The organism is Mycobacterium simiae (assembly GCF_008370645.1).
Classification (GTDB): domain Bacteria; phylum Actinomycetota; class Actinomycetes; order Mycobacteriales; family Mycobacteriaceae; genus Mycobacterium; species Mycobacterium simiae_A.
This window is the reverse complement of record NZ_VTZN01000030.1, coordinates 1-40,717: the sequence shown is the minus strand read 5'-3', so window position 1 is coordinate 40,717 and position 40,717 is coordinate 1. Positions and strand designations below refer to the sequence as shown.

Annotated in this window: 37 protein-coding genes, 1 tRNA gene and 3 pseudogenes; 15 read left to right on the top strand and 26 right to left on the bottom strand. The window is 64.5% G+C overall.

The genetic code is table 11. The annotated features are described in order from the left end of the window. The 6 genes from F0Q45_RS07490 to F0Q45_RS07455 all read left to right on the top strand — a co-directional run. Nucleotides 1-757 (top strand): TatD family hydrolase (locus tag F0Q45_RS07490; RefSeq protein WP_188112831.1); only part of this gene is annotated, 757 nt, incomplete at its 5' end. Nucleotides 758-964: 207 nt separating this feature from the next. Further along, the gene (locus F0Q45_RS07480) at nucleotides 965-2,053 is read left to right on the top strand and encodes a resuscitation-promoting factor (protein WP_149653334.1); all 1,089 of its coding nucleotides are present in this window, start codon (nucleotides 965-967) and stop codon (nucleotides 2,051-2,053) included. Next, on the top strand, nucleotides 2,026-2,970 hold the full coding sequence (rsmA, locus tag F0Q45_RS07475; protein WP_373424935.1) for a 16S rRNA (adenine(1518)-N(6)/adenine(1519)-N(6))-dimethyltransferase RsmA: 945 nt from the start codon (nucleotides 2,026-2,028) through the stop codon (nucleotides 2,968-2,970). Before F0Q45_RS07480 ends, rsmA begins: the two co-directional genes overlap by 28 nt. A 62-nt stretch (nucleotides 2,971-3,032) precedes the next feature. Next, on the top strand, nucleotides 3,033-3,995 hold the full coding sequence (locus F0Q45_RS07470) for a 4-(cytidine 5'-diphospho)-2-C-methyl-D-erythritol kinase (RefSeq protein ID WP_188112830.1): 963 nt from the start codon (nucleotides 3,033-3,035) through the stop codon (nucleotides 3,993-3,995). A 228-nt stretch (nucleotides 3,996-4,223) separates the two neighbouring features. After that, nucleotides 4,224-5,858: a fatty acyl-AMP ligase gene (locus tag F0Q45_RS07460; RefSeq protein ID WP_149653333.1), complete on the top strand. Its 1,635-nt coding sequence runs from the start codon at nucleotides 4,224-4,226 to the stop codon at nucleotides 5,856-5,858. Between the two features lie 427 nt (nucleotides 5,859-6,285). Further along, entirely contained in the window at nucleotides 6,286-7,023 is a 738-nt protein-coding gene (locus F0Q45_RS07455; RefSeq protein WP_262490906.1) for a DUF302 domain-containing protein, read from the top strand. Nucleotides 7,024-7,029: 6 nt separating this feature from the next. On the opposite strand, the gene pth is transcribed toward F0Q45_RS07455, so the two are convergent. From pth to F0Q45_RS07435, 4 genes and pseudogenes are all read right to left on the bottom strand, one after another. Next, the gene (pth, locus tag F0Q45_RS07450; protein ID WP_149653331.1) at nucleotides 7,030-7,605 is read right to left on the bottom strand and encodes an aminoacyl-tRNA hydrolase; all 576 of its coding nucleotides are present in this window, start codon (nucleotides 7,603-7,605) and stop codon (nucleotides 7,030-7,032) included. Nucleotides 7,606-7,617: 12 nt separating this feature from the next. Continuing rightward, nucleotides 7,618-8,274, bottom strand: coding sequence for a 50S ribosomal protein L25/general stress protein Ctc (locus tag F0Q45_RS07445; RefSeq protein ID WP_149653330.1), 657 nt, complete (start codon nucleotides 8,272-8,274; stop codon nucleotides 7,618-7,620). Nucleotides 8,275-8,404: 130 nt separating this feature from the next. Continuing rightward, complete coding sequence (locus F0Q45_RS07440; RefSeq protein ID WP_149653329.1) at nucleotides 8,405-9,274, bottom strand: oxidoreductase; 870 nt, start codon at nucleotides 9,272-9,274, stop codon at nucleotides 8,405-8,407. A 542-nt stretch (nucleotides 9,275-9,816) separates the two neighbouring features. Then, a pseudogene (locus F0Q45_RS07435) lies at nucleotides 9,817-9,915 on the bottom strand (alpha/beta hydrolase); the annotation flags it as partial. 2 nt (nucleotides 9,916-9,917) lie between these two features. Here F0Q45_RS07435 and F0Q45_RS07430 point away from each other — a divergent pair. Next, nucleotides 9,918-10,538, top strand: a pseudogene (locus F0Q45_RS07430) (transposase); the annotation flags it as partial. A 375-nt stretch (nucleotides 10,539-10,913) separates the two neighbouring features. On the opposite strand, the pseudogene F0Q45_RS07425 reads toward F0Q45_RS07430, so the two are convergent. From F0Q45_RS07425 to F0Q45_RS07380, 12 genes and pseudogenes are all read right to left on the bottom strand, one after another. Then, a pseudogene (locus F0Q45_RS07425) lies at nucleotides 10,914-11,369 on the bottom strand (recombinase family protein). After that, a complete protein-coding gene (locus F0Q45_RS29115) occupies nucleotides 11,370-11,507 on the bottom strand; it encodes a hypothetical protein (protein WP_262490905.1) in 138 nt (45 codons plus the stop codon). A gap of 209 nt (nucleotides 11,508-11,716) precedes the next feature. Then, nucleotides 11,717-11,908 (bottom strand): hypothetical protein, encoded by a 192-nt coding sequence (locus F0Q45_RS07420; RefSeq protein ID WP_149653328.1) that lies wholly within the window; start codon nucleotides 11,906-11,908, stop codon nucleotides 11,717-11,719. 2 nt (nucleotides 11,909-11,910) lie between these two features. Continuing rightward, nucleotides 11,911-12,885, bottom strand: coding sequence for a hypothetical protein (locus tag F0Q45_RS07415; RefSeq protein ID WP_149653327.1), 975 nt, complete (start codon nucleotides 12,883-12,885; stop codon nucleotides 11,911-11,913). Further along, nucleotides 12,886-13,185, bottom strand: a complete 300-nt coding sequence (locus tag F0Q45_RS07410) for a hypothetical protein (protein WP_149653326.1) — start codon at nucleotides 13,183-13,185, stop codon at nucleotides 12,886-12,888. A 317-nt stretch (nucleotides 13,186-13,502) separates the two neighbouring features. After that, the gene (locus F0Q45_RS29110) at nucleotides 13,503-13,718 is read right to left on the bottom strand and encodes a hypothetical protein (RefSeq protein ID WP_262490904.1); all 216 of its coding nucleotides are present in this window, start codon (nucleotides 13,716-13,718) and stop codon (nucleotides 13,503-13,505) included. 8 nt (nucleotides 13,719-13,726) lie between these two features. Continuing rightward, nucleotides 13,727-14,026 (bottom strand): hypothetical protein, encoded by a 300-nt coding sequence (locus F0Q45_RS29105; RefSeq protein WP_262490903.1) that lies wholly within the window; start codon nucleotides 14,024-14,026, stop codon nucleotides 13,727-13,729. A 366-nt stretch (nucleotides 14,027-14,392) separates the two neighbouring features. After that, nucleotides 14,393-15,049 carry an LpqN/LpqT family lipoprotein gene (locus tag F0Q45_RS07400; RefSeq protein WP_149653325.1) on the bottom strand — a complete coding sequence of 219 codons (657 nt, stop codon included), beginning with the start codon at nucleotides 15,047-15,049 and terminating at the stop codon, nucleotides 14,393-14,395. Continuing rightward, a complete protein-coding gene (arsC, locus tag F0Q45_RS07395) occupies nucleotides 15,046-15,393 on the bottom strand; it encodes an arsenate reductase (glutaredoxin) (protein WP_149653324.1) in 348 nt (115 codons plus the stop codon). Before arsC ends, F0Q45_RS07400 begins: the two co-directional genes overlap by 4 nt. A gap of 1 nt (nucleotide 15,394) precedes the next feature. Continuing rightward, on the bottom strand, nucleotides 15,395-16,375 hold the full coding sequence (locus F0Q45_RS07390; protein WP_149653337.1) for a ribose-phosphate diphosphokinase: 981 nt from the start codon (nucleotides 16,373-16,375) through the stop codon (nucleotides 15,395-15,397). Between the two features lie 101 nt (nucleotides 16,376-16,476). After that, on the bottom strand, nucleotides 16,477-17,940 hold the full coding sequence (gene glmU / locus F0Q45_RS07385) for a bifunctional UDP-N-acetylglucosamine diphosphorylase/glucosamine-1-phosphate N-acetyltransferase GlmU (protein WP_149653323.1): 1,464 nt from the start codon (nucleotides 17,938-17,940) through the stop codon (nucleotides 16,477-16,479). Between the two features lie 54 nt (nucleotides 17,941-17,994). Continuing rightward, a tRNA-Gln gene (locus tag F0Q45_RS07380) sits at nucleotides 17,995-18,066 on the bottom strand. Between the two features lie 375 nt (nucleotides 18,067-18,441). On the opposite strand from F0Q45_RS07380, the gene F0Q45_RS07375 reads away from it, so the two are divergent. Continuing rightward, a complete protein-coding gene (locus F0Q45_RS07375; RefSeq protein ID WP_149653336.1) occupies nucleotides 18,442-19,035 on the top strand; it encodes a TetR/AcrR family transcriptional regulator in 594 nt (197 codons plus the stop codon). A gap of 7 nt (nucleotides 19,036-19,042) precedes the next feature. Here the strand turns inward: F0Q45_RS07375 and lysA are convergent, their stop codons facing one another. Then, entirely contained in the window at nucleotides 19,043-20,374 is a 1,332-nt protein-coding gene (lysA, locus tag F0Q45_RS07370; protein WP_149653322.1) for a diaminopimelate decarboxylase, read from the bottom strand. A gap of 117 nt (nucleotides 20,375-20,491) precedes the next feature. Between lysA and mfd the strand changes: the two genes are divergently transcribed. The 7 genes from mfd (at nucleotide 20,492) to F0Q45_RS07335 (ending at nucleotide 29,768) form a co-directional block, all read left to right on the top strand. Next, entirely contained in the window at nucleotides 20,492-24,181 is a 3,690-nt protein-coding gene (gene mfd, locus F0Q45_RS07365; protein ID WP_149653321.1) for a transcription-repair coupling factor, read from the top strand. Continuing rightward, entirely contained in the window at nucleotides 24,178-25,254 is a 1,077-nt protein-coding gene (locus tag F0Q45_RS07360) for a nucleoside triphosphate pyrophosphohydrolase (RefSeq protein ID WP_149653320.1), read from the top strand. Before mfd ends, F0Q45_RS07360 begins: the two co-directional genes overlap by 4 nt. A gap of 267 nt (nucleotides 25,255-25,521) precedes the next feature. Then, nucleotides 25,522-26,262 carry a lytic transglycosylase domain-containing protein gene (locus tag F0Q45_RS07355; protein WP_149653319.1) on the top strand — a complete coding sequence of 247 codons (741 nt, stop codon included), beginning with the start codon at nucleotides 25,522-25,524 and terminating at the stop codon, nucleotides 26,260-26,262. Nucleotides 26,263-26,343: 81 nt separating this feature from the next. Then, entirely contained in the window at nucleotides 26,344-27,633 is a 1,290-nt protein-coding gene (eno, locus tag F0Q45_RS07350) for a phosphopyruvate hydratase (protein WP_149653318.1), read from the top strand. Between the two features lie 32 nt (nucleotides 27,634-27,665). Continuing rightward, nucleotides 27,666-28,340, top strand: a complete 675-nt coding sequence (locus F0Q45_RS07345; RefSeq protein ID WP_149653317.1) for an FtsB family cell division protein — start codon at nucleotides 27,666-27,668, stop codon at nucleotides 28,338-28,340. Then, the gene (locus F0Q45_RS07340) at nucleotides 28,333-28,824 is read left to right on the top strand and encodes a DUF501 domain-containing protein (protein WP_149653316.1); all 492 of its coding nucleotides are present in this window, start codon (nucleotides 28,333-28,335) and stop codon (nucleotides 28,822-28,824) included. The genes F0Q45_RS07345 and F0Q45_RS07340 overlap by 8 nt, the downstream gene beginning before the upstream one ends. Continuing rightward, entirely contained in the window at nucleotides 28,815-29,768 is a 954-nt protein-coding gene (locus F0Q45_RS07335; protein ID WP_149653315.1) for a Ppx/GppA phosphatase family protein, read from the top strand. The genes F0Q45_RS07340 and F0Q45_RS07335 overlap by 10 nt, the downstream gene beginning before the upstream one ends. Before the next feature lie 25 nt (nucleotides 29,769-29,793). Here F0Q45_RS07335 and F0Q45_RS07330 read toward each other — a convergent pair whose 3' ends face one another. From F0Q45_RS07330 to F0Q45_RS07290, 9 genes are all read right to left on the bottom strand, one after another. Further along, nucleotides 29,794-30,474, bottom strand: coding sequence for a response regulator (locus F0Q45_RS07330; protein ID WP_149653314.1), 681 nt, complete (start codon nucleotides 30,472-30,474; stop codon nucleotides 29,794-29,796). After that, entirely contained in the window at nucleotides 30,471-33,023 is a 2,553-nt protein-coding gene (locus tag F0Q45_RS07325; protein WP_149653313.1) for a sensor histidine kinase, read from the bottom strand. Before F0Q45_RS07325 ends, F0Q45_RS07330 begins: the two co-directional genes overlap by 4 nt. A 24-nt stretch (nucleotides 33,024-33,047) precedes the next feature. Further along, nucleotides 33,048-33,989 carry a potassium-transporting ATPase subunit C gene (locus F0Q45_RS07320; protein WP_149653312.1) on the bottom strand — a complete coding sequence of 314 codons (942 nt, stop codon included), beginning with the start codon at nucleotides 33,987-33,989 and terminating at the stop codon, nucleotides 33,048-33,050. 1 nt (nucleotide 33,990) lies between these two features. Then, nucleotides 33,991-36,111, bottom strand: a complete 2,121-nt coding sequence (gene kdpB / locus F0Q45_RS07315) for a potassium-transporting ATPase subunit KdpB (protein WP_149653311.1) — start codon at nucleotides 36,109-36,111, stop codon at nucleotides 33,991-33,993. Then, nucleotides 36,108-37,781, bottom strand: coding sequence for a potassium-transporting ATPase subunit KdpA (gene kdpA, locus F0Q45_RS07310; protein ID WP_149653310.1), 1,674 nt, complete (start codon nucleotides 37,779-37,781; stop codon nucleotides 36,108-36,110). Before kdpA ends, kdpB begins: the two co-directional genes overlap by 4 nt. Continuing rightward, complete coding sequence (kdpF, locus tag F0Q45_RS29100) at nucleotides 37,781-37,870, bottom strand: K(+)-transporting ATPase subunit F (protein WP_149653309.1); 90 nt, start codon at nucleotides 37,868-37,870, stop codon at nucleotides 37,781-37,783. The genes kdpA and kdpF overlap by 1 nt, the downstream gene beginning before the upstream one ends. After that, nucleotides 37,867-37,968 carry a potassium-transporting ATPase gene (locus tag F0Q45_RS29095; protein WP_262490902.1) on the bottom strand — a complete coding sequence of 34 codons (102 nt, stop codon included), beginning with the start codon at nucleotides 37,966-37,968 and terminating at the stop codon, nucleotides 37,867-37,869. Before F0Q45_RS29095 ends, kdpF begins: the two co-directional genes overlap by 4 nt. A 289-nt stretch (nucleotides 37,969-38,257) precedes the next feature. Further along, nucleotides 38,258-39,781, bottom strand: a complete 1,524-nt coding sequence (locus F0Q45_RS07295; protein WP_149653308.1) for a sensor histidine kinase — start codon at nucleotides 39,779-39,781, stop codon at nucleotides 38,258-38,260. Nucleotides 39,782-39,788: 7 nt separating this feature from the next. Continuing rightward, nucleotides 39,789-40,562 carry a response regulator transcription factor gene (locus F0Q45_RS07290; RefSeq protein WP_149653307.1) on the bottom strand — a complete coding sequence of 258 codons (774 nt, stop codon included), beginning with the start codon at nucleotides 40,560-40,562 and terminating at the stop codon, nucleotides 39,789-39,791. Between the last annotated feature and the right edge of the window lie 155 nt (nucleotides 40,563-40,717).

Here is a 40,717-nt window from a genome sequence, read left to right as displayed (position 1 = left end):
CCGCGCCGCCGGGGATGTGACCGCCATCGTCGACCGTGCCGCAGCGGTGGGGGTACGCGCGGTGGTCACCATCGCCGACGACCTGGAATCGGCGCGCTGGGTGACCCGAGCAGCCGAGTGGGATCCGCGGGTCTATGCCGCGGTGGCGTTGCACCCTACCCGCGCCGACGCGCTCACCGATGCCGCCCGGGCCGAGATCGAGCAACTGGTGATGCAGCCACGGGTCGTGGCGGTCGGCGAAACCGGGATCGACATGTATTGGCCTGGTCGCCTCGACGGCTGCGCACAGCCGAGCGTGCAGCGGGAAGCGTTCGCATGGCACATTGATCTGGCTAAGCGGACCGGAAAACCACTGATGATTCACAATCGGCAGGCTGACCGGGAGGTGCTTGACGTGCTGCGCGCCGAAGGCGCGCCACGCACGGTGATCTTTCATTGTTTCTCGTCGGACAGTGCGATGGCGCGCGAATGTGTGGCCGCGGGTTGGTTGCTGAGCCTGTCCGGAACGGTGACCTTCCGCAACGCTCGTGACCTACGGCAAGCCGTTGCGCTGATACCGCTGGACCAGCTCTTGGTAGAAACCGATGCACCTTTTCTGGCCCCGCACCCCTACCGCGGCGCAGCGAACGAGCCGTATTGCCTGCCGTATACTGTCCGCGAGCTGGCTGAGCTGGTTCATTGTCCTCCCGAGGAACTGGCCCAGATCACCACGAGCAATGCCCGCCGCGCATATGGCCTAGGCCCGACGACGGCGTGATTTCATAACATGCCCCGCGCCGGAGTTGCTCAGCTTTGATCGGTTCGTTACCGTCTTGTGATCGAACGGTGGGCCTACGGGCCCATTTTTGTCGTTTCAGCTGCATTGAGCTGAAGAGGTTTGGAATTTGTTGCTGACGTAGTTGCTGATGTCGAGGATAGACGCACATTGAATCTGGTTACGAAACTTCATCAAACCGAATCACCGATGTTGCGCCTGGTAGTTGGTGTCTTGCTGCTGGGGCTGGCGTTCGCCGGCGGATATGCGGTTTCCGCAACGAAGACCGTGACATTGACCGTTGATGGAACCGCGATGCGGGTCACGACGATGAGAGCGCGGGTAATCGACGTCGTCGAAGAGAACGGGTTCTCCGTTGATCAACGCGACGACCTGTATCCCGCCGCCGACGTGGTGATCCACGACTCGGAGAACATCATGCTGCGGCGCAGCCGCCCGCTGGAGATCTCACTGGACGGCCACGACGCCAAGAAGGTCTGGACGACAGCTTCCACCGTAGATGAGGCACTGGCCCAATTGGCGCTTTCCGACACAGCCCCCGCGGCAGCCTCGCGCGGCAGCCGGGTCCCGCTGGCGGGCATGGCGCTGCCGGTGGTCAGCGCCAAGACGGTGCAGATCGACGATGGCGGTGTGGTACGTACCGTGCACCTGGCGGCGCCCAACGTCGCAGGGCTGCTGACAGCCGCCGGCGCACCGCTGCAGGACAGCGACCAGGTGCAGCCCAGCGCGACGACGCCGATCGCCGACGGCATGCACATCCAGGTGACCCGTTACCGCATCGATCGGGTCACCGAGCGGTTGCCGCTGCTGCCGAACGCGCGTCGCATCGAAGACCCGGAGATGAACATGAGCCGGACAATCGTCGAAGACTCAGGAACCCCGGGTGAGCAATTTGTCACCTTCGCGGTTGCCGAGGTCAACGGAGTCGTGACCGGCAAACTGCCCATCGCCAATGTCGTGCTGACGCCGGCGCGTGAAGCGGTGCTACGAGTGGGAGGCAAGCCCGGCACCGAAGTGCCCCCAATCTCCGACGGAGACATCTGGGACGCCATCGCCGGCTGTGAGGCCGGCGGGAACTGGGCGATCAATACCGGGAACGGGTATTACGGTGGTGTGCAATTCGACCAGGGCACGTGGGAGGCCAACGGTGGGCTGCGGTACGCCCCCCGTGCGGACTTGGCTACCCGCGAAGAGCAGATCGCTGTCGCCGAGGTGACCCGCCAACGTCAGGGTTGGGGAGCCTGGCCGGTGTGCAGTGGGCGAGCGGGGACCCGCTGACCATCCGACTACTCGGTCGAACCGAGATCAGGAGGCTGGCCAAAGAGCTCGCGTTCCGGCCACGAAAATCGCTGGGGCAGAACTTTGTTCACGATGCCAACACCGTGCGCCGGGTGGTTGCAGCGGCTGGGATCGGCCGGTCCGACCAGGTGCTGGAAGTGGGGCCCGGGCTCGGGTCGTTGACCCTGGCGCTGCTGGACCGCGGCGCGACGGTGACGGCTGTCGAGGTCGATCCGGTGCTGGCCGACCGGCTGCCGCGGACCGTGGCCGAGCATTCCCATAGTGAGATCCAGCGTCTTTGCGTGCTGAACCGTGACATCTTGTCGTTGCGCCGAGCGGACTTAGCCCTCGAGCCGACGGCGGTGGTGGCCAACCTGCCGTATAACGTTGCGGTCCCCGCGCTGTTGCATCTGCTCGCCGAATTTCCGTCCATTCGCGTCGTGACCGTGATGGTGCAGGCCGAGGTCGCCGAACGGCTGGCCGCTGAGCCCGGCGGTAAGGAATACGGCGTGCCCAGCGTCAAAGTGCGGTTCTACGGACGAATTCGGCGCTGCGGCACGGTGTCACCAACGGTTTTTTGGCCCATCCCGCGCGTCTACTCCGGTCTGGTCCGCATCGATCGCTACGCGACGTCGCCGTGGCCAACCGACGAGTCCTTTCGGCACCAGCTATTCGAACTGGTGGACGTTGCCTTCGCGCAGCGGCGCAAGACATCGCGCAACGCGTTTGCCCAGTGGGCGGGCTCGGGCAACGAGTCGGCGAATCGGTTGCTCGCGGCCAGCATCGACCCCGCTCGACGCGGTGAGACACTGTCCATCGACGATTTCGTGCGATTGCTCCGGCGCTCTGGGCAGTGGTCCGGTGCGGTGGGGCAGGCCAGCGGCGCAGCCGGCGAGCAGCAGGTCTCGGCGGGTTAAAAACGCAAGCCGCCCGGGCGCCGTTGCGTGTGCTTCGCCAGTTGCAGCGATAGTCTGCTGCGGTGGCCAGGGCGTCGGACGGCAGCACCGCTGAATTGTGGGTGCCTACTGGGTCGGTCACGGTCCGGGTGCCCGGAAAAATCAATCTCTACCTGGCGGTCGGCGATCGCCGCGACGACGGCTTTCACGAGCTGACGACCGTGTTCCACGCCGTTTCGCTGGTCGACGAGGTGACCGTGCGTAACGCCGACGTGCTCTCCCTCGAGCTGGTGGGCGAGGGAGCCGACCAGCTACCCACCGACGCACGCAACCTCGCGTGGCGGGCCGCCGAACTGATGGCCGACCATGTGGGCCGGGCACCGGATGTGTCGATTTTCATCGACAAGTCCATCCCGGTGGCCGGCGGGATGGCGGGCGGCAGCGCCGACGCCGCTGCCGTGCTGGTGGCGATGAACTCGCTGTGGGAACTCAACGTGCCCCGCCGCGATCTGCGTATGCTGGCCGCGCGGCTGGGCAGCGATGTGCCGTTCGCACTCCATGGCGGCACCGCGCTGGGCACCGGTCGCGGCGAAGAACTGGCTACGGTGTTGTCCCGCAACACTTTCCATTGGGTGCTGGCGTTCGCTCACAGTGGGTTGTCAACGCCCGCGGTCTTCGCCGAGCTGGACCGGCTCAGGGATGCGGGCAGCCCGCCGCGCCTGGACGAACCCAGGCCGGTGTTGGCGGCCCTGGCCGCGGGTGAGCCAGAGCGGTTGGCGCCGCTGCTGGGCAACGAGATGCAAGCGGCTGCGGTCAGCCTGGACCCGGCGCTGAGGCGCGCGCTGCGCGCGGGTGTGGAAGCTGGTGCCTTGGCCGGTCTGGTGTCGGGTTCTGGTCCGACATGTGCGTTTCTCTGTACCTCGGCGGAGTCGGCGATCGATGTGGGCGCGCAGCTGTCGGGCGCGGGCGTCTGCCGTACTGTACGAGTCGCCTCCGGCCCGGTGCCGGGTGCTCGAGTGGTCTCGACTCCGATGACACCGGAATAACCGTGTGTGACTTGACTGTGAATTTTGACTCAAATGGCGTAGGCGTTTGGTACTACCTTAAGAATTGCCTAAGATCACTGTGACTACACGACCCGGTGTCGCGTCGCGAGCTCATCACCGAACCGAGACTTAACCGCTGCCAACTGTGTGCGCGTGCCTGCCACCACGTGGCGTCCAGCAGGCGGAGCATGAAAACCCGGACCTGGGACCGGAACCGAGGAGGTTGCTTTGAGCAGGTTTACCGAGAAGATGGTCCGCAACGCCCGTCAGACGACGAAGGGCATGGTGACCGGTGAGCCGCACACCCCGGTGCGCCACACTTGGGGCGAAGTCCATGAGCGGGCCCGCCGGATAGCCGGTGGGCTGGCAACAGTCGGCGTAGGCCACGGCGACGCGGTCGGTGTGCTCGCCGGTGCGCCGGTCGAGATCGCCCCCACCGCCCAGGGCTTATGGATTCGCGGCGCAAGCCTGACCATGCTGCATCAGCCGACCCCGCGCACCGACTTGGCGCTCTGGGCCGAGGACACCACCACCGTTGTCGACATGATCGAGGCCAAAGCGGTCATCATCTCGGATCCGTTCATGGCGGCCGCCCCGGTGCTTGCCGAGCGCGGCATCAAGGTGCTGACCGTCGAGCAGCTGCTGGCATCCGACCCGATCGATCCCATCGAGACGGGCGAAGACGATCTGGCATTGATGCAACTGACGTCGGGGTCGACGGGATCTCCGAAAGCCGTTCAGATCACTCACCGCAATCTGTTCGCCAATCTCGAGGCGATGTACATCAGCGCCGAGTACAACGAAGACACCGACGTGATGGTCAGCTGGCTGCCGCTGTTCCACGACATGGGCATGATCGGTTTCTTGACGGTGCCGATGTACTTCGGCGGCGAGCTGGTCAAGGTCACCCCGATGGACTTCATGCGGGATACGCTGCTGTGGGCCAAGCTGATCGACAAGTACCAGGGCACGATGACAGCCGCCCCGAATTTTGCTTACTCGCTGTTTGCCAAGCGGCTGCGCAAACAGGCCAAACCCGGCCAGTTCGACCTTTCCACCTTGCGCTTCGCCCTGTCGGGCGCTGAGCCCGTCGAGCCGGCCGACGTCGAGCACCTCTGCGAAGCGGGCGCACCGTTCGGCCTGAAACCGCAGGCCATCCTGCCGGCCTACGGGATGGCTGAAATCACCCTCGCGGTGGCGTTCTCCGAGTGCGGCGCCGGTTTGGTGGTTGACGAGGTAGACGCCGACCTGCTGGCGGCACTACGCCGCGCAGTACCGGCCACCAAGGGCAACACCCGTCGACTGGCATCGCTGGGTCCGCTGTTGCAGGGAATCGAGGCGCGCATCGTCGACGAGGACGGCAATGTGCTGCCCGCCCGCGGAGTGGGGGTGATAGAGCTGCGTGGCGAGTCGGTGACGCCGGGCTACCTCACGATGGGCGGATTCATCCCGGCCCAGGACCAGCAGGGTTGGTACGACACGGGCGACGTGGGCTACCGCATGGAGAACGGTCACGTCGTGGTCTGTGGCCGGGTCAAAGACGTCATCATTATGGCCGGTCGCAATATCTACCCGACCGACATCGAGCGGGCGGCAGGCCGGGTCGAGGGTGTGCGTCCGGGTTGTGCGGTGGCCGTGCGGCTCGATGCCGGGCACTCCCGCGAGACATTCGCCGTCGCGGTCGAATCGAACGCCTTCGAGGATCCCGCCGAAGTCCGTCGCATCGAGCATCAAGTGGCCCACGAGGTAGTCGCTGAGGTGGACATGCGTCCGCGCAACGTTGTGGTCCTGGGGCCGGGCACCATCCCCAAGACGCCGTCGGGCAAGCTGCGGCGGGCGAATTCGGTCACCCTGGTCACGTAACGGTTGCGGCGGGCCCGCGTTGAGCGGGCGCAGGACAGGGGCGCTTGCGAGTAGCCGCGGAGTCGCGGAGGAGTCCGTGTTGGGCGGTGTTTTGCCCAGAACGAGGCCAACTAATGGTGGAATGATCTCGCCAACCCGTGTGACCGCTGCCGGCGTCTGCTCGCCGACCAGTCGGCCCCATCGACTAGCGAAGGGAGCAGTACCCATGTTGTGCGCATCGCGAGCGGTGGGAGCGCGAGTAATCGCGGGCCTTTGTGTCGTCGCCCTGACTGTGGCTGCCTGCGACAGCAGCAAAAATAGGGCTCAGCAGTCAACGAATGCACCGTCAACAACCAGTGCGCCAAGCGCGCCGCGGACCGTTTCGACAAGTTTCATCAGCTACACCTCAAACCAGCCGTTCGAGGCGACGGTCGACGCATTGCAGAAAGTGGCCGCCGACAACGGGATGACGATCGTCGGGGACATCAACCAGGACGCCGCGCTGGCGGCTACCGGGCTGCAATTGCCGGGCGCGCATAGTTTCTTCATCGGCAATCCGAAAACCGGCAAGACGTTTTTTGACGCCACTCAAGCGATCGGCGCGGTTATCCCGGTGCGGGTGCATGTATGGGTGGACCGCGACGGTCCGGCCCACATCAGCTATTTCGACCCGGCGCCAGAGTTCACCGCCGTCGACCCGGCTCTTGGCGACGCCGGGCTGCAGATATCTCAGGCGATCCGCACCATCGCCGAAACCGCCGCGGGAGGCAGTGGCGCAGCCGCGCCAACCAAGGTTGAAACGACGTTCATCACCGTCGACTCTTCGGGTGCGTTCGAGGCCACGATGGGTGCGTTACACACGGCGGCCGACCAAAACGGGATGATCGTACTGGGCGACGTGAACCAGGCCAGTCGGCTGGAGGCAATCGGTCTGCAGTTGCAGCGCTCGCACAGTTTCTTTGTGGGTAATCCGCAGATCGGCAAAACCCTCTTCGGCGCTACTCAGGCGATCGGCGCGGTGGTTCCGGTGCGTGTGCAGGTCTGGGCAGACAGCCGCGGTCCAGCGCACATCAGCTACTTCGACCCAGCGCCGCTATTGGCTGCCGTCGACGCGGCTCATGCCGACGTCGGGCAACAAATATCGCAGGCGATCCGCACCGTCGTTGCGGCCGCGGCCAAGCAGTGACCACTCCTACCAGGCGTGGACACGGTTTTGTGCGGGCTCTAGCCCCAACTCGATGAGCAATTCGGTGGCGTCTGCGGCCAGCTCGCAGATGGTGGGAACCTCGGCGCGCTCAGCGGCAGTGAAGTTTTCCAAGACAAACACCGCCGGGTCTTTGTGTCCGGGCGGGCGTCCGATGCCGATGCGGACTCGCTGAAAGTCCTTGGTGCCCAGAGCAGCCGCCACCGAGCGCAGCCCGTTGTGGCCGCCTTCGCCGCCACCGATCTTGAGCCGGATCCGGCCGAAGTCCAAGTCGAGGTCGTCGTGGATGACAACAATGTCGGCGGGCGCCGCCGAGTAGAACTTAGCCAGCGGCGCCACCTGGCGGCCCGACTCGTTCATGTAGCAGCGCGGCTTGGCTAACACGACGGAGCGTCCGGCTAACCGGCCGGTGACTACCTCGGCTCCGGAACGCTTGTGCGCCTTGAACTTTGAACCCAGCCGTGCGGCAAGCAGGTCGGCGACCAGGAACCCAAGATTGTGCCGGGTCCGAGCGTAGTTGTCTCCCGGGTTGCCCAGGCCGACGACCAGCAGCGGCTCGGCCACGTGGGGAGCCGCCTACTCGGACCCGGCTGTGGCGGCTTCGGCTGCGCCGGCTGCCTCGGCGGCTTCGGGTTGTCCGCCGGCGCCTTCTTCAGCGAGCTCCTCGGCCGTCGGCGCGGTAACCACGTTGACCACCAGCAAGTCGGGGTCAGAGACCAAGTTGACGCCCGCCGGCAGGGTGATCTGTCCGGCGGTGAACTGGGTGCCAGGTGCTGCGCCTGCCACGGACACCGTCAAGTGCTCGGGGATCGACAAGGCCTCGGCTTCGATCTCGATGGCGTTGGTTTCCTGGGTGACCAGCGTGCCGGATTCGGCCTCGCCCTCGACCAGGACGCTGACCTCGACGACCACCTTCTCGCCGCGGCGCACCACTAACAGGTCGGCGTGCTGAATGGTGCGGCGGATCGGGTGGATGTCCAGCGCTTTGGTTAGGGCCAGCTGCTCTTTCCCGGCGATGTTCAGGGTGAGCACGGCGTTGGTGCCCGAGTGTCTAAGCACCGCAGCAAAGTCGTGTCCAGGAAGCTCCAGATGTTGGGGGTCGCTGCCGTGGCCGTACAGCACCGCGGGAATTTTGCCGTCGCGGCGGGCTCGCCGCGACGCGCCCTTGCCGGTCTCGGTACGCACCGTGACCTTTAATTGGTTGGCTGCGGCTTTGGCGCGCGTTGGGTGCATTGTGACGCTCCTGTGTGCTCGAGTTGGGGGCACGGCCAGGATCGCGACGAACCGTCGGTCTCCGTCGATAACGGTGCTGCTTTGGCCGCACCCTCGCCGTGACGCCCGGCCAGGTTAGCGCATGTTCGCTTCACAGCGGAAATTTGGTGCCGGTGAGCTGCTCGGAAAGCAACCAGAGCGCAGTCGCGGTGCCAGCTTGTTGGGCCACCGGGCTACGGCGGACCGCCTGGGTGCGGCCGCGGAAGCCGAACCTTGGGCCGACAAAGGTGTCGCCGGACACATCTTGCGACACGGCGAACAGTGTTTGCCGAGCCCCGAAATCAGCGTCGGTGGACACTAGGTAGGCTCCGGCTCGCATCAGCGCGTCGCGGAACTCATGGCCGGAGTTCGCTCGCAAGTTCGTGCGTGAATAGCCGGGGTGGGCCGCTATTGCTCGCAGCGGCGAATCGACCGCCACCAGGCGCCGCTGCAGCTCGCTAGTGAACAGCAGGTTGGCGAGCTTCGACTGGCCATAAGCCAGCCACGGCGAATACCGCCGGGATTTGCAGTTCAGATCGTCGAGGTTGATGCGACCCATCCAGTGCAGGATCGAGGAAACCGTAACCACTCGGTCGGAAAGCTTGGGCAGCAGCAGATTGGTGAGCGCGAAATGACCAAGGTGGTTGGTGCCTATCTGACTCTCGAAGCCGTCGATGGTCAGTGAGTAGGGGGTGGCCATGATGCCGGCGTTGTTGACGAGGATGTGGGCTTGCTCCACACCGTTGGCAAAATCCCGCACCGACGACAGGTCCTGCAGGTCGAGTTCACGAACCTCGACATCGCCGGTCATCTGCTGAGCGGCTGCCTGTCCTTTACCCAAGTTGCGAACGGCCACGATGACCTTGGCGCCGCGGTGTGCCAACTCGCGGGCCGTCACCGCACCCAGCCCGCTGTTGGCGCCGGTGACGATAACTGTGCGTCCAGTAAACGATGGTAGGTCTGCTGCCGTCCAGCCGGTCATGGCTGGTTAGCTTAGTGAAACGCCCCGATCGGGGCGATCATCGCGCCCCGCCGGGCGAAGGAGGCTTGGGCGGCGGCCGGGTGCCGGTGGCGTTGCTCCAGCCGTGATCTGGATGCCAGGGCCCTGCCATTGACTGGCCCTAACCCCTAGCTGGCACAAGTACGACCTGCAGTTCATCCGAACTCACCCGGGCGCGTCTAAATCCGCGCCACGCGAAGGGGCTATGCAGGCCCGATTCAAAACCGACGAGGGAACGGCACCGCCTTTACCTGAGCCGACATCCAATCAGTTCCAAATCTCTACGAACAAGACTTTGATGGGCGCCGCGCGCCCGCTGGCATGGGATGGGAGCATCGCCACGACGACCGCCGCAGGGCAAGCTGACCCGACGCTGGTCATGCGCGTGCTCTGGGCACTCGCCGCCGCGGTCCCGAGTGCTTTTCTCGACCACGGCGAGGACCCCTGGCAGCAGCGAACTCGGCTGACGATCAAGGACACTCGCGCCGGCGCTCTGACCGGCTTGCCAGGTCGCAGCTTTGCAGCTAAGCGCGGATTCGTTCGGCGACGTCGACCCATCCCGGTTCGAGCATCATGTTGTGCCCCATGCTGGAAATGAACTCCGGCTCGGTGCGGAAGGCGCGCGGTCGCCGCAGCGCCAAACACGGTGTGGTCCTGGGATATAACGAAATTGCGTGGCCCAGCGAAGTGGACCTACTACTACCTGTAGGTGATTTTGGACATCTTCTCCCGCTACGTGGTTGGCTGGATGGTCGCCAGTCGCGAATCGGCGGCGCTGGCAGAGGTGCTGATTCGTCAGACTTGCGCCAAGCAAGGGATCGACCGTCACCAGTTGACGATCCATGCCGACCCCGGCAGTTCCATGACCAGCAAGCCGGTGGCGTTCCTGCTCGCCGATCTCGGTGTCGCTCAGTCACATTCGCCGCCCCACGTCTCCAATGACAACCCATTCAGCGAGGCCCAGTTCAAGACGCTGAAGTACCGGCCCGACTTCCCCGGCCGGTTCGGCTCGATCGAAGAAGCGCGATTACACTGCCAGGTTTTCTTCGCCTGGTACAACGATGAACATCGCCACGCCGCGCTGGGCTTGCATACCCCCGCTGACGTCCACTACGGCCGGGCCGAGGCAGTCCGCGACAAGCGTGCCGGCGTGCTCGCCGCCGCCTACGCCGCACACCCCGAACGGTTCGTCCGCAAACCGCCCGAACCGCCGAAGATCCCCGAGACTTCGTGGATCAATCGACCCGACCAACCAGTAGTAGATCACCAGCACCGTGAGACGCAGTTCCTTGGGCGGACCGCCGTGTTTCCACCACACGCCAATGCCGTAAATCGCAAAAAGAATCAGGAGCAGCGGTCCCGTCAACCGTATGCTGTCGGCGACTTGCGAGCGCCGTTGTTCGCGCAGAATCAGCTGATCGATACTAACTCTTACATGCCCTTCAAGCTTGGCAGCTTCGGGAGACTGCGGTTGAATCTTTCGCAGTATGTCGAGTTCGCGATTGATGTTGGTGCGCAAATCATTTGTCGCTTGACGGCTCACAAAGTAGCTTGCCAGCACCTGGGCACTGACGAGTCCGACTGCTGCGATCACAGCGACAACTATTTCTGTACGCATTTTTCAGGAGTTCCCGTATGACAAATAGCGATATGCCGTTGCACGCCCGACCCCGAATGCCGCAGCAACTTCACGGACTGGTTCACCTGTCGCGGCGAGCCGGCGCAACTGTTCCTGCCGGTCGGGGATGAGTATATGCGGCTTGGTTGCTGGAATGTTCCGGCTGCGGCGGGTTTCGCGTGATGCGGCTCGGCGTTCGCGGCCGAGTTCGAGTTCGAGTTCCGTCAACGTGGCCATGATTGCTGCGACCGCGCGGCCAGTTGCGTGGCGGTGTCTATCCCTTCGCGCAAGGCGCACAATATGATTCGGCGTTCCCCGAGATCGGCGATGGTGCGGGTGACTTCGACGACAGATCTACCAAGACGGTCAATCGCGGTTACGACGACCGGGTCGCCGGCGCAAAGCGTAGTCAAGCATCGCCGCCAGGCCAGGTCGAGCTGCCTTGGCCGGTCCTGACAGTTAGTCGGTGAAGCCACGCTCAGCACCGACCCCGGCCGCAGTGAAAGCGGCGAGCTGAGTATCGAGATACTGGTCGGGGGTGCTAACTGGTGCATAGCCGAGGACCGCGGTCGTACCGATGACTGTCTCATTGCCCACCGACAGTGTGGATATGAGACACGCGGTGTGAGACAAGAAATGAGACCCCGCGACCTGGGCCCATGGGAGGGGGAGTGGGCCAATGTTGGTGTGCCTCCTTATCTAGAAACGAGACGCTCCCATACCAAAACCGCAATCCACCATCGTGGGTCAGCTTTGCGAGTCTCGGGCCTGCTTGCCAACCACCACTGCGAACCCGCCGATCATGGCTATTGCCGGTTCATGTTGCGCTTGCCCGACCACGCCCGCCAGGCGATGTAGCCCATCAACACGGCGAGGCCTCCGGTACTGATCAGGCCCAGCGTCGTGCCATGGGTGCACACATTCAGCACAAACATGGCCAGGAACAGCACCGACATCACTAGGTAGAACGCTGGGCCGTACAGGGGGTTGGTCTTCACGCTCAATCCAGGCATTTGCCGGCGGCGTCCAGGCCGTCAGCGACTGCCGCCGTACCGAGAGCGATTTGACCGAGCGCGGCGGGAATCCCCACGCCAGTCCCACCTTCAGGGACTGCGGTCAAGATCGCAATCATGCCGCCCGGGGGCTCCAGGAGGGCTTTCGTCGCGTCGTAGATGCTGCATCCTGGTTTCGCGGCCACGGCACTGCCCGGATCGGTCGCGGGCCGTGGCGCCGGCGGTGGAGACGAGGGCATCGGCGGCACCGCCTGCGCAGGCGCAGGCGGTGCCGTGAGGGCCTGCTCGTACTGCGGAAAGAACGCGGGCTGGGGTGGCGGCGGCGTTCCGTCAGGAGTGTCCCACGGCGCAAATGGAGGTGGGTCGCCGCCGTCCTGTTTGAAGTCGACCAAGTGGATTCCATTGCGGTGAGTGGCCGGACCTTGTGCAACTGGGTTGTAGATCGGGTGCTCCGCAAAGCCGACGCTACTGAGACCAGCAGTAGTGGCGGTAAGTTGGCCTGCAACCTTGACCTCTGCCGCGTCGAGCTGTTCTGCGCGCAAGCGGATGTCACCGGCGAAAGCTTGCGCCTGAGCCTGTCGAGCGGCCTGCTCTGCTGCCGTAGTAATAGCACGGGTATCGGTGACCGACAAGTCTTCTCCGACAGTGAATCCCGCGTTCTGGGCGTCCTCAACAGCATAGAGCACTCGTCGTTGGGCTGCGCTGATGTCGCTGGCACCGTTGCGTGCAATCGCTGCTGCCTGGCCTAGCTGGTCGGCTTTTGCGCTCACGATCGGCAGGTCGGCGCCGGTCCGTTCCCGTAGCGCGTCGCCGCCAGCGCCGTTCCAGGTGATGGCATAGGACTGGTTGCGCATCTGCAGGAAGACGTCTTCCCACTGATCGGCGGTTCTAGTCCAGTAGCTCGCTGCATCGATGAGGTGCTCGGTGCTCCATGCCCGGATTTGCGACAGGGTGGCCGGCATCTATACCACCGTCCCCTGCGTCACGGCGGCCATCTCGCTCGCGGCACTGGCCTCTTGGTTGACATAACCTGCGGCTGCTGCGACCACCGCGCCAGCCGTAGCCTGAGTTCGGGTAGCCAAGGCCGCCGCCACGCCGCCGATCGCTGCGTCGATACCACTCACCGCCGCCGTCGTGGCCTGGAATGGACGGCCCGGTGCCGGTGGCGTTGCTCCTGTGGCGAGTTGAGCGCCAAGGCCCTGCGATTGACTGGCCGTAACCCCTAGCTGACCAAGTACAACGCGCAATTCATTCGATCCCACCCCCGCGAGTCTAATCGAGACCACGTGGAGGGCTACTCAGGCCGATCCGCCGATCCCGCGACTCAAACCACCGAAGAAGCGACACCACTTATGGGGGTTGAGACAGAAGACGATCACTCCCGAATCCCTACGAACGAGAATGTGACGGGCGCTGGCGCGCCTGCTGGCATGGGATAAGAAACGACGCCACGACAACCGGCGCAGGGCCAGCATCCCCGACGCTGGTCATGCGCGGGGTCCGGGCACTAGCCGCCGCGAACGCGGCTTCTCGCGCGACCACGGCGAGAACGCCTGGCAGTAGCGAACTTGGCTGGCAATCAACGACACTCGCGTCCGCGCTCTGACCGGTTTGCCAGCGCGCGGGTTTGCAGCCAAGCGTGGATTCGGTCGGCGACATCGACCCATCCAGGTTCGAGCATCATGTTGTGCCCCATGCGGGCAAAGAACTCCGGTGTGGTCCGATAGGCGCGTGCCGTCGCACGCACATCGCCGTCGGTGACGAAGCCGTCGTCGTCGGCTCCGAGAATCAACATAGGGGTGGTTATTTCCGGGTCTTGACGCGACATGACCACAGATCGGCGGCAGCGTCAATGCTTTCAGGCTGGATACGCGCCATACAGGATTCAATGATGGCGTCTGGCGTGTGCGGGCTGAAGAGGTGCTCGCGGGCAAGAGCCGGGGTGTCAATGAACTTCACCGATTTGCGACTGGTAATCGCTTGGATCGTTACCCACGGGTGGCGGCGAAAAAGTCGCGAGGCTTGACCGAGCGTGCCGTGCGGCGGCACGGACCCTAAAAGTACAGCGGCTGCGGCGGGGCGGCTTTCGAGGTACTTCTGCACGATGAAGCCGCCCAGGGGTCGCCGATGAGCACCGGCTGGCCGCCGAGTTTATCGGCTTGACACCCATGTCATCGACGTAATCGGCAATGTGATTGGAGCGCAACGGCTTCGCAGTGGGCTGGCACCATGTCCGCGCAGGTTCAGCGCGGCTGCGCGATAGTCCCGATCTGCAAAAACCCAGGAACTGATCCCAGCACCACGCGCCATGCCAAGCGCCATGAATGAAAAGCAGCAGGACCGGATGTGCTTTTCCGCAGGATCGCTTGTCGATCCTCTCAAGCATCGCTCCCGCAGCGCGCAGCAGTGCCCGACTTTTAGGCGGCAGTGCCTGTCGCCGTCGGCTTTTCAGCCAGCTCGCCCATAGCCTTACTTCGCCGCGACGACGAATCCGCCAATGATCGCCTCGATGTCGGGCGCATTCGCGACAGCCTGGGTGGCCAAGCTGGTAATGGTGAGCTGAACCAGATATCGCTGATTCTCCGGCGCTGGCCCGGTGGGAATGACGATCCGGTTCCAGCTGTGCAGTCGTGTTCCGTCCAAGTCGTAACTACCCTGCATCATCGACGATGGAAAGCCGTTGAAGTCTGCCGTTGAGGCGTCCAGCTGTTTGAAATTGTCGAATAGTTGGGCGTCCTCGTTGCCGCGCCGGGCAACCTGCACGGGGTCGAAGTCTCCGCGCAGCTGAAACACCACCAGCCTTGCGGTGGGATACTTGCCGCCTTTGGAGATGATCACGGTCTGCGGAGTGATCTTTGGACCGGTGTACGGTGACCAGCCGGCGGGTGTCGGGATCGACACAGTCAAACCGGCGAGCTTGGTGGGCGCCACTTGCTGTCCGCTGACACCGATGCTTTCCAGGTACTGAGAAAGCGGAACGGGCGGGGCTGTCGCCGTCGTGATGCTGGTGGGCGCCGTCGTCGTCAGGATGGATTGAAAGTCAGGGGGTTTCGCCGGTGAGCAGGCGGCCGACGATATCGTCACCGCGGTAGCGAGGACGGCTGCGGCGCGCCGGCGGGCAGTCACAGAATCTCGCGAACTGCCTCGACCGGCCGGGCCAGCCGGGTCCCTTTCGACGTGATCACGAAAGGCCGTTCGATCAGAATCGGGTGCGCGGCCATCGCGTCCAGCAGCGCGTCATCGGTAGCGTCGGCCAGGTTGAGCTCGGCATAGAGCGCCTCGCGCTTGCGCACCGCCGTGCGCACGTCGATGCCGGCGTCGGCGATCATCCGCACTAGTTCGTCGCGGGATGGCGGTGTTTTCAGGTATTGCACGATAGTTGGCTCAATACCGTTGTCGCGCAATAACTCCAGCGTCTTGCGGGAAGTGCTGCACTTGGGGTTGTGGTAGATGACAGCGGTGCGCGGCAATCTAGGCGTCTCCGTCGAAGAGCCCTGTTACTGAACCGTTTTCGAAGACTGCTCGGATGGTGCTGGCCAGCAACGGTGCAATGGACAAGACCGTGAGCTGGGGGAAACGCTTCTCTTCGGCGATGGGAAGCGTGTTGGTGACGATTACCTCCCGGGCGCCGCATGCAGCCAGCCGCTCGGCGGCAGGGTGGGACAGCACACCGTGGGTGGCCGCGATGATCACGTCTCGGGCGCCATCGTTGTGCAGCAGCTGCACCGCGCCGGCAATGGTGCCGCCGGTGTCGATCATGTCGTCGATCAGCACACAGGTGCGGTCGGAGACCTCGCCGACCACGCGGTTGGACACCACCTGGTTGGACACCCGCGGGTCGCGGGTCTTGTGAATGAAGGCCAACGGAACACCACCCAAGGCGTCGGCCCACTTCTCGGCGATACGCACCCGGCCCGAGTCGGGGGAGACCACCACCATGTTTCCGTCGGGATAGTTGTCCCTGATGTATCCGGTCAGCAGGTTCTGTCCGCGCATATGGTCGACGGGGCCGTCGAAGAACCCCTGGATCTGGTCGGTGTGCAGGTCAACGGTCACGATCCGGTCGGCACCGGCGGTCTTGAGCAGGTCCGCGACCAGCCGCGCCGAGATCGGCTCGCGGCCGCGGTGTTTCTTGTCCTGCCGGGCGTACGGGTAGAACGGCATGACCGCGGTGATCCGCTTGGCGCTGCCCCGCTTGAGCGCGTCGATCATGATCAGCTGTTCCATCAGCCAGGTGTTCACCGGTACCGGGCACGATTGCAGAACGAACGCGTCGCAGCCGCGCACCGATTCGTTGAAGCGCACGAAGATTTCACCGTTGGCGAACTCCCGCGCGTCCTGCGCGGTGACGTGGACGTCGAGTTCTTTGGCAACCTGCTCGGCCAGCTCCGGATGGGCGCGGCCGCTGAACAGCATGAGGTTTTTGCGATTATCGGTCCAGTCGTGGCTCAACGCGCTGCCCTCGCCGTATCGGGATCGGAATAGGGATCGGACGGCAACATCGTACGCAAGCGACGGGCCTGGATGTGTCGCCGGGTTGCCAGGAAGCGAACTCACGGTGTCTGCTGGCCTTCGGAGCTGTGAGTGGCCTTATCGGCGGCTTCGGCCGCGGCTGTTCCCGGCCTCTTGCGCTGAACCCAATTTTCGATGTTGCGCTGCGGGCCGGCGGACACCGCTAAGGCTCCCGGCGGAACGTCCTCGCGTACGACGGTGCCGGCACCGGTGTAGGCGCCGTCACCGACCGTCACGGGCGCAACGAACATGGTGTCGGATCCGGTGCGCACGTGCGAGCCGATGGTGGTGCGCTGTTTGGTCGCGCCGTCGTAGTTGACGAACACGCTGGAAGCACCGATGTTGCTGTGGTCGCCGATGTCGGCGTCGCCGACGTAGGTCAGGTGCGGAACTTTGGTGCCGGTGCCGATGGTGGAGTTCTTCGCCTCCACGAACGCGCCGAGTTTGCCGTCGGCGCCCAGCGTGGTGCCGGGCCGCAAGTAGGTGAAGGGACCAACCACGGCGCCGTCTCCGATCGATGACTCCGTGCCGTGCGTGCGAACCACCGTGGCGCCCGCGCCGACGGTGACGTCGGCCAGAGTGGTGTCCGGGCCGACGACGCAATGGCCGCCGATCCGCGTCCGGCCCAGCAACTGGGTGCCAGGGTGAATGACCGTGTCGCGCCCGATCGTCACGTCCACGTCGATCCACGTGGTGGCGGGGTCGATGATGGTGACGCCGGCCATTTGGTGGGCGGCCACAATCCGGCGGTTGAGCTCGGCGCCCAGCTGGGCCAGTTGGACGCGGTTGTTGACCCCCGCCACTTGCATGCTGTCATCGATGTGGCGGGCGCTGACCGTCCGGCCGTCGCGGCGCAGGATGGCGACGACGTCGGTGAGGTAGAGCTCCTGCTGGGCGTTGTCGGCGCTGAGTCGGCTCAGCGCCGAGCGCAGGGCGGCGATGTCGAAGGCGTAGACGCCGGTGTTGACCTCTCGAATCTCCTGTTGCGAGGGCGTCGCGTCGGTTTGCTCGACGATCGCCATCACTTCGTTGTCCTGGGTTCGCAGGATGCGGCCGTAGCCGTGTGGATCGCTCAGCGTTGTGGTCAGCACTGTGACGGCGGCCGACTTTGCGCTGTGGTTTGCGATGAGATCGGCCAGGGTATCGGCGTCTAGCAGCGGGGTATCGCCCGCGGCGACGACGACGATGCCGGCGTAGTCGTCCGGCAGCGCAGACAGGCCGCATAGCACCGCGTGTCCGGTACCTAGTGGTCGATCCTGTAAGGCTACGTCGATGGGGCGTCCGAGAGTCTGGCCCAGTTCGGTGACCAGCGGGGAGATGCGCTGGTGATCGTGACCGAGTACCACGACCAGATGCTGGGGCGCCAGCTTGGCCATCGCGTGCAGCGAGTGCGACAGCATGCTACGCCCGCCTAGAGTGTGCAGCACTTTGGGTGTGTCTGACTTCATCCGGGTGCCGGGCCCGGCCGCTAAGACCAGGACCGCGGTGTCACCGCGAAACGTCATCGACTCTCCTTAGGTTCGGCTCGCGAACGCGTACGTCCGCGGCTAAGAGCCACGCTCCGTCGCCAGGACTCGAACCTGAACTATCTGAACCAAAATCAGAGGTGCTGCCGATTACACCACGACGGATTGCTGGTCGACGGCGGCAACTGTTGTCCGCACGCCACCCTGTGACTCTAGTCGGACGACGATGCCGGCCGCTGGCGGCCGGCTGAGGAGTCAGACAATTCGGTCGAGTCGAGTAAGCCGACCAATTCCCGACCGGCAGCCATATCGAGTGTGCAATGACGGCCGTGAGTGCGCGTCTAGGGCGGGGACCAGCGCGATCGGGGCGCCGTGAGCGCGCACTCGACGCCGTGAGCGCGCACTCGATGCCCCCAGTGCACGCTCGACGCCGTCAGCGACCAGCCGACGCGTAGACCAGCCGCGCAAACGGTTACCCTGATTGACGTGGCTGGGCCGGATAAGGAGCCGGAGAAAGAAGTGCGGGTGCCGCGCGCCCGAATGACCGGCAGCGAACGCCGGCAGCAACTTATCGGCATCGCACGGTCATTGTTTGCCGAACGTGGCTATGACGGGACCTCGATCGAGGAGATCGCGCAACGCGCCAACGTGTCCAAACCGGTGGTTTACGAGCATTTCGGCGGTAAAGAGGGCCTATATGCGGTGGTCGTCGACCGCGAAATGCAGGCGCTGCTGGACGGCATCACCTCGTCATTGACCAACAACCGGTCCCGGGTACGGGTCGAGCGGGTGGCGTTGGCATTGCTGACCTACGTCGAAGAACGTACCGACGGCTTCCGCATCATGATCCGCGATTCGCCAGCCTCGATCAGCTCCGGTACCTATTCCAGCCTGCTCAATGACGCCGTCAGCCAGGTCAGCTCTATTCTGGCCGGCGACTTCGCCCGGCGGGGTCTGGACCCGGACCTGGCCCCCCTGTATGCCCAGGCGTTGGTGGGTTCGGTGTCGATGACGGCGCAGTGGTGGCTCGATGCCCGGGAACCCAAGAAGGAAGTAGTCGCTGCCCACCTGGTCAATCTGGTTTGGAATGGCTTGAAACATCTGGAAGCCGATCCTCAGCTGCAGGAGGAGTAGTCCCGGCTCAACCGCGGTCGCGCGACAGCAGGTCGGCAATCGTTTCGCGGCGCACCAACTCGCGTGCCCGGCCGCCGTTGACCGCGACCAGCGGCGGGCGCCCCACCATGTTGTAGTTCGACGCCATGCTGTGGTGATACGAGCCGGTACACGCCACCGACAGCAAATCGCCTGCGTGAACATCCGACGGTAGCTGCACATCGTGGGCGATTTCGCCCCCGTGCCGGCCTGAAACGGTGACAGGCCGTTTGACGCCCGAGCCATGCCGGTTCGCCAGGGCGACTGTAGCTTCCGCGCCGAATAACCCTACCCGCGGGTTGTCGCCCATTCCGCCGTCGACCGCGACGAAGGTACGCCCACTGGGTCGCGTGTTGAGCGAACAAACGCGGTACAGGGTGACACCGGCCCGCGCGCTGACGCCGCGACCAGGTTCCACCACGACGGCCGGACGGGGGAAGTGCTCGGCGGCGCAGGCTTCGTCCAGCGAGTCTTCGATGACGCGTGCCAGCGTGTCAAGGTCAAGCTCGGCGTCACCGTGGACGTACGGGACGGCATGCCCGCCGCCGATGTTGAGTTCGGTGAGGATGACGCCATGCCGGGCGCGGATGTCGGCCATCGCGGCGATCAGCCGGCGAATCGCTTCGCCGTAGAAACCCGGGTCGGTGACCTGCGAGCCGATGTGGCAGTGCAGCCCGATCAAGTCGAGGATGGGGTGCGCCAGCACGCTATTGACGGCCTCGGCGGCATGGTCGCCGGTGACGGTAAACCCGAACTTCTGGTCGCTGATTCCGGTCCTGAGTGCGCGGTGGCCGTGGATGTCGACATCAGGGGTCACTCGGATGAGCACCCGCTGACGCCGGCGCGCTAACCCGGCTAGGTAGGCAATCTCCAGACTGGAATCCAGCACGATGCGCCCGACGCCGACGGTCACCGCGTCGCGCAGTTCATCGGGCGATTTGGCGTTGCCGTGCATAACGATGCGGGCCGGATCCACGCCACCGGCCAGGGCGACGGCCAGCAGGCCCGAAGAGCAGACGTCGACACCAAGCCCCTCTTCGCGCACCCAGCGTGCTATGGAGGTCGTCAACAAAGACGTGCCGGCATAGACAATCTCCACCTCGCGCAACGTGGTGCGGTAGCGCCGCGCGCGGCGCCGAAAGTCGGCTTCGTCGATGACATAGACCGGGGTACCGAACTCGTCGGCGATATCGGTGAGGGGCACGTCGCCGATGCAGAGCCGGCCGTCCCGGTCGGAACTGGTAGTCGCTGGCCAGATGGCGGGGTCGAACCGGCGCGGCGCCGCCTGGCCGATAGAAGGCAGCAGATCGAGCAACGTCATGCGCCAAATGTGCGCCGATCAGCGGCCTTATCCCAGCCTTAGCCCGCTGCCCTTACGGTTTCTTGACGGCGGTGGGCTCAATATTGATGAATCGCTGCGCCCTAGAATGGCCGCATCATGACCGCACCGGGGGCTGCTAGCCCAGATACCCCGATCGCGGGGCTCGTTGAACTGGCGTTGACCGCGCCAACCTTCCAGCAGCTGGTTGCGCGCGCCTCCGATCGACCCGACGAATTGACGCTGGTCGGCCCGGCCAGCGTCCGTCTTTTTGTCGCCTGCGCGGTGGCACAACAAGGTCCGTTGCTGGTTGTCACCGCTACGGGTCGGGAAGCCGACGATCTGACGGCAGAACTGCGGGGCGTCTTTGGTGGCGCGGTCGCGGTCTTCCCATCGTGGGAGACGCTGCCCCACGAGCGACTCTCACCGGGGGCCGATACCGTCGGTGCCCGTTTGATGGTGCTGCGCCGGCTCGCCCATCCCGGTGACGCCCGGCTGGGCCCGCCGTTGCGCGTGGTGGTGGCAGCGGTGCGCTCGCTGCTCCAGCCGATGGCGCCGCAGCTGGGCCAGCTGGAACCAGTCACGTTGACTGTCGGTCAAGAGATCGGCTTCGACGACGTGATTGCCCGGCTGGTCGAACTGGCCTACACCCGGGTGGACATGGTCGGCCGGCGCGGCGAGTTCGCGGTCCGCGGCGGCATTCTCGACATCTTCGCCCCCACCGCTGAGCACCCGGTGCGCGTCGAGTTCTGGGGCGACGAGATCACCGAGATGCGGATGTTCTCGGTCGCCGATCAGCGCTCGATTCCCGAGATCGAGGTCGACGCGCTGGTCGCGGTGGCCTGCCGCGAGCTGCTGTTGACCGACGACGTGCGGGCGCGGGCCGCCGAATTGGCCGCCCAGCATCCCGCCGCCGACAACGCGGTGACCGGCAGCGTCTCCGACATGCTGGCCAAACTGGCCGAAGGCATCCCAGTCGACGGGATGGAGGCGTTGTTGCCGGTGCTGCGGCCCCCGGAGAACGGGGCTCAGGCGCTACTCACCGATCAGCTGGCCGAAGGCACCGCGGTGCTGCTGTGCGACCCGGAGAAGATCCGCACCCGGGCCGCCGACCTGATTAGGACCGGCCGGGAATTTCTCGAGGCGTCCTGGTCGGTGGCCGCCCTGGGAACTGACCCGCCGGTAGACGTTGAGCAGCTCGGTGGGTCGGGGTTCGCCGAGCTAGCTGAGGTGCGGGCTGCGGCGGCCGAGTCCGGTCACCCATGGTGGACATTGAGCCAGCTCTCCGCTGAGTCAGCAGTCGAGCTCGACGTCCGGGCGGCACCGTCGGCGCGGGGGCATCAGCGGGATGTCGACAGCATCTTTGCGATGCTGCGCGCGCACGTCGCGACTGGCGGGTATGCCGTGATGGTCGCCCCAGGCACCGGTACCGCACATCGTATGGTCGAGCGGCTGACCGAATCCGACATCCCGGCCGCCATGCTGGAACCGGGCGTCGCACCCAAACTTGGCCTGGTCGGTGTCCTCAAGGGTTCACTGCTTGACGGCCTCATCGTTCCGGGCGCCAACCTGGTTGTCGTCACCGAGGCGGATCTGACCGGCAGCCGGGCCACCGCCGTAGCAGGTAAGCGCTTAGCCGCCAAGCGGCGCAACACCGTCGACCCGCTGGCACTGGCAGCCGGTGACCTGGTGGTGCACGATCAGCACGGCATCGGCCGGTTCGTCGAGATGGTCGAACGCACGGTCGGCGGCGCCCGCCGCGAGTACCTGGTGCTCGAATACGCGTCCAGCAAACGGGGCCAGCAAGCCGACAAGCTGTACGTACCGATGGATTCGCTGGATCAGCTGTCGAGATATGTCGGCGGGCAGGCGCCCGCATTGAGCCGGCTCGGCGGCAGTGACTGGGCCAACACCAAGACCAAGGCGCGCCGCGCGGTGCGCGAGATCGCCGGCGAGCTGGTCTCGCTGTACGCCAAGCGGCAGGCCAGCCCCGGACATGCGTTTGCGCCGGACACGCCGTGGCAGGCCGAGATGGAGGACGCGTTCGGTTTCACCGAGACCGTCGACCAGCTGACCGCGATCCAAGAGGTCAAGGCCGATATGGAAAAGCCGATCCCGATGGACCGGGTGATCTGCGGCGACGTCGGCTACGGCAAGACCGAGATCGCGGTACGGGCGGCATTCAAGGCGGTTCAGGATGGTAAACAGGTCGCGGTGCTGGTTCCCACCACGCTGCTGGCCGACCAGCATCTACAGACCTTCACCGACCGAATGTCCGGCTTCCCGGTGACGGTCAAGGGTTTGTCGCGGTTCACCGACGCCACCGAGTCACGGACCGTGATCGATGGCCTGGCTGACGGGTCGGTGGACGTCGTGATCGGCACGCACCGGCTGCTGCAGACCGGGGTGCGCTGGAAGGATCTTGGCCTGGTGGTGGTCGACGAGGAGCAGCGGTTCGGAGTCGAGCACAAGGAGCACATCAAATCGCTGCGCAGCCACGTCGACGTGCTGACCATGAGTGCCACCCCGATCCCGCGCACCCTGGAGATGAGCTTGGCCGGAATTCGGGAGATGTCGACGATCCTTACCCCGCCCGAGCAGCGCTACCCGGTGCTGACCTATGTCGGTCCGCACGATGACAAGCAGATCGCGGCGGCGTTACGGCGGGAGCTGCTGCGCGACGGGCAGGCCTTCTTCGTGCACAACCGGGTCAGCTCTATTGACCGGGCGGCCGCGCGGGTGCGCGAGTTAGTGCCCGAGGCGCGGGTGGTGGTTGCGCATGGGCAGATGCCCGAGGAGCTGTTGGAAGGCACGGTGCAAGGGTTTTGGAACCGCGAATACGACATCCTGGTGTGCACCACGATCGTGGAGACCGGCCTGGACATCTCCAATGCCAACACCCTCATCGTGGAGCGCGCCGATACCTTTGGGCTCTCCCAGCTGCATCAGCTGCGGGGTCGGGTAGGGCGCAGCCGGGAACGCGGCTACGCCTACTTGCTCTATCCGCCCGACGCGCCGCTGACCGAAACTGCCTATGACCGGTTGGCCACCATCGCGCAGAACAACGAACTCGGCGCGGGCATGGCGGTTGCATTGAAGGACCTCGAGATCCGCGGGGCGGGCAACGTGCTCGGCGTCGAGCAGTCCGGGCACGTCGCCGGCGTCGGGTTCGACCTGTACGTGCGACTGGTCGGTGAGGCCGTGGAAGCATACCGAGCGGCATACCGAGCAGCAGCCGATGGCCAGAGGGTAACCATTGCCGAGGAGCCCAAGGACGTGCGCATCGACCTGCCGGTCGATGCGCACCTGCCGCCGGATTACATCGCCAGTGACCGCCTGCGCTTGGAGGGTTATCGGCGGCTGGCCGCCGCGTCATCTGACAGCGATGTCGCCGCGGTCGTGGAGGAGCTCAACGATCGCTACGGGCCGCTGCCGCAACCCGCCCAGCGGCTGGTAGCGGTGGCGCGGTTGCGGCTGCTGTGTCGCGGTTCCGGCATCACCGAAGTCTCGGCGTCGTCGGCAGCCACGGTGCGGCTAACTCCGATGACGTTGCCGGATTCCGCTCAGGTGCGGCTCAAGAGGATCTATCCGGGGGCGCACTACCGCGCCACCACAGCTACCGTGCAGGTTCCCATTCCCCGTGCCGGCGGTATCGGCGCCCCGCGTCTCCGAGACGTCGAATTGGTGCAGATGGTGGCCGACGTGGTAACAGCGCTGGTAGGAAAACCGCAGAAAGATATTGGTATAACGAGTTCGTCCGGTGACGAAGCGGGTCGACCCGTGTCGAGTAAGGAGCGGCGAGCGCGATGATTGTCGTCCTGGTCGACCCCCGCCGTCCGTCACTGATTCCGGTCGAAGCCATCGGGTTGCTCAGCGGCCCGGTGCAATACACCGAGGAGATGCCGGTCGCGGTGCCTTGGTCGCTACCCGACGCGCATCCGGTCCACATCGGCGACGACGCGCCCGTGCTGTTGTCGTCTGACCCCAACCATCCCGTCGTGGTGGCCCGCTTGGCCACTGGAGCCCGGCTGATTTCGGCGCCGGATCGCCAGCGCGGGGAACGATTACTCGATGCGGTCGCGATGATGGACAAACTGCGCGCGGACGGCCCTTGGGAGAGCGAGCAGACCCACGACTCGCTGCGTCGCTACCTACTGGAGGAGACCTACGAGCTGCTCGACGCGGTGCACAGCGGCAACGTGGAACAGCTGCGCGAGGAGCTCGGTGATGTGCTGCTGCAGGTGCTTTTTCACGCCCGCATTGCTGAAGACGCTGCGCAACTGCCGTTCACCATTGACGACGTCGCTGACACGCTCATCCGTAAACTCGGCAATCGGGCGCCGGAAGTGCTTGCCGGCAAACCTATCTCGCTCCAAGACCAGATGGCTCAATGGGAAGAGCGTAAGGCCGCCGAAAAAGCCCGGAACTCGGTGTTGGATGACGTTCACCTTGGTCAGCCGGCATTAGCCCTGGCGCAGAAGGTCATTCAACGCGTCAGTAAGGCAGGTCTGCCCCCCCAGCTGGTCCCGGCCGAGATCACCTCGATCTCGCTATCAGCGGATGTCGACGCGGAGAGTTGCTTGCGGGCAGCCGTTTTAGATTTTGTGGACAATGTCCGCAACGCGGAGAAGGCTATTGCGGCCGCACGCCGCGGCGACAGTGTTGCCGAGGAACTGGACGTGGCACCGATCGGCACCATTGGCGCAGCAGAGTGGCGGGCGTACTGGCTACCAGACGCGCCGAGTGCCGGTGGGGACGCGGTAGGCGCTGCACAGGGGGGTAAAGCTCGCCCGGAAGCTGTCGACGTGCCCGACGAGGCGGACAGGGCGCCAGAGAATCCGAAGGAGCCCGGCGGTTCCAAGAAGCGAAAAGGCAGGCGTTGATCAGCGGTGTGTCACCTCAAGCCACCATCGCAGAGTTTGCGAAAAATGCGTTTGCCGCCAACTACATCGGGAACAGCGATAGCCGAACCTGTTTGCAGCTAACAGATGTCTGTCTGGCAGCACTGGTGTTTCTGTGTGCTGAGCCGTATATGAGGCCGGGCGGCTACCAAACGCGTGGGACGATGATCATGGCTGATGCGGTAGCTGAGCGGAACTGGAGCCAGAAGGAGCCCAAGAGGAGCCTAAGAGGAGCCAAAGAGGAGAATTGTGACGCCGAGACGTTGGTTGCGCGCGGTCGCCGTGATAGGGGCGACCGCGATGCTGTTGGCGTCCAGCTGCACGTGGCACCTTAGTTTGTTCATTCCCGAAGGTGTACCGCCGCCGGCCGGCGATCCGGTGCCGCCGGTGGATACCCACGCCCACGGCCGGCCGGCCGATCAGTTGCGCGAATGGGCAGAGCAACGCGCGCCGGCTCTGGAGATGCCAGTCATCGCGTTAGAGGCCTACGCTTACGCCGCTCGCGTCGCCGAGGTCGAGAATCCGAAGTGCCACATCGCCTGGACCACCCTGGCAGGTATCGGGCAGGTGGAGAGCCATAACGGCACCTATCATGGTGCCACCATCGCGCCGAATGGGGACGTGACTCCTCCTATTCGCGGTGTCCGCCTCGACGGCACCGGCGGCACCCTGCGCATCGTGGACAGCGATCGGGGCAACATGGATGGCGCCTCGGATGGCGACGGAGTGCAGCGCGCGATGGGGCCCATGCAGTTCATTGCCGAAACGTGGCGACTGTACGGTGTCGATGCCAACAACGACGGCATCATCAGCCCGGACAACATCGACGACGCCGCGCTGTCGGCGGCGGGTTACTTGTGCTGGCGTGGAAAGGATCTCGCGACGCCCCGAGGGTGGATCACTGCGTTGCGCGCCTACAACAACTCCGGTGTTTACGCCCGGGCGGTGCGGGACTGGGCGACTGCTTACGCGGCGGGTCACCCGCTGTAGCAGGATAAAGCGCTGACCCAGGCTTTACGCTAAAGGTTTGCAGGGGACCGCACAGCGAGCCTGAACGCAAAGGAGAACTCAGTGCCGGTTATCGAGCAGGTCGGGGCCCGCGAGATTCTGGATTCACGCGGCAACCCGACGGTCGAGGTCGAGGTGGCTCTGATCGACGGGACCTTTGCCCGCGCCGCGGTGCCATCGGGGGCGTCGACGGGTGAGCACGAGGCCGTTGAGCTGCGCGACGGCGGCGATCGCTATGGCGGTAAGGGAGTCAAAAAGGCAGTGCAAGCCGTCCTTGATGAGATCGGCCCGGCTGTTATCGGCCTCAACGCCGACGATCAGCGGTTGGTCGACCAGGCGCTGGTCGACCTCGACGGCACCCCCGACAAGTCCCGGCTGGGCGGCAACGCAATCCTGGGAGTCTCGCTGGCCGTTGCCAAGGCGGCTGCGGAGTCTGCAGCGTTGCCATTGTTTCGCTACCTCGGCGGGCCCAATGCCCACATCCTGCCGGTGCCGATGATGAACATCCTCAACGGCGGCGCACACGCCGACACTGGCGTCGATGTCCAGGAGTTCATGGTGGCCCCGATCGGCGCGCCCAGCTTCGCTGAGGCGCTGCGCTGGGGTGCCGAGGTATACCACGCGCTCAAGTCGGTCCTCAAGAAGGAGGGGCTCTCCACCGGTCTAGGCGACGAGGGCGGCTTTGCCCCCGACGTGGCCGGCACCACGGCGGCGCTGGATTTGATCAGCCGGGCGATCGACTTGGCCGGCTGGGCTCTCGGTACAGATGTGGCACTGGCACTCGACGCCGCGGCCACCGAGTTCTACACCGACGGCACCGGCTACTCCTTCGAGGGCTCGATTCGCACCGCTGAGCAGATGACCGACTTCTACGCCGGTCTGTTGGGTTCTTACCCCCTGGTGTCCATCGAAGACCCGCTGTCGGAGGATGATTGGGACGGCTGGGCTGCGCTGACGGCCTCGATCGGCGACCGAGTACAAATCGTCGGTGACGACATCTTCGTCACTAACCCAGAGCGACTTGACGAAGGCATCGAACGGGGTGTGGCAAACGCGTTGCTGGTCAAGGTAAATCAGATTGGGACACTGACTGAGACGCTCGACGCGGTCGCGTTGGCGCACCACAGCGGATACCGCACGATGATGAGCCACCGCAGCGGCGAGACGGAGGACACAACGATTGCCGATCTGGCGGTAGCCGTCGGCACCGGCCAGATCAAGACGGGCGCACCGGCTCGCAGCGAACGCGTCGCCAAGTACAACCAGCTGCTGCGCATCGAAGAAGCCCTCGGGGACGCCGCCCGCTACGCCGGCGATCTGGCCTTCCCGCGGTATGTGCTGGACACCAACTAGGCTCCCCGCCAAACGGAACGCGGCTAAGCGATATGCCCGACGGTAAACGGCCCGACTCGAAGCGCCGCTCTCCGGCGTCGCGCCCGGGGAAGGCCGGCAACACCTCCCCAGGCCGTCGCTCCGGGGCACCGTCTCGGCCCTCACAGTCTTCACACACCGGGCCTTCCACCCGCCCACTGCAGGAGCATGTGGTTGAGCCCATCAAACGGTCGGTTACCGAAGCTGTCGAGCAACGGTCTGAGCAGCGGCTGGGTTTCACCGCCCGGCGGGCGGCGGTTCTGGCCGCCGTGGTGTGCGTGCTCACGCTAACCATTGCCGGTCCGGTGCGTACCTACTTTGCGCAGCGCACCGAAATGGAGCAGCTAGCTGCGACCGAAGCCGCGCTACGGCATCAGATCAGCGATCTGGAGCGGCAGCGGGCCCAGCTGGCTGATCCGGCGTATATCGCCGCGCAGGCCCGCGAGCGTCTCGGGTTCGTTATGCCTGGTGACATTCCATTTCAGGTCCAGCTTCCGCCTGGCGCGGCAGCGTCGCCGCAGCCACGCGCCGACGAGCCAACCGTGGCCAACAACGAGCCCTGGTACACGGCGCTGTGGCACACCATCGCCGACACACCGCACCTACCTGCTGCCGCCGCCCCGCCAGCAGCGCCCGAGCCCGGACCGCCCGACGCGGTACCGCCCAACCCGACGGCGCCCGGTGGTTGACCCCGCGGACTTGGAGGTGGTGGCGCGTCAGCTCGGTCGCAAGCCTCGCGGCGTGCTCGCGATCGCGTACCGATGTCCCAACGGTGAACCTGGGGTGGTGAAGACGGCGCCGAAACTCCCTGACGGCACTCCATTTCCGACGTTGTACTATCTGACACATCCGGCGCTCACCTCGGCAGCGAGCAGGCTGGAGACCACCGGGCTGATGCGGGAGATGGCCGAGCGGCTGCGGTGTGATCCTGATCTGGCCGCCGCCTACCGGCGGGCGCACGAATCCTATTTGGCCGAGCGCGACGCAATTGAGCCGCTGGGGACCACGTTTTCCGCCGGCGGCATGCCCGACCGGGTCAAGTGCTTGCACGTGCTGATCGCGCATGCGCTGGCCAAGGGCCGCGGGGTGAACCCGCTCGGCGACGAGGCGTTAGCTCTGCTGGCCGTCGAGCCAGGAACAGCTGCGACACTGGTGGCACAACGATGGCTCTGACTCGCGTAGCCGCAGTTGACTGCGGTACTAACTCGATTCGGTTGCTGATCGCGGAAGCAACCGGCGATCAGCTACACGAAATGCATCGGGAAACCCGAATCGTGCGGCTGGGACAGGGAGTTGACGCCACCGGTGAGTTTGCGCCCCACGCGATTGCGCGGACCCGAGACGCGCTTGCCGACTATGCCGAGTTGCTCAAATTTCACCGCGTCGAGCGGGTCCGAATGGTTGCCACCTCGGCCGCTCGTGATGTCGCCAACCGTGACGTGTTCTTTGCGATGACGGCCGAGGTGTTAGCGGCCGTGGTCCCAGGTTCGGTGGCGGAGGTGATCAGCGGCGACGAAGAGGCAGAGCTGTCGTTCCGCGGTGCGGTTCGCGAATTAGACAGTGTTGGTGCACCTTTCGTTGTCGTTGATTTGGGTGGCGGCTCGACGGAGATTGTGCTTGGGAAAGCTGATAACGATGTAGTGGCGAGCCACTCGGCTGACATCGGCTGCGTTCGCCTGACCGAACGTTGCTTGCACTCTGACCCGCCGACCGAGCGGGAAGTGGCCGCAGCCCGTCAGGTGGTGGGTGAGCGGTTGGAAGCGGCGCTGCAGAGGGTGCCGGTTGAGCAGGCTCGGACCTGGGTCGGCTTGGCTGGAACGATGACCACGTTATCGGCATTAGCTCACGACTTGACCACGTATGACGCTGCAGCTATTCACCTTTCGCGGGTACCAGCTGGTCAGCTGCTGGCCGTCTGCGAGCGACTACTGAGAATGACTCGCAACGAGCGTGCCGCATTACCACCGATGCATGAGGGCCGGGTGGACGTGATCGCCGGCGGGGCCATTGTGGTTGAAGAATTGACACGCGAGCTGAGAGACCGAGCCGGCATCGACGAGTTGACCGTCAGCGAGCACGACATCCTTGACGGCATCGTGCTGTCCCTCTGCGGGTAAGTGTGACGCAGTGTTGCAGCGGCGGTCAGGACTCGAAGCGGTAACCCATACCGGACTCGGTCAACAGATGCTTCGGATGCGACGGATCATCTTCGAGTTTGCGGCGTAACTGGGCCAAATACACACGCAGATAGTGGGTTTCGGTGGCATAGCTCGGCCCCCACACCTCTTTGAGCAGTTCTTCGCGACCGATCAGCTTGCCGCGATTACGAACCAAGACCTCGAGCATGCCCCATTCGGTTGGGGTGAGGTGCACCTCGGCACCATTCTTGGTCACCTTCTTGGCGGCCAAATCTACTGTGAAGGCGTCGGTTTCGATGATCGGTTGATCCATCTCGGACGCCGCAGTGTTGCGGCGCACCGCCGCGCGCAGCCGCGCTAAAAACTCGTCCATCCCAAAGGGTTTTGTCACGTAATCGTCGGCGCCGGCGTCCAAAGCCTGAACCTTGTCCGACGAATCGGTGCGCGCCGACAACACGATCACCGGCGCGCTCAGCCAGCCGCGCAGGCCGGCCAGTACGTCAATGCCCGATATGTCTGGTAGACCGAGGTCGAGAATCACCACGTCAGGCGGGTGCTCGGCGGCAGCGCGCAGCGCTCCCGCACCGGACGAGGCGGTGATCACTTCGTAGCCGCGCACGGTCAGATTGATCCGAAGCGCTCGCAAGATATGCGGTTCGTCGTCGATCACCAACACGCGGGTCATCGATCACCATTTTCCTGAGGGGCAGCCAGGTCGACGACGACGGTGAGCCCGCCGCCAGGCGTATCTCCGGCTTGGATGGTGCCGCCCATAGCTTCGACGAAGCCGCGTGCCACCGACATGCCCAGGCCGACGCCCGTGGTGTTGTCGTGATCGCCCAATCGCTGAAAGGCTTCGAAGACATTTCCCTCGGTACCGGGAGGAATCCCGGGGCCTTCGTCGATGACGTTGATCAAGACGTGATCGCCGACTCGTCCGGCGTTGACCCGCACCATGCAGTCCGGCGCGTAGCGCAGTGCGTTGTCAATAAGGTTGGCCAGGACGCGTTCTAGGAGGCCCGCGTCGGCGAGCACCGCCGCGCCTCCGACGTCGACCTTGACGCGATCAATCGCGGATCGGTAGAAGCCCGTAGCGCCTTTGCCGATGCTAACCAGCGCGCGTTGCACGACTTCCTCGACGTAAACCCGGTGCAGGTCCGGGCGGACCACCCCGGCGGCCAGCCGCGACGAATCCAGCAGATTGCCGACCAGGGCGGTGAGCTGGTCGATGGACTCCTCGATGGTAGCCAACAATGCGGCGGTGTCCTCGGCTGAGAAGGCTACGTCTGCGGCTCGCAAACTGGATACCGCGACCTTGGCCGCCGCCAGCGGGCTGCGCAGGTCATGGCTGACCGCAGACAGCAGCGAGCGGCGCAGCTCGTCGGCCTTCACGATTGCTTGGGTCCGGGTGGCTTCTTCGGCCATTGCCCGCTGTTTGACCAGACCGGCGGCTTGTCTGGCTACCGCATTAAGTACTCGGCGATCTCGCGCTGACAGTCTTCTTCCCGACATCAGCATCCAAAACTCGTTGTCGCCGACCTCGATCGCGGTGTCAGCGGAATCGACCGTAGTGCACGGGTCTCTACCAACGGAGGCCACGATCGCAGTGCGGGTTCGACTGTCGTCGGAACCCTGGCGCACCATGCTGACCGCGCGTTGGGAGTAAGTCTCTCGTACCCGCTGCAACAGCGTTTCTAGATCCGCACCGCGCAGCACCGATCCCGCGAACAGGATCAGTAGTTCGGCCTCTTGTGACGCGCGACGGGCTTCTCGCGCGCGGTTAGCCGCACCGTCGACCAGAGCCGCGACCGCGACCGCGACGAGAAGCAGTACCGCTTCGGTGACGGCAGCCGACGGTTCGGCGATGGTGAACGTGTACCGGGGATCGGTCAGGTAGTAGTTGAGTAGCAGGCTAGATAACACTGCCGAAAGCACCGCCGGCGCAACGCCGCCCAGTAGGGCCACCACGAGAACTCCGACAAAGAACAGCGCACTTTCGCCACTGGTGTCCAGATATCGGTCCAGCATGGTCACGATGATCGCGCAGATCAGCGAGGGAACGACGACGGCCGCAAGCCAGGACACTGCCCGTCGCTCGCGGGCACCGATCGGTGTGGTGCGCAAGCCCCGCTTGGATTCCTCATGAGTTACTAGGTGCACGTCGATCTTGCCGGAGCGCTCGACGATCGCCAGGCCGATACTCTCGTCAAAGATGCGCGCCCACCGCGGCCGACGTGACGTCCCGATCACCAGCTGGGTCGCGTTGATCTCGCGAGCAAACTCCAGCAAGGCGCTGGGCACGTCGTCGCCGACCACGGTATGCAGTGAGGCGTCCAGACTGTTGGCCAGCTCCCGGACCTTGCTCATCCGCGCCTCCGACAGGCCAGCCAGTCCGTCACCGCGCACCACATGGACCACCATCAGCTCAGCACTGGACTTTGACGCGATCCGAGATGCTCGTCGCACCAACGTCTCTGACTCAGGACCACCGGTGACCGCTACGACGACGCGCTCACGGGCCTCCCAGATGTCGGTAATCCGGTTTTCCGCACGATACTTGGCCAGTGCCGTATCAACCTGGTCGGCTAACCACAGCAACGCCAATTCTCTTAGCGCAGTGAGATTGCCGCGCCGGAAGTAATTGGACAACGCGGCGTCGATTCTCTCCGGCGCATAGACATTGCCGTGAGAAAGCCTGCGGCGCAATGCTTCCGGTGTGATATCGATGAGCTCTATTTGGGCAGCCTGTCGTACAATGGAATCCGGTATCGTTTCTTTTTGCTCGATTCCGGTAATTTGGGCGACGACGTCGTTCAGGCTCTCCAAATGCTGGATATTGACCGTCGAGATCACCGTGATGCCAGCGTCGAGCAGCTCCTCGACATCTTGCCAGCGCTTGGCGTTCGCGCTGCCCGGCGTATTGGTGTGAGCCAGCTCGTCAACCAAGACGACTTGTGGTCGCCGTGCCAGCACGGCGGCCACGTCGAGTTCCGGGAAGCTGCCGCCACGATATTCGATGTAGCGCGGCGGAATGACCTCGATACCCTGAATCAGCTCAGCTGTTTTCGCCCTTCCGTGGGTCTCGATCACGGCCGCCACCACGTCGGTGCCACGCTCTAAGCGTCGATGCGCTTCGCCGAGCATGGCGTATGTCTTGCCGACGCCTGGCGCGGCGCCAAGGTAGATACGCAGCTCCCCGCGTTTGGCCCAGGGATCGACACTCACATCAACCATCTTCCGCGCGTGCGTGCCGGCAACTCAACGGTTGATCGGATAACTGCGGTCCAACGCGAGATTGAGCGCCACCACATCGACCCGCACCTCGCCCAGGAATCCGAGCAGCCGCCCGTCTTGGTTGTCGCGGAGGACCGCGCGCACCTGTTCGGCGCTGATGCCGCGCGCCCTGGCCACCCGCGCCGCCTGCAGCTCGGCATAGGCGACCGAGATGTGCGGGTCGAGGCCGCTGCCGCTAGCGGTAACCGCGTCGGCAGGAACGGCTGGGTCGGCGGGCGCGGCGCCCCGGACGGGAACGATTTGGCCAAGCGAGTAGTCCTCGCCGTACCTGGCGCACTCCACCTGCACGCCTTCGTAATTGGCGATAAAGGGCCCCAAGAACCGATCCGGCGACTGGCAGGCCTCGTTGACGCTGATCACCCGGGTGGGGTGGACGACGTTTCCGCGCACGTCGCGGGGCCCTAGCACCGACAGCACCGCGCCCACTCCGCCGCCCGTGCAGAACGGCCGCGACCCAGCCTCTTTTCCCAGCCCCTCCTGCCTGGCCACTGCGGCGCTACGCGAGCAAACCTGGGTCAGCAGACTCGGCCGGAAGCCCGCATCCGAGGGCGACTTCCCGGCCGCCAGTTGCGCCGGGTCGGCGGGCGTGTCGATGATGCTTTCCGGCCCGAGATTGCTCGCGCCCGAAGCCAACGGATCATAACCGTCGCCGGCGGCCGACGGGCGGCCTTGGAAATACTGCGGTAGCGGATTGCCGCTGGAGTCGGTGAACAGCTGGCCGATCAACCGGCTGGCTACCGGCTTGCCGTTGACACTGATAATCGACCCCTCGGCCTTGTCGTGCAGGCCCGGAACCTGAGCGATCAGCCAGATCAACAATGGGTAGGCGAGACCGGTGACCACGGTCAACACCAGCAGCGCGCGCAATGCCGCCCAATGGATACGGACGAAATGGGAGAAGGTCATATCAGGACATCCCGGGGACGAATTGGACGATCAGGTCGATGAGCTTGATCCCGATGAACGGCGCGATGATGCCGCCGAGCCCGTAGAGATACAGGTTGCGGCTCAACAGTTTCGACGCGCTGCTGGGCGTGTAGTGGACACCGCGCAATGACAGTGGGATCAGCATGACGATGATGACGGCGTTGAAGATCACCGCCGAGAGGATCGCTGACTGCGGGCTGTGTAGCCGCATCACATTGAGCAGATCCAGGCCGGGGAACAGGGTGACGAACATGGCCGGGATGATCGCGAAGTACTTGGCGATGTCGTTGGCGATCGAAAAGGTGGTCAACGCGCCGCGGGTGATCAGCAGCTGCTTGCCGATCTCCACGATCTCGATGAGCTTGGTGGGGTCGGAGTCGAGATCGACCATGTTGCCGGCCTCTTTGGCGGCCGAGGTACCGGTGTTCATCGCCACACCCACGTCGGCCTGAGCCAACGCCGGCGCGTCGTTGGTGCCGTCACCGGTCATCGCGACTAGCCTGCCACCTTGTTGTTCACGCGTGATCAGCGCGAGCTTGTCCTCAGGCGTGGCTTCGGCGAGGAAGTCGTCGACACCGGCTTCGTCGGCAATAGCCTTGGCCGTCAACGGGTTGTCGCCGGTGATCATCACTGTCCGGATGCCCATGCGGCGCATCTCGTCGAACCGCTCCCGTATGCCCTGCTTGACGACGTCCTTGAGGTGAATGACACCGAGCACTCTTGCATTTTTTTCGGCCGCACCATTGCGGGTCTCCCCGACGACCAGCGGGGTGCCGCCGCCGGCGGAGATGCCGTCGACGATCATGCCGAGCTGGCCGGGAACGTTACCGCCTTGTCCGCGTACCCAATCCGCCACCGAATTGGCCGCGCCTTTGCGCAACTGGTGTCCGTCGACCCCATCGAGATTGACACCCGACATCCGGGTCGCGGCGGAAAACGCCACCCATTCGGCGTGTGCGAGTTCGCCCGGTGTGCGGGCGCGCAATCCGAAATGTTCTTTGGCGAACACGACAACCGAGCGTCCTTCGGGGGTTTCGTCGGCAAGGCTGGACAGCTGCGCGGCGTCGGCCAGCTGTGCTGCCGACACTCCGTCGACGGGGATAAAGGCAGCGGCCTGGCGGTTCCCCAAGGTGATCGTGCCCGTCTTGTCCAGCAGCAGCGTGTTGACGTCGCCGGCGGCTTCCACCGCGCGCCCGGACATGGCAAGCACGTTGCGCTGCACCAGCCGATCCATGCCCGCGATGCCGATGGCCGACAGCAGCGCGCCGATCGTCGTCGGGATCAGGCACACTAACAACGACACCATCACAATTCCGGTGACACCATGTGCCTCGAGCGCGTGGGTGTCTGGGACGCCCGGATTGTTGGACTTGGAGTAGATCGCCAGCGGCTGCAGCGTTGCGACGGCGAAGACGAAGATGATCGTCAACCCGGCCAGCAGGATATTGAGCGCGATTTCGTTGGGGGTCTTCTGCCGGTTAGCGCCCTCGACGAGGGCGATCATCCGGTCAATGAAGCTTTGCCCCGGCTTTTGGGTGATTGTCACGATGATTCGGTCGCTCAGCACCGTGGTACCGCCGGTGACCGCCGAGCGGTCACCGCCGGACTCCCGGATTACCGGCGCAGACTCGCCCGTGATCGCCGATTCATCTACTGAGGCAATGCCTTCCAGCACGTCGCCGTCGCCTGGTATGACCTGCCCGGCCTCCACCACGACGATGTCGCCCTGTTGCAGCAACGGCGCGGCAACGTCTTCTTCCACCAGCGGCGCGCCCGGGCGCCAATCCTTGAGTCGCCGGGCCATGGTCTGAGTTTTGGCGCTGCGCAACGTCTCCGCCTGGGCCTTGCCGCGGCCTTCGGCCACCGCCTCGGCAAGGTTGGCAAACAGCACCGTCAGCCACAGCCAGACCACGATCAGCCATGCGAACCAGGTCGGGTCGATGAATGCCAGGACCGTGGCCCACGCGGCGCCGACTTCGACGACGAACATCACCGGGTTGCGCCACAGGGTGCGCGGGTCGAGTTTGCTCAGCGCCTGCGGCGTCGACGTGTACAGCAGCTTCGGATCCAGCGAGCCGCCCCGCACGGTGCGCCCGGTCATCGGTGAATTCCTTCAGCGAGTGGGCCCAGCGCCAGCATGGGCAAAAAAGTCAGGGCCACCAGAATCAGCGTGACGCCGGTGACCATCCCGACAAACAGGGGTCGATGCGTAGGCAGGGTGCCCACCGATGCCGGCGTTGCGCCCTGCTTGGCCAGCGAGCCGGCTAGGGCCAGCACGAGGATTATTGGCAAGAATCTGCCGAAGACCATTGCCAGCCCGAGTGCAGTGTTGTACCAGTCGGTGTTGGCGCTGAGTCCGGCGAAGGCCGAGCCGTTGTTGTTGGCCGCGGAGCTGAACGCGTACAGCACCTCCGACAGCCCGTGCGGGCCGGTGTTCAACATGCCGGCACGTTCGCCCGGCAGCGCCATCGCGACCGCGGTGCCGGTCAGCGCGATCAACGGGGTAACCAGGAAATAGCTTGCCGCCAACTTGATTTCGCGGGGGTTGATCTTCTTGCCGAGATATTCTGGTGTGCGCCCGACCATGAGCCCCGCGACGAAAACCGTAATCACGGCAAGGATCAGCATGCCGTACAGGCCGGAGCCGGCGCCGCCCGGGGCGACTTCGCCGAGCTGCATGTTGAACATCGTCATCATCCCGCCCAGGCTGGTGTAGGAGTCGTGGGACGAATCGATGGCGCCGGTGGAGGTCAGCGTCGTCGCACCGGCGAACACCGCCGAGTCAGCAATGCCGAACCGCTGCTCCACACCTTCGGCGGCCGCCCCCGCGGCGGTGGGCACTGTGCCGTGATGCTGCAGCTGCAACCACAGCATGAACGTCATGCTGATCGCAAACAGCGTCGCCATCACCGACGCGATCGCATAACCCTGTTTGGTGTTACCCACCATGCGCCCGAACGTTCGCGGTAGCGAAAACGGGATCACCAGCAACAGGAAGATCTGCAGCCAGTTAGTCCACGCTGTCGGATTCTCAAACGGGTGCGCGGAGTTGGCGTTGTAGAACCCGCCGCCGTTGGTGCCCAGGTCCTTGATGACTTCCTGGCTAGCCACCGGGCCGCCGGGGATCGTCTGTTGGGCTCCGCTCAAGGTGCTGACAACCTGGTCGTGGGGGTGAAAGTTCTGGATCGCACCCCCTGCGACGAGCAGAATCGCGGCCGCGATAGCGATAGGAAGCAAGATACGCACCGTGCCGCGCACCAGATCTATCCAAAAGTTGCCCAGATCGCTGGTGTGTGTGCGGGCCAACCCGCGCAGCAAGGCGATCGCCACCGCCATGCCGACGGCCGCCGAGACGAAATTTTGCACCGCCAAGCCGGCCATCTGCACCAGATGCCCCTGGGTTGATTCGCCGGAGTAGGCCTGCCAGTTGGTATTGGTGACGAAGCTGATCGCGGTGTTCCATGCCAGCGCAGGGGTCATGCTGGTGGCCGGATCATGCAGATGCAGCGGCAACTTGTCCTGCACGAGTTGGAACGCGAAAAGAAACAGGATGCCGACGGACGAAAAGGCCAAGACGCTGCGGGCGTAGGCGGCCCAGGTCTGTTCCGAGCGTGCGTCGACACCGATGACCCGATAGAGCACCGACTCGATGCGCAGGTCCTTCGCTGACGTATACACCCGATACATGTAGTCGCCGAAGGGCACATGCACCGCGGCCAGCGCCACGACGAGAACGGCAAGAAAGAGCGCCCCCGCGGTTGTTGTGCTCACTAAAACCTCTCTGGGAACAGCAGTGCGGCGACGAGGAATAACGCGAGCAGCATCGCCAGTGCCATGCCGATGACGTTTTGGTAGCTCACAACCGCTCGACCAATCTCTGCATCAGGCCGAGCAACGCGAACACCGCTGCCGTCAGCGCAATGTATGCCAACACGCCCATATGGTCTCCGTTTCGCATCAGCTTGAAAATAGACTGGGCCGCCGGGCGCGGGCAATTGGCTGACACTTCCCTAACGACCTCGGTAGTCACGTTAACGGTTTCTTGACGGGTGCGCTGCGACCTCCGGCGCCGTACCCGTGCCTTCAATTGTGAACCGCGACAAGGATAATCAACAGACGCTGCGTCGCCGCACCCGGTACCGGTCCGGGAATTAAGGTCACGTAAATGTTGATGCTGGAATCCAAAGGATACTGTCGGATCGATATGCGGTGGACTTGACGCAAAGCTGGTGGTGTCTGATCACGTGTTATATCACTTGGGCAGGGTCGGCAGCCGGCCGTTGAATCATTGGCAGCCGCACCCGGAAGACGGTCCGGCCATCGGCGGACTCGGCTGTCACCGAGCCGTGATGCGCCTTGACAATGGAGTTGACAATGGCCAGTCCCAGTCCGTGGCCGGCTCCGCCGGAGCGCGACGTGTTGGCGCGTACGAAGCGGTCGAACAGGTGGGGCAACACATCTGGATCGATGTCCGGTCCGTCGTTGGCAACCGTCAATTCGACGTATGGCCCGTCGGGGCCGCTGGGATGGGTGGTGATCCCGGTGGTCACCGTGACGTCGGGTGGCGTGTGGACCCAGGCATTGGTGAGCAGGTTGCTGAGGAGCTGGTGCAGGCGCGCGTGATCGCCGTTGACCCACACCGGTTCGTCGGGCAGGTTCTTGACCCAATGGTGGGTCGGCGCCGCCACTGCCGCGTCGTTTACGGCGTTCATCACCAAGTCGGTCAAGTCCAGGTCCTCGGTTTCGAGGTCTTCCCCTTCTCCCAGGCGGGACAGCAGCAGCAATTCGTCGACCAGTGACGCCATCCGCCGTGCCTCGGACTCGATGCGGGCCAGGGCGTATTCGGTGGTGGGAGGCAAGGCGGAACTGTCCTGACGTGTCAGTTCGGCATAGCCTTGGATGGCAGCGAGCGGGGTCCGCAGCTCGTGGCTGGCGTCGGTGATGAATTGCCGCATCCGCAGATCTGATTCGACGCGATGCGCAAGTGCGCTATCCACGTTGTCCAGCAACCGATTCAACGTGAGCCCGACGATCCCGACTTCGTTGTCCGGGTCAGTGTCTTCGGGCCTAACTCGCACGCCGATCTGATGGTCGTCGCCAGCAAGCGGCATCGCGGCGACGGTCGCGGCAGTCGCCGCGACCCGGCGCAGCGGGCGGAGGGCGTAGCCCACCACCCAGACCGTGAGGGCTGCGGTGATCACCAGTGCCGCCGCCACCAGCACGGTGGTGGTGATCTGCTTGCGCGCGATGATCTGGTCGGCGATGCTCAGCGAAACCCCGACAATGAGCCGGTCGGATCCCGTGGCGCGGCTGTCGACCTGGTAAGCCCCTAGGCTGCCCAGCGTTTCAACCCGCGACGGGCTGTCGCTCCACTGCTGCGCTTCGATGGCGCGGATGACGTCGGGCGGCGCAGGCCGTGATTGGTCTTCGGAGAACACAGCCGAGGCGATGACGTGGCCATCGCGCAGCACCGCGATGAGGTTTCCCGGCGTCTGACCGGTGAACTCCAACAGCGCTTCAGACACCGGCAAATTGCCGGTATGAATTGAGGTATGTTCGCCGTTGCGGTATCGGGCGTATGCGTGACTGAACGCATGTATGGATTCGGCGACTTCCGCGTCGTTCATCGCGGTGACATACCCGCGCAGGCTCAGCACGGAAACGGCGCCCACGGCCACCAGCACTACCGTCACGACAGCCAATACGCCCAACAACAACTGCCAGCGCAATGAGCGGGGAAACCAGCGAGGGGTATTTCGGTCCCCAGTCACTCCATGCTCATTCCGCTGTTCGCAACATGTACCCAATCCCGCGAACGGTGTGAATCATCGGCTCGCGGTCGGCGTCGATCTTTTTCCTCAGGTACGAAATATAGAGATCGACAATGGAGGTGCGTCCAGCGAAGTCGTAGTTCCAGACCCGGTCGAGGATTTCGGTGCGGCTGAGGGCGCGGCGCGGATTGCGCATCAAGAATCGCAACAGCTCGAACTCGGTCGAGGAAAGCGAGATCGGGGTGCCGCTGCGAGTGACCTCCCGGCTGGCCGCGTCGAGTTTGAGGTCTCCCACTTTGAGCGATTCGTCGGCCGGCGGCGCCAGGTGACTGGAGCGGCGCAACAGTCCGCGCAGCCGGGCTACCAGTTCCTCGAGGCTGAACGGCTTGGTCATGTAATCGTCGGCGCCGGCGGTCAGACCGGTGACCCGGTCCATGACCGAATCACGTGCGGTGAGGAAGAGGGTGGGGATGTATGCGTCGGATTCGCGAACCCGTTGCAAGACTTGCAATCCATCCACATCGGGCAGCATGATGTCGAGCACGAGGACGTCAGGGCTGATCTTGTCGAACTTGGCGATGGCCTCGCGGCCGTTGTGGGCTATCTCGACGTCCCAGCCTTCATAATGCAGTGCCATCTTGACCAGGTTGGTCAGCGCGGGTTCGTCGTCGACCAGCAATACCCGGATCGGTGAACCGTCAGCGCGGTAGATGCGAGGCAGCTGCCCCAGAATCGCCTGGCGCGGACGTTGACTGCGCCCGTATCCGGTCATTGCCGTCATGCTCCTACATAATTTCAAGCACCTATGCAATCGTCACAAAGATCATACGAATCTCAAATGTCGTGGTGTGGACGGCGTTCGCTATAGGACGGCGTGGCCGCACACCAACGGGTGTGCGGCCACGCCGTTTGCAGTGGTATCAGGCCCAGCTGGAG

What these genes read in the sequence shown, in the direction of transcription:
- F0Q45_RS07345 (WP_149653317.1), top strand. Translation starts at nt 27,666, where the DNA reads ATGCCCGACGGTAAACGGCCCGACTCGAAGCGCCGCTCTCCGGCGTCG.
- F0Q45_RS07415 (WP_149653327.1), bottom strand. Translation starts at nt 12,885, where the DNA reads ATGCCGGCCACCCTGTCGCAAATCCGGGCATGGAGCACCGAGCACCTC.
- F0Q45_RS29110 (WP_262490904.1), bottom strand. Translation starts at nt 13,718, where the DNA reads ATGTTGATTCTCGGAGCCGACGACGACGGCTTCGTCACCGACGGCGAT.
- F0Q45_RS07480 (WP_149653334.1), top strand. Translation starts at nt 965, where the DNA reads ATGTTGCGCCTGGTAGTTGGTGTCTTGCTGCTGGGGCTGGCGTTCGCC.
- F0Q45_RS07320 (WP_149653312.1), bottom strand. Translation starts at nt 33,989, where the DNA reads ATGACCTTCTCCCATTTCGTCCGTATCCATTGGGCGGCATTGCGCGCG.
- kdpB (WP_149653311.1), bottom strand. Translation starts at nt 36,111, where the DNA reads ATGACCGGGCGCACCGTGCGGGGCGGCTCGCTGGATCCGAAGCTGCTG.
- F0Q45_RS07360 (WP_149653320.1), top strand. Translation starts at nt 24,178, where the DNA reads ATGATTGTCGTCCTGGTCGACCCCCGCCGTCCGTCACTGATTCCGGTC.
- mfd (WP_149653321.1), top strand. Translation starts at nt 20,492, where the DNA reads ATGACCGCACCGGGGGCTGCTAGCCCAGATACCCCGATCGCGGGGCTC.
- lysA (WP_149653322.1), bottom strand. Translation starts at nt 20,374, where the DNA reads ATGACGTTGCTCGATCTGCTGCCTTCTATCGGCCAGGCGGCGCCGCGC.
- F0Q45_RS07335 (WP_149653315.1), top strand. Translation starts at nt 28,815, where the DNA reads ATGGCTCTGACTCGCGTAGCCGCAGTTGACTGCGGTACTAACTCGATT.
- F0Q45_RS07375 (WP_149653336.1), top strand. Translation starts at nt 18,442, where the DNA reads ATGACCGGCAGCGAACGCCGGCAGCAACTTATCGGCATCGCACGGTCA.
- F0Q45_RS29095 (WP_262490902.1), bottom strand. Translation starts at nt 37,968, where the DNA reads ATGCGAAACGGAGACCATATGGGCGTGTTGGCATACATTGCGCTGACG.
- F0Q45_RS07445 (WP_149653330.1), bottom strand. Translation starts at nt 8,274, where the DNA reads ATGCACCCAACGCGCGCCAAAGCCGCAGCCAACCAATTAAAGGTCACG.
- F0Q45_RS07440 (WP_149653329.1), bottom strand. Translation starts at nt 9,274, where the DNA reads ATGACCGGCTGGACGGCAGCAGACCTACCATCGTTTACTGGACGCACA.
- F0Q45_RS07325 (WP_149653313.1), bottom strand. Translation starts at nt 33,023, where the DNA reads ATGGTTGATGTGAGTGTCGATCCCTGGGCCAAACGCGGGGAGCTGCGT.
- glmU (WP_149653323.1), bottom strand. Translation starts at nt 17,940, where the DNA reads ATGACGTTTCGCGGTGACACCGCGGTCCTGGTCTTAGCGGCCGGGCCC.
- F0Q45_RS07290 (WP_149653307.1), bottom strand. Translation starts at nt 40,562, where the DNA reads ATGACGGCAATGACCGGATACGGGCGCAGTCAACGTCCGCGCCAGGCG.
- F0Q45_RS07330 (WP_149653314.1), bottom strand. Translation starts at nt 30,474, where the DNA reads ATGACCCGCGTGTTGGTGATCGACGACGAACCGCATATCTTGCGAGCG.